Here is a 55,425-nt window from a genome sequence, read left to right on the forward strand (position 1 = left end):
CAGTAGATACAGCACCAAGATCAAAGAGACCCAAGCCCCGGTGTAAATATCCGTTGGGCAGGGCATAATGGCTCAAAGGACTTGCCGCATTGGCCCAGGAGTTCATTTTGATCGCATCAAACTTCCCCCTGTATCCAAGCTGCCTCAGCCTGCGGTGAAGCCGATTGGGCTTCTTCCACAATTTCAGCTGGATGGCTCGCAGTCTTCTCCGAATCCATCTCATCAGCCTTGAAAATTCTCCTGTGCAGTTCGCTATCCGGAAGTAGTTGGCAAATCCCCTCAAGAGCGGATTGAGATCTGCAATCACTTTCTCAAGATTCACCGGGGAATTACGCCGGGTCATTGCCTTGACCTTTGCCTTGAAAGACTTAATCTTGCCTCGCTGGATTTGCGTATACTGAGAGCATACGGATACTCCCAGAAAGTTTACGCCCCGACTGCTGTGGCAGATATGGGTCTTTTCACGGTTGACAGTCAGCAGCAATTCTCCTTCAAGATAGTGCCGTGCCTGCTCAAGAGCATTCTCGGCCGCTTTCTTTGATTGGCACAGAATCAGGATATCGTCCGCATAGCGGACTATTCGGTGGCCACGATTCTTCATGAATTGATCAAAAGAATCGAGATACACATTGGCTATCAGAGGGCTGATCACGCCGCCCTGTGGACTGCCGATCTCGCTAGCCGTAAATCCCGAATCCGTCATTACACCGCTCTTCAGAAACTTCTCCAGGAGACCGAGGATACTCCCGTCCCTGATCCGGCGACGAAAGGCGCTGAGGATGAGATCATGGTCCAAGGTGTCAAAGCATTTGGACAGATCCATATCAACTACCCACTTTCGATCGTAGTCACGGATAAACATCGTCGCCTTGGATATCGCCTGATGACAACTGCGGCCTGGGCGATAGCCATAGCTCGACGGGTGGAAATCCCGATCGAATATCGGCAGGAGAATGTCGAGCAGTGCCTGCTGCACTACACGGTCACGGACTGCTGGAATACCGAGCAACCGAACTCCTCCGGTTGGCTTGGGTATCTCTACCCGGCGCACGGCCAGTGGCTGGTAACTCTTTTCCCACAGTTCCTTCAGGAGACAGTCGATGTTGGCTTCGGCTGATGCGGCAAAGTCCTTGATGGACTGGCCGTCTATTCCGGCAGCTCCCTTCGCAGACCTCACCTTCCCAAACGCCTTGTGCAGAGCGTCCCTGCTCAGCATCCGGTCATACAGACTGTACCAAACGTCAACCATGCTCCTGTCCTGCGTCCCCATCCCTCCACTTCTGCCTGGAATCCCCGGGTCTTCACCCAAATGAGAGCGCCTTCTATCCCAATGGGCAATGTACGCTCAACTGTTCAGGTTACTCCGATGAACGGCCAAAATCAGCAGACGGCCTCTCACAGCATACCGCCGAAAATGTGCCCCGCCCCGTCGGGCAGCTTGTGTTCTGACTCCAGACCTCCATGATCTTCAGGGAACCTTCAAATAAACTTCATCCCTTCGCAACTGATACCGCTTTTGGCAAATACCAGCCCCTGTCAAACAACGCTGACAGGTCATCCCGGTTTTATCCTCCACGCTGTTACCAGGCTTCTCCGGCCGGGATTTCATCACTACTACGGAATCATCTGCCACCTCCCACCGCTTCGGTAGGCCTTGGATCTCTCCTTGAACCTTCCTTAACTCTCGTACTGCAAGTACGCTAGGAGGCTTCCCCGGTTAAGGCGAACTCCCGGTGAGCAATCCCATCCTCAATCACGCCAAAGGTCTGACCAGGTATCGGGCTTCACGCTATTGTGCACGCTTACCCACCTATGACGCCGAATCAGGTTCACTTACGCTATGTACCGCTCACTTCCTATCGCTTCCTTCAGACCCTGCCGTTGCCAGCAACGCCCTTGCGATTCGGATTGTCTTCCCCCTGGTCGGGGTGACGCCTGCGTTCCGCAGGCTGGGTTTGCCCGCCATGCCGGGCAAACATAAAACCCCTGTCAGATACAACTGACAGGGGTTTTCCTTTTTCAGGGCTCCCCTTCACCTTCTCGCCGAAACCCCGTCTTCTGCAAGCTGGAACTATCCCGTCACTCCTTTCCGGAAAGCAGAAAACCACTACAAAGTGGTACGGTATGGCTTGATTATATCTTGCTTTCACATGTACTATCATGCTAACCATATCTTAAGGCAGGCATGACATAATCCATTTCCATTCCAGGACCTAGAACTGCAGGACCCATGGCATACTGCGCACCATCATCTGCAGGACCCTTTGGCATCATCGTCGGTGGCTCCGGCCTTGTTGGTGGCTCCATAGTGTACCATTTCAAGAAATGGGGGTATGACATCCTGGCGCCCAACTCCAAGAAGATGAGCCTGGCCAATCCCGATGACATAGCCTCCTATTTCAACAAGTACCGACCCGACTTCATCATCAACACTGCCATTGCCGCCATTGACGCCAACCCCAAGCTGGCCTTTGATGTGAACTATGTTGGCAGCATCAACCTAGCCAAAGTGGCCATGGCACTGAAAATCCCCTACATTTTCTTCAGCTCTGCCGCCGTGCTGCCCCCGGGCCTGAACCTCAGGGAAGAAGATCACCTGCCGCTCAGTGCTGATATCACCAACTATGCCAAATCTAAACTTATGAGCGAGATGACCCTGCGTCATCTGGGGGAAAACGAAGGACTCGATTACACCACCATCAGGCTCGCCATAGTCTACGGCAAGCATGATCACAAGATCCAGGGCTTCCACCGCATGCTCTTTGCCATTGCCGACCAGTCCATGCCCGTACTCCTGACCAGGCCCAGAGTTTACCACTCCTATTCAAATACCAGGAAGATTCCCCATTTTGTCCGCCACGTGCTCAGTAACCGGGAGGAGTTCTCCGGTCAGACCTTCCACTTTGCCGATCCCAATCCCGTGGAACTGGCCCAGCTCATCCTGACCATTCGCAGCTACCTGGAGCTCAAAAGCCCCAGGGAGGTGTATCTCCCACTGCCCATGGCTCGTTTCGGAGCTACCTGTATCCAGCACCTGATTCGCTTCCTGGCCAAGATCGGGATCAAAACCCGCATGCCGCCGGAGTTGATGTTTCTTGAAAACTTCTACCAGAGCCAGACCCTTTCCTGCGAGAAACTGCAGCGCTCCAGTTTTCAGGATCCTTTCCCCGAGGAAACCGTGTTCACCCGGCTGCCTGATCTCATCCAGTACTATCTCACCCGCTGGGAACAGCTGAACCTGATGACCTCGAAGACGCAGGACTTCTTTGACCCCCAGAAACTCTCCGAGGAATTTCTCCGCAATCCGGCCCAGCTGCTGGAGGCTATCCATGAACGTAAACTCTCCCCTTTCATGGAACCGAGGTTCAATCCTTCGTGCGGCGTCAGGAAATCCGCGGCTACCCGCAGCCACCACTGCTGATCTTTCTCCCGGTCGTTCCCCTCATCGTCCTGCCTTCTTTGGCTCAGGCTCCAGGTAAAATTCCCGGGGCTGCAGGTCGGGAAACCCTTCCGGGCTCCTGCAGGCCAGGTACTGCCTGATCTCTGTACAGAGTTCACACTTGGACCAGTAGCTGGTGCGGGAAGGACTGAAGCCATAAACTTCTCCGGCCCAGCGATATAATGAGGCCAGTCCTTCGAGGGCCAGCCTGGTCAAAACCGGATATTTCTCCGGGTCGACAGGTTGGCCCAGGTCTCTCCAGTCCAGTGCCAGGCCGCTGCACAGCCCGGGAATATAGTTACCCAGAAGATCGAGATGAAAATGGGTGGTATCGCCAGGCTCCCGGCAACCGCTGCCACCTTTGCGAAGAATCTCCTCCAGGGGTAGCCGCGGGAGATGGGGCCTGAAGGTCTCAAGCGCCCTGCCCCCGGCCCTGATCCCGTACCGTTCCATCAGGCCGGCCACATACCCGGCCCCGAAATGTTCCTCCAGCAAACCCAGTTTCACGGTCTTTTCCGTATCAAAGCGACCAAGCTCGGGGAGGAACTGCTTCTGCCAGGGAAACACCGCTATCCCCGTGCGGTGGCAGGCTTCCAGCACACCCATGGTCCTGGCCAGCGGGATGAACTCGTTATGAAAGGGACTGATGGAAACCAACAGGGTACGCAGACCCGCCTCCTTCAATCTCTCAAGCAGTCCACAGGCCTGCTCCAGGTCGCGGAACCAGGAACTGTTGGTTTCCACATAATCGATCCCGACCCCTTCCCTTCTGGCTATCATGAGAATCTTTTCCAGCCGGCCAGGACGAAGCAGCGGTTCACCGCCGCCGATATGCATGGACCTGCAGCCCAGTGATCTGGCCACTGCAAAGGCGGCCGAGGCCCGATCATCACTGATATACTCCCTGGACCTGAACGGACTGCAGCGATACAGGCAGTGACCACAGCGTGAGCTGCAGTCGTAATTGGTTATCAGTCCGCCACTGGCAAGGCTACTGATGGTATAGCCGTGTTCCCGGCCCATACCCTCCTCCGTGGAATATGTTTATCAAATGCGGCAGGAAATCGCAGGCCGACCCGTGGCATGATCATAACCGGGCTCTGTCACGGGTGTTTCCGGGTTCTGCCCCGGCACACTCTGCAACCAGATTTCCTCTGCCATCCCACCCATGTCTGCCAGGCTGAAAAAATACCTGGCCACCCTGGCAAGAAACTGAAACTGGTCCGTAGACAGATGGGCCACCCTGGTGGCGCCGGGGACAAACCATTCCAGCTGACCGTCCTCACCCTCGATCACCAGGCGTCCCTGCCCGTTCAGTATAGCATCCTCACCGAGAAAACGGACCCCCTTCAGGTCCAGGGTATCGCCTGTCATGGTAAAAGAAAACAATGTCCTGCCAGCAATAATTCTGTATTCCATTCTCATCCTCCTGTGTTCTTTTCGGCATTCAGAGGCTGGTCACCTGTTTTTCGCCGACCAGCGCCACCGGACCACAATGTTTTTCAGTTCTTTTCCTTGACTCTACCAGGAGGGGGATGTCATATAGTGAGCACCCCTGTTTTTTCATCATTTTTTCTTGAAATAATCTGATTACCACTGAAATTCAGCCTTCGATGGATGAAGGTGTCGGGGCTTGCTTGTTGCACGGGTGTCTGTGGCCTGGATGGCCACAGTCAAGCCCCCAGGGACGGGTTTATGGCGTCCCGTGAAACAAGCGAGGCCCGACACCGGTTTCAATGCTGAAGATTGATGGTAATCACATGAAATAATGGTCGCCGGAACCTGCCGGAGGCCTGGAACAATCGTGAGCCAGTTAGAGAGGATCTATTACTTTCACTCCCTGCTCAGCGCCGGCCGGTATCCCAACACCGTCCAGCTGCAGGAAGAGTTCGAGATATCCAGGTCCACCGCCCACCGGGATATCGCCTATCTCCGCGACCGACTCCTGGCACCACTGGCCTTTGACCAGCGTAAAAACGGCTATTACTATACCGACGCGACCTTCCGTCTCCCCTTCGAAAACAGCCCTTCCCTGACCCTGATTCTCGGCATGCTCGGTAACATGGTCCGCGAATCCGGTCTGGACTCCCTTCCCGAGCTGGAGGAACTCAAGGACCGGCTGGAATCCCTGGTCTTTCCCGGACAGAAAAATATCGACGACCTGCTGCACTGTGAATGGATCGAGATGGAACAGGTGGATAGCCGGGTTTTCACCTCGGTCCTGACTGCGCTCGGGCAGCAGAGGCAGCTCAAACTCGTCTATCATGTACCCGCCGGCGGGGTCTCCCGGCGCACGGTGGACCCGATCAAGCTTATCAATTACCAGGGCCGGTGGTACCTGCTGGCCTGGTGCCATCTGCGCCAGGATCGACGGATGTTTCATCTTGGCAGGGTGAAAAAAGCGGCTCCGGCAGACAGGGAAGTCCAGCACACGATGAAGACAGGAGATACCTGGCTGAGCGAAAGCTTCGGTATTTTCAAGGGCAAGGTCACGGTCACGGCCACTGTCCGGTTTACCGGCAAGGCGGCAGAAATCGTTGCCAACCAGCGCTGGCATCCCAGGCAGCGGATGGAACGGACCGAAAGGGGCCTTATCCTGTCCCTGCCGGTGGCCGACGACCGGGAACTGCTGATGAAGATCCTCCAGTTCGGCAGCCAGGCCGAAGTCCTTTCGCCCCAGTCCCTGCGTGACAAAGTGGTGCACGAACTTCGAGCCATGCAGCAGCTCTACTCCTCCGGAACCCCTTGCGTTTGACCACCCATTGCTGATACAGTGGACCAGATATTTTCAACTTTGAACGGAAACGAACCATGAAAGAGATCCTCGCCGTTATTCTTGCCGCAGGCAAGGGCACCAGAATGAAATCCGACCGGGCCAAGGTCCTGCATGAAGTCTTCTATCGGCCCATGCTCCACCACGTCCTTGATGCGGTCACCGCAGCCGGCATCCAGGATATGGCGGTTATCGTCGGCCACCAGCGCGAAGAGGTGATCTCCTCCCTGTCGGCCTACCAGGTGACCCCGGTGCTCCAGGAAGAGCAACTTGGAACCGGCCATGCGGTTCTCTGCGGAGAAAAGCATTGTGACCGGGCAGAGCTGGTCATGATTCTCTGCGGCGATACCCCGCTCATCCGGCCCGAAACCCTGCGGGCCATGATCGACGCCCACCTGCAAAGCGAAGCCACTGTCACCCTGATGACCACCCGACTCGATGACCCCTTTGGCTACGGCCGGATCATCACGGACACGGATGGCTCTATTCTGGAAATCGTTGAACAGAAGGATGCCACCCCCGAGCAACGGTGCATCACCGAAATCAACGCCGGTATCTACCTTGCCGACCGGGAGTTTCTCTTCCAGGCCCTGAAGCAGGTGGGCACCGACAACAGCCAGGGCGAGGTCTACCTGACCGACATCATCGGAATTGCCAGGCACCAGGGGAAAAAGGTGCACACCTTCCTCCACCCGGTGGCCATCGACGTGCTCGGGGTCAACTCCCGGGTGGAACTGGCCCAGGCCCACCAGGAACTGCAGATGCGGCGCAACCGGGAACTCATGCTTTCCGGGGTCACCATGTATGGTCCGGAGACCATTTCCATTGCTCCAGGGATTGATGTGGGCCGCGACACGGTGATCCACCCGGGGGTCCAGGTAACCGGCCGGGCCGAAATCGGCAGTGGCTGCATCATCCATTCCGGAGTCATGATCCATGACGCCGTCCTCGACGATCGGGCTGTCATCGGTGCTCACGCAGTGCTCCAGAACTGCCGAATCGAAAAATCCGAGCACATTCCTCCCCTCACCCTCCGGGTCAGCTGAAGTCATGCTTCTGGTCAATGAACAGCCCTGGCCCTATCGCAAGGGCATGCGCATGGAAGACCTGGCCGCCGAGGTAAAACCGTATGCCGACGTCTTTGTCCTCAACGGCAAACCGGTGGGCCCGGAAACGCTCCTCCAGGATGGAGATCGATGCACCCTGATCAAGAAGGGCGAGATCCCCTCGGCCCTGGACATGGACAAGGTTCTCCGGGTACGCCACAGTCCGGAAGTCCAGGAACGGCTCAGGAAGGCCACGGTGGCGGTCATGGGCCTGGGTGGTCTGGGATCAGCGGTGGCGGTGAGTCTTGTCAAAATCGGTATTGGCAAGCTTATCATATGTGATTATGATGTGGTTGATCTGAGCAACATCCATCGGCAGCAATACTTTATCGACCAGATCGGCCAAAAGAAAACCAGGGCCCTGAAAAAGACCCTGGTCCGGATCAATCCCTTTGTCGCGGTGGAACCCCTTGATATCCAGCTGACCGAGCAGACCATCACCGAACTGGCCGGCCAGGTGGATGTCCTGGTGGAATGTTTCGACCAGGTGGCCATGAAAAGCGCAGCCCTCAGGGTGGCGCTCAAATGCATGAAGGACAAGGGATTCGTCGGAGCCTCCGGGCTGGCCGGTTTTGGACCGGGTAACACCATCCGGACCCGAAGGATCAGGAACAACATCTACCTCGTGGGCGATAACGAGTCCGACGTGGCCACCACGGGCAGTCTCCTTGCCCCGCGGGTCGGCATAGCAGCCCACCAGCAGGCCAACCAGGTTGTGCGGATCCTGCTGGGAGAAAACGAGGTCTGAAAAACGCGATTGTCCAGGAGGCATTCTCCGGGCATCCCGGACAAGGGACACCACAGAACGCAAATCGTTAAAGAGCACGAAGAACCAGCACCAGTGGTTGTTGTTCTTTCGTGCTCTTCCTGGTTACAAACATATTTTTTCACCCATTATGCACATTATCTGTAACGGACAACAGCAGGAAATAAAGGAGGAAACCACCCTCTCCTCCCTGCTCGATTCTCTCAAACTGCGGCCAGATGCCGTGGTGGCCGAGGTAAACAAAAATATCATTGATCCGGACCAGTACGATACTCTCCTCCTCCAGGACGGCGACAGGGTCGAGCTGATTCGTTTTGTTGGAGGCGGCTGAAATGCTGACCATTGCCGAGACCCCCTTTTCCTCACGCCTCTTTGTCGGTACCGGCAAGTTCGCCTCTTCCGAGCTGATGGCCAGGGCCATCGAGGCCTCTGGCGCCCAGATGGTGACCGTGGCCCTGCGGCGGGTGGACCTGAACAATCCCCAGGATGATATCATGACCCATCTGGACCGGGACACCATCCACTTTCTGCCCAATACTTCGGGCGCCCGGAATGCCGAAGAGGCCGTCCGGTTGGCCCGGCTGGCCAGGGCGGCCAGTGGTACCAACTGGCTGAAACTGGAGGTCACCCCGGATCCACGCACCCTGCTCCCGGACCCGGTGGACACCCTCAAGGCCACCGAGCAACTGGTGAAGGAAGGGTTCATCGTCCTGCCCTACATGAACGCTGATCCCATCCTGGCGCTCAGGCTGCAGGACGCCGGAGCAGCGGCGGTCATGCCCCTGGGCGCCCCTATCGGCACAAATCTCGGGGTCCAGACTGCCCTTCAGGTGGAAATCATCATCGAGCAGGCCAGGGTTCCCGTGGTGGTCGATGCCGGAATCGGCGCCCCGTCCCATGCTGCTCAGGCCATGGAAATGGGGGCTGATGCCGTGCTTGTGAACACCGCCATTGCCGTGGCCGGTGACCCGGTGCGGATGGCCAGGGCTTTCAAGGCAGCGGTGGAAGCCGGCCGGGAAGCCTATGAGGCTGGACTTGGCCGCCCGTCCAGGCAGGCCAGCGCCTCCTCGCCGCAGGAAGGCATGCTTACCGAGAACCTGGATTTCCTGCAGGGATGAATCTCATGACCGCTCCCAGCAGCCCACAGACCCGATTCACAGTGCCTGACTTTGCCACCCTCAAAGGCCTCGTCAGCCAGGCAACGGTGGACGATGTCCAGGCTGCCCTGCGCCGGGAACATCTGCGGATCGAAGACCTTGCCGCCCTGCTCTCACCGGCGGCCGAGACCATGCTGCCCCTGCTGGCCGCCGAGTCCAGACGGATCACCACCCTGCGCTTTGGCCGGACCACACAGATCTACGCTCCGCTCTATCTTTCCAATCTCTGCACCAACCGCTGTGCTTACTGCGGCTTTTCCGCAGACAACAGGATCGCTCGTCGCAAGCTCAGCCTGGAGGAAGCAGAGGCCGAAGCCGAGATCCTGCGAAAAAGGGGATTCCAGCATATTCTCCTGGTCAGCGGCGAAGCGCCGGCTGCGCTTGGGGTGGACTACCTCGAAGCCATTGCCCTGCGCCTCCGGGATCGGTTTGCTGCCCTGTCCATCGAGGTTCAACCGCTTAATACCGAAGAGTATGCCCGCCTGTTTGCGGCCGGGATCACCGCCGTGGCCGTATACCAGGAAACCTATGACCGCCGGGTGTATGATAAGGTGCACCTGAGCGGCCGGAAATGCGACTACGACTACCGCCTCGAGACCCCGGCCCGGGCCGCGGCCGCCGGCATGCGCGAGGTCGGCATCGGCGCCCTGCTGGGACTGGCCGACTGGCGCTGCGAGGGTCTGGCCCTGGGTTTACATCTGGCCTGGCTGCGCAAACATTTCTGGAAGACCAACTTCACGGTCAGCTTTCCCAGGCTACGCCCGGCGGCCGGATCCTTCGAGCCCCTGGTCCACGTGACCGAGGCGCATCTGAGCCAGCTCATCTTTGCTCTGAGGATCTTTGATCCGGACGTGGGGCTCATCCTCTCCACCCGGGAAGAGGAACGGTACCGGGACGGCATGCTCGGCCTGGGTCCCACCCGCTATTCGGCAGGATCCTGCACTGCGCCGGGTGGGTATTCCCAGGATGAGGAAAAAGGAGATCATCACGACGGCGAACAGTTCAGTGTCGGTGACCACCGCAGCATAGGCGAGGTCTGCGCCGCCATCCGCCGCAAAGGCTTTGACCCGGTCTGCAAGGACTGGGACAGGGAGTTTCAACACCTGGAAGACCAGGAGCCGGTTCCTGTTCCGGCAGAATAAATCAACGACGCCAATTTTCAGCTGAAGGAGAGAAAAGAAGATGTCAGACATTAAGAAGATGTACACCACCATTCTCGGGGACTCCTTTCCCCTGGAGATGACCATTTCTTTTGGCGACCAGACCCTGGTATACCGTAAAAAGACCTGGAAGATCCGCAAGGAGGACGGCACAGAAGAGGAACGGGGCCTGCGCTACGGCGAAAACCCGGACCAGGAGGCCGCTCTCTATGAACTGGTCAACGGCAACCTGGTGCTGGGCGAGTGCAAATTCATCGAACCCGGCAACTCCCTGGTCAGCGGCATCACCGTGGACGACATGCTCCAGGTGGGTAAACATCCCGGCAAGATCAACCTCACCGACGTGGACAACGGGCTTAACATCCTCAAGTACCTGATGGACAAACCGGCCGCGGTCATCCTCAAGCATAACAATCCCTGTGGCGCCTCGCTGGGAGAGAGCCTGGCCGAAGCCTACAACCGGGCCAACCGGGCTGACCGGATTGCCGCCTTTGGCGGGGCCGTGGTCCTCAGTCGGCCGGTGGACAGGGAAACGGCCGAGATGATGTCACAGAACTACCTGGAAGTTGTCTGCGCCCCGGATTTTGAAGAGGGTTCGCTGGAGATCCTGGCCCAGCGCAAAAACCTGCGGGTCATCAAGATCGAGCGCATCGACAGGCTGGCCGAGTTTGAAAAGTACCGGTTTGTGGATTTCAAGTCCCTGATCGATGGCGGCATCATTGTCCAGCAGTCGGCGGTCAACTCCATCCGCTCCAGGGAAGATCTCAAACCGGCCGTGGCCACCTGGAAGGGCAAGGAGTACCGCTGCGAAAGGGAGCCCACCCAGCGCGAAATAGACGACATGATCTTTGGCTGGGCTGTTGAGCATGGCGTGACATCCAACTCGGTTATCTACGTCAAGGACGGCTGCACCGTGGGAATCGGTACCGGCGAGCAGGACCGGGTCGGGGTGGCGGAAATCGCCGTCTACAAAGCCTATAAAAAATACGCCGACATCACCTGCTTTGACAAGTTCGGCATTCCTTACGCCGATCTGGAACTGGAAGTCGAGCAGGGTAAGCGGGACAGGGCGGACAAGGAAGAAATCGACGCCAAGGTTAAGGAGGACCGGGCAGGTCTGCCCGGCTCGGTGATGATCTCGGACGCCTTCTTTCCCTTCCGGGATGCCGCCGACGTGGGTATCCGCGAGGGCGTCAGCGCCATCCTCCAGGCCGGTGGCTCCATGCGTGATTACGCCTCCATCGAGGCCTGCAACGAGGCTGATCCCAAAGTGGCCATGATGTTCACCGGCCAGCGCTCGTTCAAGCATTAAGGGAGAAACCGACGATCTGATCGAACTATTGGCGGCTGGAGCGTGTATTTTGTTTTTCAGCCGCCTTTTTCGTCTCAGCCGGAAAGGACAGAAACCAACCGGGGTCAACCCAAGGTTGCCATAAGATGACAGGAGGTATGTTCATGGACACAATAGAGTGCATCAAGACACGGATGAGTATCCGGGCCTTTAAGCCCGAACCTGTACCCCGCGAGCTCATTATGGAGGTCATCGAAGCGGCTCGCTGGTCCCCGTCGTACAAAAACAGCCAGCCCTGGGAAGTGATGGTTTTGTCAGGCGAGAAAAAAGAAGCACTCTCCAGATTTCTGATCGAACTGCTGGAACAGGGCGAGGAACCCTGCCCTGATATCCCGGCCCCACAATCCTGGCCGCCAGCGGAGCAGGCCCGGATCGACGACCTGTTTCGAAAACGCAGGGAGGCCACCGGTATTGACCTGGCGGCGCCGGAGATGGTTATCAAGGCGAAAAAGGCCAATTTCCGGTTCTACAATGCCCCGCACGGTATCTTTCTCTACCAGGATGATTCCCTGTCCCAGTGGTCACTCTTTGACCTGGGAATCTTTGCCCAGAGCCTGATGCTGGCAGCCCATGCCAGGGGACTGGGAACCGTTCCCCAGGCGTTTGCAGTCGACTATGCCCGGCAGACCAAGGAATTCCTCGGTATTCCAGGCAACAAACGATTGGTTCTGGGCATGTCCATCGGCTATCCCGACACGGACTCCCCGGCCAACCAGCTGCGGACCGACAGAGCACCAGCCGAAGAAATCGTCACCTGGCTGGAGTGATGTCATCTTCGAGGGATATCCACCCATTGCTGGCGGCGGGCTGATTCCAGACAGGCCGCGCAGCAGCGCAGGGCCTGAAGGCCATCCTCTCCGTTGACGGGGTTGTCCGCTGTCCCGCTCAGGAAGTCGTGCCAGTCCCGGAGCAGGGGGACAATGGTGGAAACAGCCGGTCCGGGATCCAGGGATACCCGCCGGGTGCCCTGAATCCGCTCCAGCTGGTTGTAGATCTGCTCTCCGTGCAGCTGGCCGTTTTCACAGATAAATTCAAAACGGCCCGACCGGGCCCGACCCACCTTGGAACAGTCCAGGGTCCCGGCAACCCCGTTTTCCATCTCCACAAGAACAGCGACCAGGTCTTCAAGCGAAGCGTTATGCTGCTGCCGCGTCACGGCCATGACCCGATGCACCTCCAGATCGGTAATAAAACGCAGGGCGTCAAAGACATGAACAGCGGTATGGAAGCTGACCCCGGCTCCGGCCACAGACGGTTCTTCATGCCAGGAAAGGGTTGATGGTTCCAGCCGCTGATTGGCGGAAAAGCAGTAGAGGGAACCAAACTCAGGAAGATGGCGACGCAACCCCCGGATCACCTGGTTGTAGCGCAGGGTCTGGCCCACGGTCAGGGTAAAGCGGTTTTTGCCCTCTGTGGCCAGGGCAACCATTGCCTCGCCTTCCGCTACCCGGGCAGCCAGAGGTTTTTCCACCAGCAGCGGCTTGGTGGCCGCCGCACAAGAGCGGGCGATTTCCAGATTAAAGGCCGGTGGGACCACTGAGATAACCGCTTCCACCTCCGGCGCTGCGACCAGGTCGCGCCAGTCACGGTACCAGGAACAGTGCCATTGCCTGGCCTGCTCCCTGCCCTGCTCCGACCTTCTGCTGATGGCGACAAGCTCAAGCCCGTCCACATCATTTTGTATATGCCCGGCATAGCGGCTACCGTGGCGACCGGTACCGATGATACCCACACGTACCATGCCTACTCGTGCTCCGGGGACAGACAGAGTTGCTCCCAGCCTTCCGGCAGAAGGGCTGGATCCATTTCCAGTTCCACCAGAAAACCCTCTAATGTTTCCACAGTACAGTTGACCGATGAAGCCCGCTCGCCGCGGCCAACCTCCTCCAGCTCGTTCTCGAGGAAATGGACGAGTCTGTCCCGGAGCAGGTCCGGAAAAGAACCCCAGTCATGGCCGGTGCGCTGACAAAAAGACTTGAACCGGTGGAAGTTGATTATGGTCCGGGCGATTCCCCGGTAGATGGATAGATCGCGGTTGGAGGGTTCCAGGTCGCGCAGGACAATATCGCGAAATCTGGCCGCCGCAGCGTCCAGCAGGGCATGATACTCCTCCGGATGGAGGCTGAGCCCCGGGCCATCCGGGTCCTCGGTCAGATAATGGAGAGTCGCATGGAGGGCAATTTCAGGAATCTCCCCGGAATCGCGGAGAATAAAAATCTCATCTTCGATGATCTGGCTGCGTTCCCCGGACATCACGATCCTTCTGAATCGTTACCGTTGTCAAGCCGGAACAGGGTGCGGACCGTATTGATCCGTTCCTGACGCTGGCTGCAATGGTGATCGGTTTTCAGGTACTGCATGGGGTGATGCAGCATCTTCGAAACAATGGCCGAGGCCATTTTTTCCACAGACTTCTGTTCCTTACTGCTTAAATTCTTCAGACGGGGAAGCGTCTTTTCCAGCTCGGCCCGGCAGATGGCCTCGGCCATCCTGCGCAGCTCGACAATGGTGGGTGTAACCTCCATGTTCTCGAGCCACTGGCTGAACTTCAGGGTCTCCTCCTCCACGATCCGCTCGGCCTTGACCGCCTCCCGGTCCCGTTCGGCCTTGTTCATCTCCACCACATTGTTAAGATCATCAATGTCGTAGAGATAGACATTCTCCAGGTCATTGATTTTTGGATCGAGATCGCGGGGAACGGCAATATCGATGAAAAAAAGCGGCTGGTTGCGGCGCTCGCGCATTACCGGTTTGACATCATCCCTGGTCAGGATGATCCCGGGCGCACCAGTGGAACTGATGATGATATCCACATTGAGCAGCTCCTCGATCAGTTCATCAAGCGAGACCGCCCGGCCTCCAAAACGCCTGGCCAGATTCACGGCCCGCTCCAGGGTCCTGTTACAGACCACCACGTCCTTAATGCCCTGTCCCACCAGATGTTCGGCTGCCAGCTCGGCCATCTCGCCGGCGCCAACAAGCATGACCCGCTTGTCACGGAGTTGACCGAAAATTTTCCTGCCCAGCTCCACAGCCGCATAACTGATGGACACCGCAGCAGCGCCGATGCGGGTTTCGGTCCGCACCCTCTTGGCCACGGAAAAAGATTTATGCAGCAGCTTGTTGAGGATGGTGCCGGCGGTCTGCAGTTCAGAGGCGTAACGAAAGGCCTCCTTGAGCTGGCCAAGTATCTGGGCCTCGCCCACTATCATGGAATCGAGGCTGGAGGCCACCATGAACAGATGACGAATGGCCTCCTGGTTCAGGTACCGGTACACGTACCTGTCGAGCTCGGCCGGTGGTACCGCCTGGCCAAAAAGCAGGTCCAGGACCTCCTGGACGGAGCGGTCCGGATCCTCACAGGTAAAGAGCACCTCCACCCGGTTGCAGGTGGAGAGGAGATAATACTCCTTGAGCCCGGACAGACTGCCCAGTGCTGCGAGCGGATCCTCATAGCCGCCTGACAGTGCGAGCTTTTCCCGCACTGCCAGGGGAGTGGTCTTATGATTTACCCCGAGCAGGACTATGGTATCAGGTGGCATAGGTGTGCACCCCTTCCAGAAGAAAGGTAACGCCCCACAGGGTAAAGAGAACGGAAATAAAGGCGATGATGGTCATGATCGCCGCCCGCCGGCCGCGCCAGCCAACGGTGAAGCGCTGGTGCACCAGGGCGGCATAGAGAAACCAGGTGATAAGCGACCAGGTTTCTTTGGGATCCCAGTGCCAGTAGGCACCCCAGGCCTGTTTGGCCCAGATGGAGCCGGTGATGATCCCCAGGGTGAGCAGCGGAAAACCGACACTGAGACAATGCTGGTTCAGCTTGTCCAGTGCGTCGAGGGATGGCAGGCGGGAATAGAACAGACCAAAACGTTTTCTTTTTATTTCACGTTCCTGAAGCAGGTACATGATACCGCCCACACAGGCAAGGGCGAGAAATCCATCGGCGATAATGGAAATGGAGGCATGGATCGGCAGCCACCACGACTGCAGTGCCGGAACCAGGGGCATGACCTGCCGGTTGGCAACACCGGCCAGGATCATCAGCAGCAGGGTCAGGATGCTGACAAAGGTACCGAAATTTTTGACCGTATAACGCCAGCGAAAGGAAAGATAGCACCAGGCAATGGACCAGGCAAAGAACGAAACCGTCTCGTGCTGACTGGTGATGGGCGTATGACCGGCCTCGAAGTACCGGGCAACAATATTGAAGGTATGGAGGATGGCGGCGGCGAAAAAGATCATCCGGGCAATACGCCGGATACCGTTTCGCTGGGTGATGAAAAATACGATATAGGCCGCCGTAGCCAGCACATAGGCGACAAAACTTATCTGAAAAAGCAGATAGCTCATGGAAGATACATGCCGAGAAATTAAGAGTCAGGAGCAGACAGCTGCTTGAGCCGGTGCAGATCGATGCTGATATCCGGACCTAAAACATTGAGCAGGTGCTCTTGCAGCAGTTCCCAGTCGCCCCTTCTGATCCAGGTAACTATATCGTCCTGCAACATATTTTGAAACAGAATTTTCCGGGCCGAACAACTGGATTCCCCCTGGAGGACCTGCTCCCTGACCATGGAGACCAACTCGAGCAGGACCTGGTATTCAGGCCCGAAACGCTCTTCAAGCTGACGCCGGACCATGGCGGCCACCGCCGGGCTTCTGCCCCGGTGGCGACCATCAGGGTCAGCGCCCCCGGCGAACAACAGCTGGAACATGAAAGCTGCATCGCCCGGGATCGTCCGCCACGTTGATCAGCTGCCCGGTCGCTTCGGCTTCCTGACGGACCGCCTCCTGGACCTGCTGGTTATCCGTGGCTGCGAAGACCAGGAGGGCGCCTGAGAGATCGCCCTGTCGATACGGTCTGTCGAGCCACTCGATGCGACCGGAACGGGCCAGGTGGACAAGTTCCGCTGTGGCCTCGGGACTTATCACCCGAACGCGGGCTCCGGCCTCGAGCAGGCCTCTGACCTTGCGCCGGGCCACCCTGCCGCCTCCGACCACCACACACAGCTTACCGGTGATATCTAAGCAGACGGGATACAAGGTAGCTGCACAATCATACTGTTGTCATGATCAGGAAGAGCCCCCCACTCAGCGCCCGGGAGTGGTCAATCGGTTGAGAACAATCTCCCGGTCCTCCTCCAGGCTGCGCAGCCGACGCTTCATGGCCGCGACCTGATACTCCTTTTGCGCCAGTTCAAGAAAGGGCTGCACACTCTGGCGGTCGGCATCGTGGGCCAGGTAAATGACTCCACCGGGCTTGAGCGCCCTGCGCAGCACCCCGAGCAGGGGTTCAAAGAACTCTTCCCGGAAAAGTATCTCTGCCCTATAATCACGTCAAAGGGCTCCATGTCCGGCGGATCGAGCCAGTCGAGCAGTTCAAAGGTGACATTGTCCGACACCTTGCTGGCAGCGGCGCTGACCCGGGAAAAATCCAGGATCAGTTCCTCGTAGTCGGTCAGAGTGACCCGGGCGCCGCAGGCGGCGGCAGCCAGCCCCGGGGCCCCGAGCCCGGCTCCCAGTTCCAGAATCCTTGTTTCCCCGGTAAAATTTTGACCGGTGAGAAACTGGGCCAGGACAATGGCCGCTTCCCAGAGTTTGATCCAGAAAGGGAACTCCGACACATCCTGAAACGGATCCCTGCCGTCAAGCATCTCCTCAAGATCTGTAACCTTGAGGAGGTTGAGACGTACCTCGCCAAGCTGGAGAGGCTCAAAGGCCACTTTGTACTGTTTTCTGATCTTTGTGTAAAGGTCCTGCACCTGGGCAGGCAAGGTCTGCGGATCCATAAAGCCTCTTGCTGACTGGTAGTATACGGGACAGAGTGCCGATGATTAAAAAAAATAAAAATAAAGGTTGCCGGTCGACGGCAAACTCTGCTCCGGCAGCGCCGGAGAAAAACCACATCGCAGTTCGCTTGTTTCAGTGGAGAAAATACCAGCTAAAACCGATTCCTGAAACGAGAAAACAGTAATAGCCAAACCACTGCAACTGGCCCCGGCGGACGATATGCATCAGAAGGACAATGGCAAGATATCCTGAGATGGCGGCGGCCAGGGTTCCGGCCAGGATATTGATCATTTCCGCCGTACCGGGAGGATTGGTCAGCAGGTCGCCCAGCTTGAGAACCGCGGCGCCGATGATGGCCGGGATGGACATGATGAAGGAAAAACGGGCTGCGGTCTCCCGGTTGATTCCCATGAGCATCCCGGCGAAGATGGTGGAGCCACTGCGCGACAGACCGGGAAGGATGGCCATGGCCTGGGCAATGCCGATGGCGAAGGCCCGGGGACAGGTAACCGGGGTGTCCTTCTGGCGGAGAAACCGGGTCAGGACCATTATGGTGCCGGTTACGGCCAGCATGGTGAAGGTCACCAGAATATTGTCGAAAATACTATCAATATCATCCTTTAAAAAAAGCCCCACCCCCACGGCCGGCAAGGTGGCGACCACCACATATATATCCCACAGATAAGCCTGGCGCAGTTCCGGATCTCCTTTACGGGCCGTGGATGAAGAAAACAGGGCGGTGACCATCAGCAGGAGTTCCCTGCGAAAGGCGATGACCACAGCCAGCAGGGTACCGAGGTGCAGAAAAACCTCAAAGGCGATACCCGGCCCTCGAATCCCAGGAGAGCCGAACCTATCACCAGGTGTCCGGAACTGGAAATGGGCAGAAACTCGGTCAACCCCTGGATGGCACCCAGTATAATTGCCTTAAAAAGATCCATACACATTCCACCAGGCAGGAGACAAAAAAAGAGAGCCGATCGATGATTCCCATCAACCGGCTCTCATAAAAAAATCGTTGAAAAAGTGCTGATCAGCAGCCTTCGATGGCTTTCTTCTTGGCAGCCTTCACAGTTACCTTCTGGCCAGCTTTCAGCTTGTTGGCTTTCTTGCAGGTCATGGTGACCTTGTCACCATCCACGGAGTCCACGGTGCACTTCACCTTGGCGGCCATTGCAACACCTGCGCTCAGGGCGAAAGCCACTACCATCACGACGGTTACCACTTTTTTCATGATCTTCTCCTTTAATAAATGGGGGTTAGAACAATTCCCTTTGCCTCGCCATAATACTTGCAAAATATATTTGCTTTAAGGGAGCTTGTCAACCTTAATTCCTCCGTGCCACAAGGTGTTACAGCACGCCAGACCTATTGAAGCACCATTTCTATATCCCTTTTGAGCAGGGCATGGGGCACATAACCGGGATATTTCTTCACCACCTGACCCTTTTTATTTACCAGAAACGAGGTCGGAATACCGGAGATCCCGCCAAAATCATCAGCGGTTTTCCGGTCGGCCATCAGGACAGTGTAATTGATTTTTTCCTGTTCCATGAGCTTGGCGACCACCTTGGGCCCTCCCTCGTCCACAGACAGCGCTACCACGGCAAATCCCTGGGGGCCGAACTCCTCATTGAGCCTTTTCAGGGTCGGAATCTCCTGGCGGCAGGGTGGGCACCAGGTGGCAAAAAAGGTGACCAGCAGGGCCTTGCCCTTGTAGACCTCACTGGATACGGTCTTTCCATCCGGTACCGAGGGCAGAGAAAAAGCGGGCAGCCGAACCGCGGCCCCGACCGGCGACATGAAGCCGAGCAACAACACCAGCACACCTGTGGCGACGGCGATCCTCTTTATGTTTTCAAGCCACATCATATCTATACAACCTCCTGTCTCAACAGGGCATGTTTCACCCACTGTCATGAATTGAGCCCCGGCCCAGACCGGGGTGCGCTGAATATTTGTTCCTATTTACACACAGACACCCAAATCTGCAACAGAAAGAAAAAGACCGGGCAGAACGCCCGGTCTACGGAAGAGGAGAGGAGCTAACACTGATCGGCAACTGATCAGCTTTGAAATTCGAAAGAAAATTGTGTAACAGTGAAATACTCAGGCTGTAATATCCAGTACGCTGTCCTCCATGGCTTTCTCGGCCGTTATGGTTTTCAGTTGGGCCTGGTACATGATCCGGGCCTGCCTCATGTCCGACAATTCCCGAGCGGGATCGGTGGCCGACTGCTCAACCATTTCCAGCTCGGAACGGACCTCCACCGGGATGGATAACCCTGGAATGTCGACCTTTTCCGGCACTGCCAATACCCCGCCGGTTTTCTGCTCTTCAAAAAGCACCCGGGTTCTTCTGTAGCCTTCGGTGTTCATATTGGCCACATTGGAAGCCACGGCCGAGAGCCGGGCCCCTGATGCCTGCAGTCCTGAGAGTGCGCTCTGCACACTGGATATCATATCATGCTCCTGCCACGGGTTTTCTTTCACTTTCTTGTTGCATCAACCATGCCATAACAAAATTCACTCTCCAGCCGCTGTTCCGAACATGGTCGGCGGACCAGGACAACCATGCCCTTCGACCCTGACCCGGGAACGACGGCAGAGGCGGACATCTGTGAAAAATATTGCGCCGGCGTATGGTTCAGAGTAGATATTAGCGTTGAACCAGCGCATTATCATAAGCGTTATCCCTCAACCACTTTACAAATCATCTATCTGCCATGTCTGTACGTTTCGGCTGGTTAACGGCCTGTATCCTGCTTTTCACCTGCATCCATCCCATCTACGCCGCCGACATCGTCGACCGGGTTGTGGCAGTGGTGAATGACGATGTCATCACCTTGTCCGAAGTCAACCAGGAAGGCAAAGCCCTGTTCAAGCGCATCGCCGAGCAGGTCCCACCCGACCGGCTGGAAGAAGCCCTGCAGCAGGCCAGACAAAATGTGATCGAGGAGTTGATTGACAAGAAGATTCTCCAGCAGGAAGCCCGCAAATATGATCTCAAAGTCACCGATGAAGAGGTCGACAGGGCACTTCAGCGTATCCTGGAGAGAAACAATACCACCATGGAACAATTTCGCAGTGAGCTGGCGGCCGTGGGCATGGACGAGCAGCAATACCGGGAAAATCTACGCAGCCAGATACTGAGCTCCAAGCTGGTCAATATGGAGGTCCGCTCCAAGGTGATCATCCCTGAAGAGAAGATTATCGACTATTACGATACCCATTACATGGAACGGATGGGGGACGGGGGCTACTATCTTCTTCAGATAGGCATTAACGTCGACCCCAACGATCCTGATCCCGAGCGGGCCAGAGCCGAGGCGAGGAAAAAGGCCGAACAGATAAGAGAACAGGCTCTTGCCGGCGAGGACTTCAAGGAACTGGCGAGAAAATATTCCGACCTGCCGTCGGCCGCCGACGGCGGTGATATCGGCGTCTTCAAGGCTGATGAAATGGCCCCGGCCATGCGTGAGGCCGTGATCAGCCTCAAGCCCGGAGAGATCAGCGAACTTGTCGAGACTTCTTCGGGTTTCCAGATATTCAAGTTGCTTTCCAGCAAGCAGGGACAGATTGTGGCCAAGGTCCCCTATGACGAGGTCAAGGAAGAGATACGCAACATTCTCTACCAGCAAGAGACAAAGGAACTCTTTGACAACTGGCTCAAAAAAATGCGTGAAAACGCATACATTAAAATTCTGTAGGAACAGATGAAGAGCGACCCTCAGGAACAACATCCCGTCGAAGAATGCGACGAGCAGGCTGTGTCAGAAAATGTGGGCAGCTACCTGCAGCGACTGCGCCTGAAAAAGGAGCTCAGCGTGGAAGAGGTTGCCAGGGCCACCAGGATATCCCATTCCAACATCCGCGCCATTGAGGCCCAGGCATATCATCAGCTGCCAGCCGATACCTTTACCAAGGGACTCATCTCTCTGTACGCTGAATTTCTCGGTGAAAACGGCAGTGAACTGGCGACCCGATTCCTCAAGGAACGGGATCGGGAACAGGCTCCTGGCAGACGGAGCGGTCGACAGAAAGGTCTGCGCCATAGCAACCTGGCCCCAAAAACCCTGGCAGAACCGGCCCATATATCTTCTGCCGCCATGGCCGGTTTCCTCCTCCTCTTCATCGCCCTCAGCTTTACGGCCTTCTGCGTCTATACCTCATGGAACCCCTTCGCCTTTCTCACCGACGGGAAAAACGATGCCCGGACCGGCATGAATGACATGTTCACAAGCAGTGCTCTGCTCAAGGAAAACTCATCCGCAGTGACCTCCAGATCGGAAAAGCTTCCCGACGGTAACAATGCGACCCCTCAAACCGTTGGCCAGCAGGTCCCAAACACCCTTACACAAGCGCCTCCTGCCACCCAAAACCCCGAAGCGCTCTATACCCTGCGTCTTGCCTTTGACAAAGACTGCCAGGTGACGGTAACCATCGATGACCAGGAGCCGGCCCAAAGGACCTTCAAGGAAGGGGAAGAACAACAATGGCAGGCAGGCAAGGCCATTATCCTCCAGTTCGACACGCCTGGAGCGGCTACGCTTGTGCTCAATGATAAAGAAATTCCCTTCCCTGACCCCGATGGTGACGGAAAGATCGTTCTGCGCATCCCAGAAGCCCTGCTCGACCTGTAGGGCCGATCAACCGACGACATGAAAGAACGCAGGACCAGGGGAATTGTTCTGCAGATCAGGGACCACGCTGAATCGGACAAGCTGGTGACCTTCTACAGCCCGAGCCTGGGGCGGGTCACCGGCATCGCCAAGGGTGCCAAACGCAGCAAACGCCGTTTCGTCAACAAGCTGGAACCCTTCACCCAACTGCACATCCTCTACCGACCGTCCCGGAACTCCAGCCTGCTCTTTCTCGCCGACGCGGAACTCGATAACGCCTATCTCTCCCTGCGCCGGCAATACAGTCGCTATGTCACCGCCATGCTCATCGCCGAGCTGGTTCTCTGTTTTACCCGGGAAGAGGATGGCGACCCGGCCACATTCCGCCTGCTGGCATGGGCTCTCGGGGCCCTGGACCGTGGCCTGCCACCCCTGCAGACAGCTACACTCTTTCACCTCCGGCTTCTGGGAGAAGCCGGGTACCGTCCGGTTCTTAACCGATGCAGCGTCTGTGGCAGAAAGGTCTCCCCAGACGTCATCTTCTGCCTCCCTCCGTCCTCGGGGCTGTTGATATGCCACCCCTGCCGCAACGAGCCGGCAGCGTCCAACTTCACCCTCTCAACCCAGACCCTCAAGTTCCTCCACAATGCCCAGGTCCTGGACCTGGACCGGCTGGACCGGCTCCGCATGTCCCGGCAGGCCACCGCGGAATCGCTGAACATCCTCTATCGGTACACCCAGCACCTGCTTCAGCAGGACATTCACAGCTATCGTTTTCTGAACCTGAGCCTGGGATCTCCCCGAAATAGTAGCCTGAAATAACCGCTGACTATCGTTTAACCCGCATGTTTCAAACAAACCGGGCATGGTGGCCTTTGCCCGCTCTCAGCCGCTGCGGATGAGCTCCAGAAGTTCCTCGGCACTGATCCGGGCCGAGACATCAGCACCCTCGAGAAGAGAGTTGGCCAGATCGCGTTTTTCCTGATGCAACCGGACAATTTTCTCCTCGATGGTCCCGGCGGTGACCAGCCGGTAGACGGTTACCGGCCGTTTCTGGCCGATACGGTGGGCCCGGTCGGCGGCCTGGTCCTCCACGGCCGGGTTCCACCATGGATCCATGTGAATGACATAGTCAGCCGCTGTCAGATTGAGCCCCAGGCCACCGGCCTTGAGGCTGATGAGGAACAGATCCCCTTCTCCGGCCTGGAAAGACTCCACCTGGCGCTGCCGGTCCTTGGCCGGGGTAGTCCCGTCAAGATACTTGTACACAATACCCCTGGTATCGAGAAATTCCCGAATCAGGGCCAGATGACCGGTGAACTGACTGAAGACCAGGGCCTTGTGCCGCGAGGCCAGCAACTCCTCGATCACCTCGGCAAAGACCTGCAGCTTGGTGGACGGGATATCGGTTTCCGGCATGACAAGCCTGGGGTTACAGCATGCCCGCCTTAGCCGCATGATCTCGGCCAGGATCTGCAGATGTCGACCTGACTTTTCAGCACTGCCCTCGATATTCTCGATGGCCTGCTGGCGGATAGCCTCATAGAACTGCATTTCCTCGGGCTTCATCTCCACCCGCAGCGTTATCTCGGTGCGCGGAGGCAGCTCGTCAAGGACCTGGGACTTGATCCGCCGCAGCATAAAGGGCCGGATCAGTTTCTTGAGCTTACGCCTGGCCTCCCGGTCATGGTGTTTTTCAATGGGAATACCGAACCGGGCATTGAACTGCTTATAGGTGCCGAGCAGGCCAGGATTGATAAAGCGAAACAGGTTCCAGAGTTCACCCAGGTGGTTTTCAATGGGGGTACCGGTGGTGATCAGGCGAAACCTCCCCTTGAGACGCATGGCGGCCTTGGACCGCTTGGTGGCCGCATTCTTGATCGCCTGGGCCTCATCCAGGACAATGGTCTGCCAGTCGACCTGTTCCAGCAGTTCCACCTCCTGCTGCAGGAGCGTATAACTGGTGATAAGCAGATCAAACTTGCCCAGCGATTCGATGGTCTCCTTCCGGTCCGTTCCGGTCAGGGTGCGGATGTTGAGGGTGGGAGCAAAGCGGAGCGCCTCTTGTTCCCAGTTCATACATACCGAGGTGGGCGCCACCACCAGGGTGGGCCCCTCCTTGGCCAGGTAGAGAATAACGGCCAGGGCCTGGAGTGTTTTGCCAAGCCCCATATCATCGGCCAGACAGCCACCGATGCCCAGATGGGCCAACCGCACCATCCAGACAAACCCCTCGGTCTGGTAATCCCGCAGGTCTGCCTGCAGAGTGGAGGGCACCTCTGGAACCAGATCCTGGGCATACTGGATGGCCTCAAGCTGTTTTTTCCAGCCCTCGTCCGCTGTGGTGCAGGTCTGCCTGGTCAAGTCATCCAGGGCAATAGCCGCCAGGGGATGGATATGGACCTCATCCTCACCCTCGGCCGATTCCATATCGCCAAAGAGTATCAATTCCTCCAGCTGTTTGCGAAACTCCTGGGTCAGGGCGAGAAACTGGCCCTCGCCGATGGGAATAAAGCGGCTCTTGGCCTCGCGTACCTTTTCCAGCAGGACCTTGAGCTCGATCACCTCGTCCTGATCCACTTCCAGATGGCCGGACAGGGCAAACCAATTCTGCTGACTGGTCCGGATATTGAGATTGAGCTGATTGATTCCCGCCCGGCGACGGACCGCCAGTTTTTCCCCTTCCGGCCACTCAAGCACCACCCGGTCACGGATTTCCTCGATCTCAAGCAGGGCCTGCAGGCACTCTTCCGGATCAAGCAGATGCCATTCCCGCTTGTTCTCCTGCTCCAGATCAATGGCCAGGTCCAGGATGGGGCAACTCTCCTCGATTTCCCGGGCCTTTTCTTCTTCGAGCTTGAGATTGCGCCGGGTCTGCAGCCGGCGTCCACCTACCTCGGCCATGAGATTGGCCACCCCGACCCCGGGCTTGAGATAGAGCCCGCCCTTGCCAAAAGGCTGGACAAACATCTCCAGCCTGAATCCGGAGCCATAGGGGATAATGTGGATATGGATGGTGGGATCGGCCTCGACCATGGTGACATCCTGCCCTTCCACCGACACGTCGATGGCCGAGTGTACGGTCATGAACGAGGCAATATTGCCGATGGCGTCCAGCACCTGTCCGGACGCGGCCATGGGAACCCGCAGTCCATGGCGCCCGGTGATCCCGGCAACGCGGCGATGCTCATCCTTGATATGGATGATCCGAAAGCGGGTGGGGGTCTCCTGCCAGACCGCGATCTTGCCGTCACCGATGTCCTGGGCAAAATGGATGAACAGAAATTCGCCCTGTTTTTCCACCAGCAGCTCCGGCTCTCCGGCCACCAGCTCAACGGGTGTGGAAGGTGATTTTTCGAGAAAAACGAGAGGGTGCCCCACAAGGGCAGGCAGGGCCTCGTCCAGATCAAAGGCACAGCCGCCATTTCTGGCCGTGGCATCCCCCACCTGGCGGATGGCGCCGCAGACCTTGCGATCCTGGGGGTGAGAAAGTCCAGCCCACGGGACTGCATCAGACGGTTGAGGGCAACGAGCCGTCCCTTGCTCCAGTTTCCGGAACTGCTTTTCTTCTGCTCGCGGGCGGAAAGGTGCAGCCGACCATCCCGGTAGTCTACCATCCAGGCCAGTCGGGTCCGCCGCCTCGGTTCCCGGGCCCGGGAGGTGACACTGATCAGCTCCTGGAGACTCTTTTTCCAGTCATCCTCTGGCGAGATGATGTGCACCACGGTCCGGCAGCCGAGCTGTTTCCGCAGGGACACGGCGACGGGGCCGTACTTGGCCCCATGCTCAGGATTAATGGCGGCCAGCAGTTCGGCCGCCTCCATGGCCACCCAGAAAAAACCGCTCTCCTGCCCCTGCTCCATCAGATGGACCAGGGCGTCCTGGTACTCCGGCGGGATCTCCACCCCCATCCAGTGGAGGGCAAGGACCGAGATAAGGATGGTCAGGCTGCGGTTGTCGCTCTCCAGCCGCTCGGTCAGTTCCATCATGTCCGGCATGTTGCCGTCCGTGGAACGGACCACGGCATCGAGAAAACGAAACGGGATCTCCTCGGGACACCCTTTACAGCGCGAAAGGACAATGGCCACTGCCCGCCGGACCATTTCCCGGTCTGCCGGTTCGTTACGCTCAAGCATGCTCAGAAGGCAAAATACCCCTGTTATCCCAAGGAAAAAATTCCCTTCATCACCGGCATACGCGTTGAGCTGTTCCAGATCCCGGACATAGATATCCCGCGCCAGGGAACTGTCTCCCCTCAGGAAAGCCACCGTGCCGGCAAAACCAGAGCCCTGAAACCCGTCTTCATTGTCCTCCACCAGACGGGCCAGGGAATCAAGCCGGCCCTGGAACAGATAGTAACTGGCCAGCATACGCCGAAACGGCAGCAGCTCGAATTCGGAGAGAGAACTGGTAATACCGACCTCAAGATACTCCTGAACCGGCGGAAAAGAGACCAGGGATTCCATGGAATAGCGGATGACCTGATCCAGGAGAAAAAACTGCAGAGAACCGGGAAGCGAGGCAAACCAGGCAATATCAAAACCCGTGCCGGCCATCCGTACCCCGGGTGGTTCCGGACCGAGATGCTCCTGACACTGCTGTTCAAGAAATGCCTGGGCTTCCTCTATCTTGTCAAAATCCTGGCTGTAGACACCGATGCGGAACTGGCGCATGGCCCGCCAGCAGCGGGTAGACCATTTTCCGTAGGTGTACGAGACTGGAGCTTCCTTTTCGATGAGGTATGCCAGTGCGGAAAAGAGACCGTTCTCCACAGCCTTCCGGGTCATCAACTCGGCAAGTACCGGAACGACCTGGTTCTGACGGTTCAGCAGACCAAGCTCGCGCAGACGGAGGACCGAGGCCTGAATTTCCTCCTTCACCGGCGCCCGGCCGCCGGGGAAATCCATATCCACCCGGCCAAGGCAGTTGGCAAGAAACGTCACCGAGACCGGTTCATAGATGATGGATATGAACTGGAGGAGAAAAAGATCCGTTGGAGACAGACTGCTGAGAATGTTCTGATCAAAAGTGGTGGTTTCGTCGGTCGGCATATCCTGCTGCACACAAAAAGAGTAAAAAAAATCCCAAGACATTTCATACTACCATGCCTGTCTGATTTCGCTAAAGAAAAATCAGCAGCCGGAAGTTTCCCCCCAACGCCCCTGGTTTCTCCGAAACTCACCACAAGTTTGGATAAGTACATCGTGATTTTCACAGGTCGAAGTCTTCGCTACCTGTTGTGGCTGGGCCGTGCCGAAACCCGGAGTCTCCCTTCGGTCGCTTACCCGGAGTCTCCCTTCGGTCGCTTACCTGGTCCAGCCATGCTGGTTTATATGAAATTCTCGTCCCACCCTCCAGGAGGACAACAGCTTCCATGTTTCGTTGTGCAACCCGTGGGAGCCTGCATGGGTGTTAGAAGAAGAGAAAAGATCTATCCCCGTGAGATCATGCCCAAATAACCGGTGTCAACAGTGATATGTAACGAAAAAAACAGACTATTTTCCACATATCAACTACGTTTTTCTCGGTTGACAAAAAGGCAATTACCTATAATCATAGTTGTCACAATGCCAACCACACATACCTTTTTGTCAACTGTTGACAAACATAAATGACAGGAAATCTCCATGACCGCCTTCGGCTATCTGTTTATAGATATAGAGAAAAGATTCAGGGTACCCGTAGCTGACCAGCAGCAGGTCATTGAACAGTACAGCCAACAGCTTGGCCTGAGCGTGGACCAGTTTTTCATCGAGCAGAACAGTTCGGCCCGACGTCCCTTTGGTGAGCGGGACGAGGGGCATCGGCTGCTGCAGATATGTCAGGCCGACGACATGATCATCGTGGCCCGTGCCGACATGGTCTTCTCACGGGCCACGGAAGGAGTACGGCTGATCCGCCGCCTGAAGAAACAGGGGATCTCACTGCACATTGCGGAACTGGAAGGGGATATTGTCAAACCCCAGGAGCGGAAACTGGTTATCTCCACCGGGATCGCCGACCTGGTCGCCACCCTGCTCGAGCGCCTTGCCCAACGGGAGCGATCCGGCCAGAGCGCCGCCATCCGTCATGCCAAGAAGATACAGCAGAAGCAGGGCCGCTACCTGGGCGGGCCCGTACCCTTTGGCTGGCAGGTGAACGGGGAGGGACGACTGGAAGAACACGGGGAGGAACAGCTCATCATCGAAGAGATGATGGCCATGCGGGCCGACCGGTGGTCGTATCGGGACATCGCCCGGCAGATGAAGGAAAAACATGGGCTGGGTTTTTCCCACGAGGGGATCCGCAAGATCCTGGCCTCCAACCAGACCCGCAGGGAAGAGATGGCCCGGCGGGCCGACTGAAAAAGCGGATCACGGCTGGAACGAGTGCCGGTCCAGCCATGTGTATTCTCGAATTTGAGCGCGGAATGTTCCCGGACAGACCGCAGGCCACAGGTACAGGTCTTATCTATACCAAGGCACTACCTGCAAAGAGTGGTTTGAGAAATCACTGCAGAAACTGCTCGTTGGTCCAGATCTTGGCATGCTGCTGAACAAAGGCAAGCCAGTCGGCAAGCAGACGGCTCTGCGCCGATGCCTGGAGCTGCTCGCGGAGTTTTTCCTGTTCCTGCCCGTCCAGTGGCTTGTCCGACTGACGGCGCTCCTTGACCGCAAAGACATAATAGGAGTCGCCAACCTCCACCGGACTTTTGGCCAGCTTCTCCCTGGCCGGCAGGGCAAAGGCCTCCCGGACCACAGGCAGGGGCGGAGTTGTCCCGCCCTGGAGGGTGGCCCGCTTGAAAAATCCGGACTCCTGTATTTTCACACCGGTTCCTGCTGGTAGCTGCCCTTTTTCGGTGGCCTTCCTTAGAAAATCTTCAGCTGCCTTTCTGGCCAGGTCAGCAGCCCTGTCTTTCCGGTAATCAGCCACCACCCGGTCCCGGACCTCATTCAGTTCCGGCACGGCCGCCTCCTGTATGTCGGCAACGTAGAGGATGGCAAAACCGTTTTTCAGTTCCACCAGCGAGCTGAGCTCACCTTTTTTCAGGCGAAAGGCCTTTTCAAGAAAGGACGGATCCGACACCACACCGGCCGGTGGCTGGCTGCGGGAGAAATAGTCGGTGACCTGAACCTTCTCCTTGCCAAGGTTTTCATACTTGTCGATGCTGCCGGCCCTGATGATCTCTTCATAGGCAGTGGAGGCCTGTTTGAAGGCCTCGCTCTTGTTCCCTGCGCCCTCCCCTTCGATGGCCTTCACCGGAAAGTAGAGATATTTCAGTTTGACCTTGGGCTCCTGACGATACTCTTCCTTATGTTGTTCATACCAGGGGGCAAGATCCCCATCGTTCACCTGCACCTGGTCGACAAAATCCTCCGGTTTGAACACCGCGTAGTCAAGCCGGACCTCCTCACCGAGAAAGTCAAGCCAGACCTGGAACTCGGTATCAGGGACCACGGCAAACGAGATCACCGCATTGGTTACCCGGTCGGCCAGCATGTCCCGCTGCAGTCCCTTTTCGTAGGAAGAGGGGCTCAGCCGGTTCTGGGCAAGCAGATCCTTGTAGCGCTGGAGACTGAAGTGGCCGTTTTCATGAAACACGTCCATGTTTTTAATGGCCTCCTGGGTGGCCAGCTTGGACAACCGGATCCCCATGGCCTCCCCACCCTGCCGCAGCAGCTCGGCCCGGATCATCTGCAGCATCACCTGCCGCTTGATACCCAGCTGCTCGAGCAAACCCGGCGGCAGAGCGCCGCCGAACTGCTGACGATACTGCTCCACGGTTCGATCGTAGTTGCGCTGGAAATCCTGCAGCGAGATCTCCTCGCCATTGACCACGGCGATGGAATTTCGCTTGTTGGTCATGTTGGTTCCCACGCCCCAGAAGATAAAGACGATGGCTATGATCAGCACCAGGCCCTGGATCAGGGTTGACTGGGCCTGTCTTCGTAAGATGCTCAGCATTATTGTATGGCTCCTGCAATATCGATAATAGCGTCCAGCCCGGACCGTAACCGGTATAATTACCCTGATTTCGTGTCACCTTACCAGTAAAAAATGCACACCTCCCTGCCCTGCGTCTATGATTGGCTCCTCATTCAAAAAAAAGAGAGGGTCAACTTGACAAACAGCCAGCCCTATAGTATTAAAATTTTGTTTTATGTTACAGGGGATAAACTGAATCAATTCATATTACTTTGCCGCAAGGAGGACTAACCATGGCAACTATTGAGTTCAATGGAAAAACCTACGAGGTAGACGAGGACGGCTTCCTGACCAAGGGAACCGAAGAATGGGACGAGAACTGGGTCGAGTACGTCAAGAGCGTAGAAGGCATCAGCGAACTGACCGATGAGCATCGCAAAGTGATCGACGCCCTGCAGGAGTACTACAAGAAGAACGGTATCGCTCCAATGGTACGTATCCTCTCCAAGACCACCGGCTTCCCGCTGAAGCGCATTTACGAGCTGTTCCCGTCCGGACCGGGCAAGGGAGCCTGTAAGATGGCTGGTCTGCCCAAACCGACCGGTTGCGTCTGATTCGTAGACGATCCATCGTTTATGATACGAGGAAGGTTGTCCTGGCTGGCAACCTTCCTTTTTTTTATGTCCGGACCGCTCTACCTGGTATGGACCGTGGTGTCAGTCCGGCGCCACCAGTCCGGCCAGCAGCTCCTCGTGCACCTGCGCCACCAGTCGGTTGTAATCGTCCTGGGTTAACCTGCTGCCCCGCAGCCCCCCGCGGAGATTGATTTCAGACAGCCATACCTCGCCACTCCCGGATACCAGCAGATCCACATGGGCATAGGGAAATCCAGCCCGGGCCATGACCTCCCGACACAGCTTCTCTTCGCCCTCCGACAGCTGCCAGCGCCGGCCAACCCCGCCACAGTGCAGGTTATGGCGGAAGTTATCCGGATTATACCGCTCGTAGGCATCCACGGTTTCCCCCAGCAACACCACCCGGACATCGCGACAGTCGCGGATAAAGGGCTGCACCACAAAGGGATAGGCCAGGGCGCCGAGTACGGCCTGGGTAACCACCTCTTCGATACCCTGAAACCAGAGGATGCCCTGGCCCCCGTTGGCGCGGTCGAGCTTGCACACCACCTCGCCCAGTCCTTCCCTGCCCCAGCAGCTGACCGCCTCCATGAGATCGTGCCGGTCATGGATCGCCCGGGTTCCCGGCACCATATATCGGCCAAGCAGCCGGGCCTGGAGGATCTTGGAACGGCTGCAGACCTGGGCCAGGGCCGAGGGGATCAGATGGACAGAGCGGGCAGCGAGATCCAGAAGCAGCAACTCCTCGCCGGGCCGCATGCGGACCCGCCCGACAACGACGTCACCGCTGCCCAGCTCCTCATAAAGCTTAAGGAGGGTCTGGTTATCCCTGACGATCCGCCGGTCCACTAAAAGATCATCTCCAGGAAATGACTGTGAAAGCGACTGAGATCGGCATTACAGTTGCCGCAGAACAGATGGATCTCTCCATGGATCTCGGTGTCATTTTCCCGGGGAGTGAAACTCCCGTCCATGTTCTGCACATAATGGGTCGTCACCACCACATCCTCGGCCACCTCGACAAAATCCTTGTCGTTACCGCAGTGGGGACAACTGATCCGGCCGGCCGGCTGTCCCGAAGGAACCTGTACTTTACTCATCTGTTATCCCTGAAAAATCAATACCTGATATGAAAACCGCCCAACTCACCCGGTACAGGTGCAGTTTCCTCAAACTCAACCGCCGAGACCATGGACAGGGGCGAGCCGACATGGAGCCAGTCAAGCATCTGACCGACCTTGTCCTCGTCCCCCTGGAACATCACCTCCACCGTACCATCGGCAACATTGCGTACCCAGCCTTCCAGGCCCAGCTCAAGGGCTTTCTGCCGGGTATGATCCCGAAAAAAAACGCCCTGAACCCGCCCGTGCACCCTGGCATGTATCCGTTTTTCAGCCATCATGAACCTCCCTGAAGCAGATCGAGAAACTCCTGTTCGCCAAGAATCCTCAGCCCCATTTCCCGGGCTTTCTTCAGCTTGCTGCCGGGCTTGGCCCGGCGACCACATCGGTCACCTTGCGGTTCACGGTGGTGGCCACCTGGGCCCCGAGTTCCTTGACCCGGGCCTTGGCCTCGTTGCGGGACATGGTCTCAAGGGAACCGGTAAACAGGAAGACACGGTCTTCCAGTCGTCTGGGAACCCCGGCTTCCACGGGCTGGATCTGGAGACCGTTTTCCTGCAGTTCCCTCAGCATGGCCCGGACATCCGGGTCGGAAAAATAATCCAGCAGGCTGTCCGCAGCCTGCTCACCCACCCCGTCCACCTCGAGCAGCTCCTCCCGGGAGGCCTCCATGAGGTGCTCCAGGGAGCCAAAACGACGGGCCAGCTGGGCCGCAGTCACTTCGCCCACGAAGCGAATCCCCAGGGCTGCCAGAAACCGATCCAGAGGCGGATGCGAGGCGGCGCGAATGGCGCGAATCACATTTTCAGCCGATTTCCTGCCCCAGCCGTCAAGTTCCTCCAGGTCTTCCACCCGCAGGCGAAAGATATCAGGCAGGTCCCGGACCAGGCCGGCCTCCACCAGCTGCTCCATGTTTTTCTTGCCCAGCCCCTCGATATCCAGGCCGTTCTTGCCGGCAAAATATATCAGACTCCGCAGCCGCTGGGCCGGACAGTGCGGATTGATGCAGCGGATGACCGCCTCGCCGCGGGGACGGACCAGGGGATGGCCGCACTCTGGACATTTTTTCGGAAAAAGGATGGGTTGCTCCTGACCGGTCCGCTTTTCCACGATCGGCTTGATCACCTCGGGAATGACATCCCCGGCCCGCTGGATCAGAACCGTATCGCCGATGCGCAGGTCCTTGCGCTGAATCTCGTCCTGATTATGGAGGGTGGCCCTTTGAACAGTCACTCCGCCCACGGTGACCGGCTCCAGGATAGCCACCGGGGTGACCGCTCCGGTCCGGCCAACCTGGAAGTCCACATCTTTTATTCTCGTGGTGGCCTGGGTGGCCGGGAATTTCCAGGCCACTGCCCAGCGGGGAGCCCGGCTGGTTGCACCCAGCCGGTGCTGCAGCTCAAAGCTGTCCACCTTGACCACCATGCCATCGATCTCGTACTCCAGCTGATGGCGGACCTCCTGCAGATACCGGTAGCGGGCGACGACAGTCTCGATGTCCGGGCAGTGGAGGACAAGGGGATTGACCTTGAAACCGAGCCTGGCCAGCCACCGATAGAGCTCCTGCTGGGTGGAGCACGGAGTGACGGCGGTATCGGCCACCCCGTAGACAAAAAAGGAAAGCGGCCGGGAAGCAGTGACCCGGGGATCCAGCTGCCGCAGCGAGCCGGCCGCCGCATTACGGGGGTTGGCGAACAGCGGCTCGCCCCGGCTGGCCCGTTCCCTGTTCAGGGCCTCGAAGCCCTCCAGGGGCATGTAGACTTCGCCCCGGACAATCAGCCGGGACGGTATATCTCCGGCCAGTTCCTGCAAGCGCAGGGGGATGGCCTGGACCGTCCGCAGCTGGGCGGTGATATTCTCGCCGACCAACCCGTCTCCCCGGGTGGAACCGATGGTGAACACCCCCTCCTCATAGACCAGCTCCACGGCCAGCCCGTCCAGCTTGGGCTCGGCAGAGTACTGGATCTCTTCTTCCCATTGCAGGAACCGGCGTATCTTCTCCTCAAACTCCCGCAGCTCCTCCTCGGAAAAAACATTGTCCAGGCTGAGCATGGGCAGAGGGTGCTCCACGGTCTCGAACCGGTCCAGCGGTGGCCCACCCACCCGTTGACTGGGCGAATCCGCTGTGACCAGGTCAGGAAACCGCTCCTCAAGCTCCAGCAGTTCACGAAAAAGCTGATCATACTCACCGTCCGAGATGACCGGGTCATCCAGTACGTAGTAGCGGTAATTATGATAGTTGATCTGCTCGCGCAGTTCGGCGAGACGTTTTCTGGCATGTTCCCGGTCCATGGCGCTGACACTATTTTTCGTCGAGCAGAACACCGCCACTGGCGATATTCTCCCTGCTTTCTTCATCGATGAAGATCAGGATGGACTCCTTGGGTTTGTTGGCCGCCTTGGCAATGACGTCCGTCACGCCCCTGGCGATTTTCTTTTTCTGCTTGCGGCTCAACTTTCCCGCGACACGGATGGATACGTAGGGCATGACACACCTCATTTTTTTTCCTGTTTACTGTGAAATTTCAAACTGTTTGCATTCTATCAGGATTTCGTTTTGAAGTCGATCAGGTTTTTGTGATATACATTGAGTGTATCCAATCTTTTCCATCCCCATCTTTCCTCTTTCCTGGAGTAGTGTCATGCATATCATCGTCACCGGCGGCGCCGGTTATATCGGCTCCCACACCTGTCTGGAGCTGCTGGAGGCCGGCCATCGGGTCACGGTCCTCGACAACCTCTGCAATTCCAGTCGGGAAGCCCTGCACCGGGTTGAAGAACTGACCGGTCAGGCCATCCGTTTTTTCGAGGCCGACCTGCTGAACCCCGATGAGGTGGAGATGGTGTTTCGCGCGAGCCCGGATACCGATGCGGTCATCCATTTCGCCGGCCTCAAGGCAGTGGGCGAATCCGTGCAGCAGCCGCTTCGCTATTACCACAACAACATCACCGGCACCCTCAACCTCTGTCAGGTCATGCAGGACCAGGGCGTCAAGAACATTGTCTTCAGCTCGTCGGCCACGGTGTACGGCGACCCGGCCACGGTTCCCATCCGCGAAGATTTTCCGCTCTCGTGCACCAACCCCTACGGCAGGACCAAGCTGATGATCGAGGATATCCTCCGCGACCTGCATGTGGCCGATCCGGAGTGGAACGTCGCCCTGCTGCGCTACTTCAACCCGGTGGGAGCGCACAAGAGCGGCCGTATCGGCGAGGATCCCGGCGGTATTCCCAACAACCTCATGCCCTACATCTCTCAGGTGGCGGTGGGCAAACTCGAGGAACTGGCCGTCTATGGTGACGATTACCCGACCCACGACGGCACCGGAGTCCGGGACTACATCCATGTGGTGGATCTTGCCCTTGGGCATATCAAGGCCCTGGAAAAACTGGCCCAAAAGCCAGGAGTCGTCACCTACAACCTGGGTACGGGCCAGGGATATTCGGTCCTGGACATGGTACAGGCCTTTGAAAAGGCCTCGGGCAGAAAGATAGCCTATCGTATCACCGACCGAAGACCCGGCGACATTGCCCGCTGTTTCGCCGATCCCGGCCTGGCTGAAAAAGAACTGGGATGGAAGGCAACGCGCTCCATCGATGAAATGTGCGAAGACACCTGGCGCTGGCAATCGATGAATCCCAGGGGCTACCGCTGAAAATGTGGTACCTGAGAAAGGTCAACCACCTCTTTTTTCTTCCTTTTCTGTAAAACAATGATTAGTGTACACACAATACATCCTGCTACCCGGACCGGCAGAGCCCGGTTTTAAGATCCACCATCCCACAGAGGAGGGCGCCGATGAAAAAACATGTTGAAATGATCTGTGTGTCGGACATGGAAGGGTTTGACAGGGAGTTGTATGAAAAATCCAAAAAGAAACTGGCCAAGCACCTGGCCCGTTTTGGCTGGAAGCTCGAAGACTGTGTTTATGAAGAAGGGGACAAGGTGTATTCCTGCAAACCCGCCGCCATCTGGTTTCTGACCCCTGATTTCCCCACCGACGACTGGGATTGAGCGTACAGCTGCTTTTTCCTGCCGGGCCATCCCCGGATGGCCCGCAGACCCGCCCCTTATCATCCCGTCTTTCTGCTCACCGGATCCGGTCCGTCAAACGGTTCCGCCCACCTTCTGATCAGAGTGTTCCGCAGACCCGGCCAAAGCCCCCGGGAATGGTTCCTGAACCCCGGAATCCGTGCCGTGAAAATTATTGTTTCCTTATTATCCAACAACAAAGGTATTCTTCACAATAAAATTGACAAAGAGCGGTATTTAGGTACTATCGTCAACCTGTTGGCCTGCCTGCGGCCCCGGATTTGCGCGTCCAGAGCCAGGACCGGGACCGGGCGGAAAAGGATCTCAAGTCACCGATGAACGGAGGACCCATGCACAGACTGATTCTCGCAATAACCCTTCTGCTCTTTTCCGTATCCCTGGCCGTGGCCGGCGAACCGGTCAAGATCGGCATGATCACCACCCTGTCCACCAAGGCGGGCTATCTCGGAGAAGATATCCGGGATGGGTTCAAGCTGGCCATTGCCATGGAAAACGGTCGCCTGGGCGGCGTACCGGTGGAGCTCCTGGTGGATGACGACGGCCGGAAGCCGGAAAAAGGCCGCCAGATAGCCGAGCGGTTCATCAGGCGTGACCGAGCCGATATCCTCACCGGCATCGTGTTTTCCAACGTGGCCATGGCTGTGGTCCCCAAGGTGGTGCGCCAGGGTATTTTCTATATCAGCCCCAATGCCGGACCTTCCAGACTGGCCGGCCGGGGGTGCAATCCCAAATACTTCAACGTTGCCTGGCAAAACGATAATCTCTCCGAGGTGGTGGGTCAGTATGTGCAGGACAAGGGGTTTACCAACGTCTACCTGATCGCGCCCAACTATCCAGCCGGTAAGGATGCCCTGGCCGGATTCAAGCGTTACTACAGGGGACAGATTGCCGGCGAGGTCTATACCACGCTCGGTCAGTCCGATTACGCCGCCGAACTGGCCACCCTGCGCGCCGCCAGGCCGGACGCGGTGTTCTTTTTCCTCCCGGGCGGCATGGGAATAAACTTCCTCAAACAGTATGCCCAGGCCGGACTGAAAGATACCATCCCTCTGTTCGGACCGGCCTTTTCCTTTGATGAACGGCTGCTCAAGGCCGTGGGCGAGGCCGCTGTCGGGGTGGTCAACGGCTCCCAGTGGTCGGTTGACCTGGACACCCCGGCCAACCGAAAGTTCGTTGCCGCCTTCAAAAAAACCTATAACCGGACTCCGACCCTCTATGCCAGCCAGGGCTATGATGCGGCCCTGTTGATCGGCTCCGCCCTCAGGGCCGTGGATGGCGACATGAGCCGGAAAGACGAATTCCGGGCCGCCCTCAAAAAAGCTGATTTCCCGACCGTTCGCGGCAAATTCAGGTTCGGCCCCAACAACCATCCCATCCAGGACCTTTATGTCCGCAAAGTGATCCGGGACCAGGAGGGCAACTATACCAACCGTATCCTGGAAAAGGTCTTCACGGATCACCAGGATGCCTATGTTGGTGAATGCAGGATGAAATAAGCGCTACCATCAGGCGGCGGCGTTCACGCAGACGACCCCACCCTCCCTTTTACAGGCGGAAAAAATGAGAAAGACATTCGTTCTCGTAATCTGGGCCCTTTTTCTCGTCCCATGGTCTGCCCTGGCCAGGGATATGAAACCGGTCAAGATCGGCATGATCACCACCCTGTCCACCAAGGCGGGCTACCTGGGGGAAGAGATCCGCGACGGCTTCCAACTGGCCATTGATATGGAAGGCGGTCGTCTGGGCGGAATTCCGCTTGAGCTCCTCATCGGCGACGATGGCCGCAGCCCGGAAAAGGGACGCCAGATAGCCCAGCGTTTCATCAAGCGGGACAGGGCGCAGATCCTCACCGGTATCGTCTTTTCCAACGTGGCCATGGCCGTGGTCCCCGGGGTGGTACGCCGGGGTATCTTTTATCTCAGCCCCAACGCCGGCCCCTCCAGGCTGGCCGGCCGGGACTGTCATGAAAATTTTTTCAACGTCTCCTGGCAAAACGACAGCCTCTCCGAGGTAATCGGCCAGTATGCCACCAACCAGGGCTACAAAAAAGTCTACCTCATTGCTCCCAATTACCTGGCCGGCAAGGACAACATCGCCGGTTTCAAGCGCTACTACAGGGGACAGATCGCCGGCGAGGTCTATACTACGCTGGGCCAGGCCGATTATGCGGCGGAAATCGCGGCCCTTCGCGCCGCCCGTCCGGATGCGGTCTACTTCTTTCTCCCCGGCGGCATGGGGATCAACTTCCTCAAGCAGTATGCCCAGGCCGGACTGCAGGGCGTGATTCCGCTGCTCGGCCCGGCAGCCACTGATGAACGGCTGCTCCAGGCCGTGGGGCCTGCCGCGGTTGGAGTCATCAACAGCTCCCAGTGGAGCGCTGAATTCGACAATCCGGCCAACAGGGCCTTTGTCGCCGCCTTTGAAAAAAAATACGGCCGCACCCCCACCCTCTTTGCCAGCCAGGGCTATGATACCGCCCGGCTCATCGGCTCTGCCCTGGCCGCGGTCCATGGGGACCTCTCGGACAGGGATGGATTCCGGGCCGCCCTGGAAAAAGCGGATTTCGCCAGCGTGCGCGGTTCCTTCCGGTTCGGGCCCAACCATTTTCCGATCCAGGATTTCTATGTCCGGAAGGTGGTGGCCACCGAGGATGGAGCGGTCCGCAACCGGTTGCTGGGCAAGGTCTTCTCCGGCCACCAGGACGCCTACGCCGCGGAGTGCAGACGTTAAGTCGCCATGCTCTTTTTTGAACAGCTTCTAAACGGTCTGCAGCTCGGGGTCATGCTCTTTCTCATGTCCGCCGGCCTGACCCTGGTCTTTGGCATCATGCAGGTGGTCAACCTGGCCCATGGCAGTTTCTATATGATTGGCGCTTATGTGGCGGCGACGGTGACCATGCACAGCGGCTCGTTCATGCTGGGACTGCTCGCCGCCCTGCCGGCCGCGGCCCTGGCCGGCATGGTGGTGGAACTGCTCATTTTGCGCCGACTCTACCACCGCGACCACCTGGACCAGGTGCTGGCCACCTTTGGACTGATCTTTTTCTTCAACGAACTGACCCGGATAATCTGGGGCCGGCAGCCCCTGTTCATGGACGTGCCACCCTGGCTCGCCGGTTCGGTGGAACTGCTGCCCGGAGTCAACTATCCCGTCTACCGGCTGGCTATCATCGCGGTGGGTATCCTGGTGGCACTGTTTCTCTACCTGCTCTTCGCCCGGACCCGCCTGGGCATGCAGATCCGGGCCGGGGCCACCAACCGGGAAATGGTGGCCGCCCTGGGGGTCAATATCCGGCTGCTCTACACCCTGATATTTGGCCTCGGCACCCTGCTGGCCGGCCTGGCCGGCGTCATGGCCGGTCCCATCCTGGCGGTGGAGGCAGGCATGGGCGAATCCATTCTGATTCTCACCTTTGTGGTTATAGTGATCGGTGGGATCGGCTCGGTGCGCGGGGCGCTGGTCGGGGCAGTGCTGGTCGGGGTGGTGGATACCCTGGCCCGCTCCTTTCTTCCCGACCTGTTCCGCCTGTTTCTCGATTCTTCGGCCGCCGACCGGATGGGCGCCGCCCTGGCCTCCATGTCGGTCTATATCTTCATGGCCCTGATCCTCACCTGCAAACCGGCTGGCCTGTTCCCTGTCAATGACTGACCCCGTACCCCTGAAACATACCGGTATCCTTGCGAAGTGCAGGCGGAATGTGGCTACCATCCTGGTGTTTGGTCTGCTGCTGACTCTGCCCTGGCTGCTGGATCTCATAGACCAGCAGTACCTGCTCTCCCTGGCCACCCGGGTCCTGATCTACGGCCTGGCCGCCTCCAGCCTCAACCTGATTCTTGGCTATGGCGGCATGGTCAGCCTGGGACATGCGGCCTTCACGGGAATCGGCGGCTATACCGTGGCGATACTGGCCTTTCACAGCTACGAAAAAACACCGATCCTCGGCTGGCTCCCCTGGCTGCAGGGTACGGAAAACGGGCTGGTGGCCTGGCCGCTGGCCATGGCCCTGGCCGCCCTGTTTGGCCTCATCACCGGCGCCATCTCCCTGCGGACCAAGGGTATGCATTTTATCATGATCACCCTGGCCTTTGCCCAGATGGTCTATTTTTTCTTCACCTCGCTGGACACCTATGGTGGCTCGGACGGCCTCGCCCTGTACGGCCGGAACCAGCTGCCCGTCCTGGATCTCGGGTCAGACCGCAATTTCTATTTTCTCTGCCTGGGGATCCTGCTTACTTTTCTCTACCTGACGTATCGGCTGGTCCATGCCCGGTTTGGCCGGGTACTGATCGGCAGCCGGGAAAACGAACAGCGGCTCCAGGTCCTGGGCTATGCCACCTTCGGCTACAGGTTATTCTCCTACTGCCTGGCCGGAGCGGCCGCCGGACTGGCCGGAGCCCTGCTGGTGAACCAGGGAGAATTTGTCAGCCCGGGCCTGATCCACTGGACCCGTTCCGGAGAAATAATGGTCATGGTCCTGCTGGGCGGCATGGGTACCCTGACCGGACCGGTGCTTGGCGCGGCCGCCCTGCTGCTTTTGGAAGAATACCTGGCCATGTACACCGAGCACTGGATGGTCATCCTCGGGCCTTTCCTCATTCTCGTGGTCCTCTTTGCCCGGGGCGGTCTCCATGGACTCCTGTTTGGTCAAAAGGAAGGGTCATGACCGAGCCTCTGCTCCAGCTGCGAAACATTCAAAAATCCTTTGGTGGACTGCGGGTCTGCGACCAGATCGACCTGGCAGTGGTCCCTGGTGAACTGCACGCTCTCATCGGTCCCAACGGGGCTGGCAAGACCACTCTCCTGAACCTGATCACCGGCTTGCTGGAAGCCGACAGCGGGACCCTGCTTTTCAAGAAAAAGGATATCACCACAAGTCCTGTCCATGTCCGGGCCCGGCTCGGCATGGCCCGCTCTTTTCAGATCACCTCTCTTTTCCAGGGTTTTACCGTTAAGGAAAACATCATGCTTGCCGTGCAGGCCCTTGACGGTTCCAGCTACCGGTTCTGGAAACGGGCGGACTCTGATCCGAACCTGGTGGAACCAAGCCGCCACATCATGGAGCGCATGGGGCTTTTGCACAGGGCCGGGATGCCGGCCTCGCAGCTTTCCCATGGCGAACAGCGACTGCTGGAATTGGGCATGGCCCTGGCCACCGAACCGGACCTGCTGCTCCTGGACGAACCCATGGCCGGGCTGGGGCCGGGCAGTACCCGAAAAATGACGGAGCTGATCCGGCAACTCAAAGGCTCGCTCACCATCGTGCTGGTTGAGCACGACATGCAGGCGGTCTTTTCCCTGGCTGACCGGATAACGGTTCTGGTCCAGGGACAGGTTACCGCCACCGGGACCCCGGACACCATCCGGGCCAATCCCCTGGTACAGGAGGCCTACCTGGGAACGTCATGCTGAAACTGGAAGGGGTGGAAACATTTTACGGCAACGCCCAGGCCCTGTTCGGCGTCTCCTTTACCGTCGGCCCGGGGGAGGTGGTGGCCATCATGGGCCGCAACGGTATGGGCAAGACCACGGTCATCCGCTCGATCATGGGCCTGACTCCACCGGCCGGAGGCACCATCACCTACCACGGGCACCCCCTCCACACCCTGCCCTCATTCAGGATCGCCCGCCTTGGTATCGGCCTTGTCCCGGAAGGACGCCAAATCTTCCCCACCCTCACGGTACGGGAAAACCTGCTGGCCGTGGCCGCCAACTACAGCCACAGTTCCAGGCCCTACAACCTGGAGCGGGTGGTCTCCATCTTTCCCCGGCTGGCGGAACGGCTCGACCACCTGGGCCGGGAGCTGTCCGGTGGCGAGCAGCAGATGCTGGCCATAGCCCGGGCCCTGATGATCAATCCCTCGCTCCTGCTGCTGGACGAGGCCACCGAGGGCCTGGCACCCATCATCTGCGAGGAGATCTGGCAGGGACTGACCATTCTCAAGGATCGGGGACTCTCCATCCTGGTGGTGGACAAGAACATCGACGCCCTGCTCCGGATCTCCAACCGGTGCTGTGTCATGGAAAAGGGCCGGGTTGTCTGGAGCGACACTGCTCCTTTCCGGGCCTTCACAGACCAGGTAAAGATGCGCTACCTTGGCGTGTAGCTGAACCACCCCCCTTCCCAGGCCCCGGTTCTTTCCTCGGCTCCCAATCTTCCCCCCTGCCCCACCGGCTTCTTCGGCTTCCGCACGGCATAACCTCCCCATCTTGATCCAGTGAAAAAAAGGTGTCACGGTCTATGCCTCAAGAGGGCACACTCTATACTCTCCTGATCCTGAGCATGGGCATTCCTACCCGGAAAACCTTAGCAAAAATAAAAATTACTTTCAGAAAAGATTAATTCTTGACAAAGATAGGCAAATAAAACATACTCTCAATAAATAATAATTACTACCAACGATCAATTATGCCTGTTACCAAGGAACAGATAGCCCGTTTTGAAGCAGCATGCCGGACCCATGGACTCAAGATTACCCAACAGCGGTTGGAGATCTACCGAACCCTGCACCAGTCCACCAGTCACCCTTCGGCTGAAGCCCTCTACAGGCAACTGGTCCGGCTGATGCCCACCCTGTCACTGGATACGGTGTATCGAACCCTGGCCACCTTTGAGGAGCTTGGCCTGGTGAAGCGGGTGGAGACCACCGGTAACCAGTCCCGTTTTGAGGCCAGAACCGAACAGCACCACCATTTTTTCTGCGATAATTGCGGCCAGCTGCTGGATTTCACCTGGCCCACCTTTGACTCCATGCCCCTGCCCGATGAGCTGGAACAAATGGGGCAGATCCGGGAAAAGAACCTGGTCCTTCACGGCCTGTGTTCCCGCTGCCTGGCAGGAAAAAACAACAACAAACAGAACACCGGACCATGAGTTGAGGCAGCCGCTCACCCGGGCTCACCGCCACAGACCCAAAACAGTCTATGCACCGCGGTGCAGCAGGAAGAGGCAAAATCCTGCGGAATGGATAACCACTCATCCCTCAAGATCTCTGCCGCCACAACACCAAAAAAATCAGGAGACTATGAAATGTCGGAAAAGAAGAAATTGACCAGTAACGGCGGAGCACCGGTGGGTGACAACCAGAACGTACTGACCGCCGGTCCCCGCGGACCGATGCTGCTGCAGGATGTATGGTTCCTGGAAAAACTTGCCCATTTTGACAGGGAGGTTATTCCCGAGCGTCGGATGCATGCCAAGGGGTCAGGTGCCTACGGCACCTTTACGGTTACCCACGACATCACCCGCTACACCCGGGCAAAGATCTTTTCCCAGGTGGGCAAGAAAACCGAACTCTTCGCCCGCTTCTCCACCGTGGCCGGCGAACGGGGCGCGGCGGACGCAGAGCGGGATATCCGCGGCTTTGCGCTCAAGTTCTACACCGAGGAGGGCAACTGGGATCTGGTGGGCAACAACACACCGGTATTTTTTCTCAGGGACCCGCTGAAATTCCCGGATCTCAACCATGCGGTCAAACGCGATCCGCGCAACAACATGCGCAGTGCAAAAAACAACTGGGATTTCTGGACCCTGCTGCCCGAGGCCCTGCACCAGGTCACCATCACCATGAGTGACCGCGGCATCCCGGCAAGCTACCGGCACATGCACGGGTTCGGCAGCCATACCTTCAGCCTGATCAACAGCGATAACGAGCGGTTCTGGGTCAAGTTCCATTTCCACACCCAGCAGGGTATCAAGAACCTGACCGATGCCGAGGCCGAAGCCCTGATCGGCCGGGACCGGGAAAGCCATCAGCGGGACCTGTACGAAAGCATAGAAAACGGTAATTTTCCCCGCTGGACCATGTACATCCAGGTCATGGAGGAAAAAGAGGCCGCCAACTGCCCCTATAATCCCTTTGATCTGACCAAGATCTGGTACCACAAGGACTATCCGCTGATCAAAGTGGGAGAACTGGAGTTGAACCGGAACCCGGAAAACTATTTTGCCGAGGTGGAGCAGTCTGCCTTCAATCCCGCCAGCGTGGTGCCGGGGATCGGATTTTCTCCGGACAAGATGCTGCAGGGCCGTCTCTTTTCCTACGGCGACGCCCAGCGTTATCGATTGGGAGTCAACCATCAGCAGATCCCGGTCAATGCCCCGAAGTGTCCCTTTCACAACTACCACCGCGACGGCGCCATGCGGGTGGACGGCAACCACGGCAGCACCATTGGGTATGAACCCAACAGTTATGGCGAATGGCAGGATCAGCCTGATTTCACCGAACCGCCGCTTTCCCTGGAAGGGGCAGCCGCTCACTGGAATCACCGGGAAGATGACGATTACTATACCCAGCCCGGCAAGCTCTTTCGCCTGATGAGCCCCGAGCAGCAGCAGGTGCTGTTTGAAAATACGTCCCGGGCCATGGGTGATGCGCCAAGGGAAATCAAACTGCGCCATATCGGCAACTGCATGAAGGCCGATCCCGCCTATGGCCGAGGTGTGGCCAAGGCAGCCGGTATCCCCATGGATGAGCTCTCCGACTGACACTCCGATCCGGCAACCGGACATGAACAACAGTCAGGATCCAGGTGTCTCCCGGCCGTCGACCGGCAGCCGGGAGACTGGGTTTCACAGATAGACAATCTCGCCGGAATACTCCACCAGCCGTCCACCGTCATCCAGTCTCAGCACCAGCCCGCCCTGATTATCCACCGCTTCCACCCGGGCCTCGTAAAGTGGTGAGCGCTGGACATCAAAGCCGTAGCGTACCCGTTTCCCCACACTGTCACTGAGGCGTCGCCAGCCTGCCAGCACCAGGTCTTCTTCCCGGTCATTTTCAAGTTCCAGTTCCTCCTGGTAATGAACCAGGCCCAGATTCCAGGAGAGCCGGGCCAGCAGGCAGCGGGCGGCAAGCCCCAGATCCACCTCCCTGCCGGTCTCCAGGGCGACACTGGTGGCTGTTCCCTCCAATTCTGCAGGAAAACAACTGTTGTTCACGTTCATGCCTATACCGAGGAGATAAAACCGCTCACCTGCCGGACTGATATGGGTCTGAGACAGCACGCCGCAGAGTTTCCTTCCCTGCACATGGATATCATTGACCCATTTGATGGCCGCTTTTTCGACCTGGAGAAAACGGGCTGTTTCGCAGCAGGCCACGCCCACGGCCAGGGGAAGCAGGCCGGCGTAGCGGGGCAGCAGAGTATCGGCCCAGGCCAGGGCCAGCCACAGGCCACCGGGCGGGGCATACCAGTTGCGGTCAAAACGACCGTTCGATCCGTTCAAGGCCCCGGCAAGAACCACGGTGCCGCTTGCCAGGGTCGAACCCTCTTCTTCCGCCGACCGGATAAGCTCCCGCAGCCGATCCATGCAGCGATCCAGTCGGGTATGCTGTTCGATAACAGAACCGACCACAGCCCCGTAGCGATATATCTTGCCGATGGCCTCATCATCCAGGGCCGGGCCAGGAAAAGATGGAGCTGATCTGTGGAGAAAATGGAGGATATCGTGGTGGGCCAGCGGGAACAAACCTGTCACCGAAACCGGGCGCCGTTCACGGGCCGAGCGGATCCTGGGCGCAAGCCGGGATTCAGTCCCACTCGGCCTTGACCCGCGTTATGATCTTCTGCACCAGTGGTAGTTTCTCCTCGGCACAGACACCAAAGAGAGGAACACCCTGATCCACGGAATCGCCCGGCTTGAAGTAGACGGAATGGATAATGCCCGGTTCACCGGTATAGAACACCGGGGTGTCGCGTTTCATCAGCGACATGGTGATAATCTCGTCTCCGGGATGGATCATCACCGAGCGGGCCCCTTTCTGATTGATCCTGGCCTGGATATCCATGGCAAAATAGTAGCGGGCCCGTTCCGGGGCCGGGAAGAGATAGAGAACCTCCTGGAGGATCGCCTCGATGATCTCTTTCTTCTTCAGGGGATGGCGGATGGTGAGCAATTTTTCGCCGGCCTCGACAAACTGCCCTTCCAACTCGCCGCGGATCATGGAGACCGTACCGTTGGTCCGGGCGGAGACGATCTTGGGATTGCGCTCGCGGGTTATCTCATAGAGCGGTGTGCCGGGAATATGTTTCCACTCACCGGTTGGCCCCTTCACCTCGGCACCATCCTCGACCAGAAAGCGCACCTTGCCGGTGTGGATGGCTTCCATGTCCACATAATCGTAGGGGTCGGACCGATAGCGGCTGATTATTTCGTCAAAATGGATTTCCTGCTGGGACACGGGTCTTGTCTGGTCTCTCTTGGCCGGCCGGACCGGCAGTTTTTCTCTGGCTTCAGTCCCTCAGGTCGTGGCCTGAAGCCGCCATACTTACCATACTTATTTTTCAGGCTACCCTTCAGTTGTCAACAGGGTCGGGACTTCAGTGGCCACCACCGGTTTCATGTCCTGTCTCCTCCCCACCGTGTCCAGCCGCGCCGGATGCGGCTTCACCATGACCACCCTCGTGCCGGTGGAGGGAGAAGACCGGTTCGGTCACCAGCTCGAAATCAACAAGCCGGCAGCTCAGGGCCTCGGCTCGGCTGTTGACATAACGCGAAGTCATGGAGACATGCCCCATGGTCTTGCCCGCGGGCAGGATACCGCTCAAGAGAAACGGCTCCCGGTCCAGGTAGCGGCCGCTCCTGTCGAAGAACTCGCAGAGGATCTCGATATTTCTCACATCGTGCTCACTAGCGTTGCCGAGCACAAATTCAGCGCTGACGATGTTTGACTGCTGCTCACCAAGGTTATAGTCGACAAGCGTCACCTTATCCATGAACGGGGCTGCCTCCGCGGACGGTTCCGGCTCCGAGACCAGGAGCCCCTTCGGGGTAAGGGCCGAACCGATCCTGGTGACACCGGTTATCACCAGAAGTAACAGCGCCACACACAGAGCAAAATTTGCCCAAAACTGCTTGTTCATGGTATCCTCCTTGATTCGGTGGAAATACGGTTTGCAAACCGTGCATTTTACCCTGCAGTTTATACTTTCACTTTGACAAGATAGCAAGGCTATTTTAGTTTGAACAGGGTGACCACCCATCCTGCGCAAAACAAAAAACCTCATGATTACAAATAGTTTTAAGTTCAATCCATTACCATCCGGCACCACACTGCTCCGGGAGTGTTTGCGGACAGGCAGGTTGGCAGGCCACCGGGCATCCCATGGAAGCAGATAAGATCTACATAAACGGTACAGTCCAGGAGGACTTCACCTTCAACGAACGGGTGGCCGAGGTCTTCGATGACATGGTCTGCCGCTCTGTGCCCTTCTATGGGGCGGTGATCGACTGTATTGCCGGCCTGCTCCGGCAGATGGCCTGTCCGGGGGCCACGCTCTTTGACCTGGGCTGCTCCACCGGCTCGACTCTGCTGGAACTCAGCCGGAGACTCGAGGACCTGGACATGCGCTTCATCGGGGTCGACAACGCCCCGGCCATGCTGGAGAAAGCCCGACGCAAGGCGGCCATGTTTTCCCGCACCGGTGACATCCGCTTTGTCGAAGCCGACATCACCTCGGTGGACCTGTCAGGGGCTGATATCATTATCTGCAACTATACCCTGCAGTTCGTGCGTCCCCTGGTCCGTCAGGACTTTGTCAACCGGCTGGCCCGCCACCTCTCCCCTGGCGGCATCCTGATCATCAGTGAAAAGATCATCAGCCATGATCCGCGCCTCAACCGGGAATACATCAACATGTACCACCGGTTCAAACGCCAGCACGGCTATTCGGAACTGGAGATCGCCGCCAAACGCGAGGCCCTGGAAAACGTCCTGATTCCCTTTTCCATCCAGGAGAACATGGAACTGCTGCGCCAGGCCGGCTTCACCTCGGTGGAAACATTTTTCCAGTGGTGCAATTTCGCATCCTTTATCGCTGTCAAACCTCCGGAAGGTCAGGATGGATAGATATCTGCACCACTTCCCGCAGGCGGACAGACAGGCCATCCTCAAGGTCTGGACGGAAAAGAACCAGTGGGTCAACCAGCCCAAGAAAGGCTTCCTGCGCTACCGGGAACCCATGCAGAGGGTCTCCGGGCTACGGGCCTCGTGCTGTGACTTCACAGGCGACACCGTGGTCATCGGCCGGCCCGACGACATCTCTGCCGACCAGCATACCCGGCTCTACGCTGCCCTGCGCCAATTCATGCCCTGGCGCAAGGGCCCGTTCGAAGTTTTCGGTATCGAGATCGACGCCGAATGGCGCAGTGAGCGCAAATGGCGGCGTATCCTCCCGGAACTGCCGGACCTGCGGAGCAAGGTGGTGGCCGACATCGGCTGCAACAACGGTTACTACATGTTCCGCATGCTCCCGCACGAGCCCGCCTTTGTGCTCGGCTTTGAGCCCTATGTCCAGCATTACTATACCTTCCACACCCTCAACACCTTTGCCCGCCAGGACAATCTCAGCGTGGAACTCTTCGGCATCGAACACCTGCCCCTGTTTCCCGACAGCTTTGATGTGATCTTCTGCCTGGGCATTCTCTATCACCGGCCCTCGCCCATAGAGGCCCTGCGCGACCTGCACCGGGCGCTCAAGCCCGGCGGCACAGTGATCATCGAGTCCCAGGCCATTCCCGGTGAGGAACCGGTGGCCCTTTTTCCGGAAAAGACCTATGCCAAGGTACCGGGCACCTGGTTCGTACCCACCGGTGCCTGCCTGCGTAACTGGCTTGCCCGCACCGGTTTCACCGATATCCTGATGTTTGACAGCCACCCCATGAGCAGCAGGGATCAACGACGGACCGAGTGGATGGTCTTTGAATCCTACGAAGATTTTATTGACAAGGAAAATCCGGCGCTTACTATAGAGAAGTATCCTGCACCCTGGCGGGTATTTTTCAAGGCAACCAAAAACAAGTAGTCGTTAACTCCCGGAAAGGCGTCAGGCATTTTCAGACATGCCGGACGACAGCCGCTTTCCGGACGGGCGCTAACCCAAAAAGAGGAAGACTGTCATGAATCCAGAAGAGTGCACCCTGTACCACGGCGGCCTCAAGGGCGCGGAATCGCTCTTTGGCGAAACAGCAGAAAAATACGGGGTCAAGGAAGTGATTTTCACCTTCGAAGGACACCGGCTCAACCGCGACAAGAACCCTGTAGTTCTCAGCGACGAAGAACTCCTGCGCGGCGATATCTCCATGGAAATCGCCTCCAGGATGATGAACCGGACCTATTACGAGACCGAAAAAATCCGCAAGGTTCTCCAGACCATCTTCCACATGGTGAACAAGGGCCACCAGATCTTTGTCATCGGCACCATTCTGGAAGACAATTCGGTCAAGGGTGGAACCGGCTGGGCCGTGGAACTGGCCAAGCTGTTCAACCGGCCGCTCCACGTCTATGACCAGAACCACAGAAAATGGTTCACCTGGGAAAACGGGACCTGGCAGGAAGACACCCCGAAAATCACCTATGACACCTTTGTCGGTTCGGGCACCCGCTACCTGAGCGACGATGGCCGGGCGGCCATAGAGCAGCTCTTTGCCGACAGTTTCCAGAAATAGCGTTTTTTTTACTGCCGGGCGGTCCTGTCCTTCATCCGCCCGGCAGCGCTCCAGCCATCCACCCACCGGGCACCCCGTCCAGCTCTTCCCTAACAAGCTGTTTCCCCGTCCCTTTGCCTGCACCCTGACACCATTGGGCTTGCATTACAGCCCCATGGGGGGTATAGAAAAGGGTATTTTCTTCGTCTGGAACCATTGAAACACAAAGACTTATCATATCTTTCCGGCATTCCTGCGCGGAAAGAGAACAGCAACTCTGATCACCCATGGCTGACAACACACTCCATATCATTGTTACCGGAGAACAGGGCCGCGGCCGAACCTTTGTCCTCCGAAAAAAAACGATCCGCAACTCCCTGCTGGGCATCCTCCTTCTGGCCCTGCTTTTGAGCACAACATCCCTGCAGGGGCTGCGCTACTTTCAGGAAAATCTTCAGCTGCAGAGCAAAATCGCCACCCTGCACACCCAGCTGGCCGACCGGGACAGGGAGCTGGCGGCACTGGATACGGATCGCCGGGAGTTGCACCACCAGCTTGCCGAGGCGGCAGAGAAACAGTTGCAGCTTGAAGAGGAAAAAAACCGGCTGGCTGCAGCCTATGAAGAAAAAATCGCCGCACTCAAGAAAGAGCAGGAAGAACTGCTGGCCACTTCCATCAGCCGGCTGGACCAGCGCAGCCGCGTAATCGAGACAGTCATGGACAAGCTCGGGGTGGAGCTCAAGGTGGAAGACGACCCGGACCACAGCGGTGGTCTGTTTATTGCCATGGATGGCAAATACGGCGATAAACTCCTTGGCCGGACCGACCATTACCTGGAAGTACTGAACCGGGTACCGCTGGGCAGGCCGGTCAGTGCCAGTATCAGTTCCCGGTTTGGCCGCCGCACCGACCCGATGAACAAGAAGCAGGCCTTTCACTCCGGTATCGACTTCCGCAGCAATTACGGCGACAAGGTCCGGGCCACCGGCGACGCGGTGGTCAAGGTCTCATCGCGCAACAAGGGCCTGGGCAACTATATTATCCTGGACCATGGCAACGGTTACGAGACCGTCTTTGCCCACCTGAGTAAACGACTGGTCAAACGGGGAGACAGGATCACCCGCGGCCAGGTGATCGGGCTGGTGGGCAACACCGGTCGCAGCACCGGGGCCCATCTCCACTACGAACTCCGACGCAACGGCCGGGCCATCAACCCGATGCCGTTTTTCACCCTTGCTGGGATAGACCTCAACGCCAACAACTGATTCCATGCCACTGTTCAGCAAAAAAGACGATCTGGAAAAGGAGGCGGTACGCGCCTCAAAAGAGGCCATCTCCTCCATCATTGCCAAGGAAATGCAGATTACCGGAGAGATCCAGTTCAAGGGCAAGGCCCGCATTGACGGGACAGTGGACGGGAACATCAGCGGTGAATATCTGGTGCTCAGTGAAAGTGGCCGGGTAAACGGCGACCTTGTGGTCGATGCCCTGGTCTGTCACGGCACCGTCGAGGGGAACATTCAAGCCAAACTGGTGACCGCCCACACCACGGCCATCATTCGCGGCCGCCTGGAATCAGCCAACCTCACCGTCGAATCCGGCGCCACCCTGGAGGGCGAGATCAAGGCCATCCGAAAGCAGCCGCCGGGAGACAGACCGACATCTGTTTCTTCCGCGCCGGAGAAGCCACCCTCCAGTGGCAAGAACACCGGCAGTTAGAGCCAGGATCCTGAACCAGTGAAGCTGGAATTTCATCGCAGGCGCCAGGTAAGCGAGGACTCCGGGAAGAGGCCCATTGATCAGAGTGATGCTCCATCAATGGGTTGAAAATTCCAGCTCCCGAAGGACGGCCCCATTGGGAAGGTGATTTGCACCACCAGTGGTACCGGTCCTTTTTAATGGTTGCTCAAGCATGACAGCAAAAAACAAAACCTCTGCGTCACCGATTCAGGAGAACCTCTACTTGCCGATACAGAAGCTGGAAAAGATCGTATCCAGCACATCGTCCGGAGTGGTGATACCGACGATATCGCCAAGATAGTCCAAGGCCGCCTGTACTTCCACCGCCAGCAGATCCGGTGGCGCAGCCAGTTCCAGGGCCTGGCGCAGCCTGGTGCAGGCCCGGGCCGTCTGTTCCAAGATCAACCGATGGCGCAGGTTGGGCGCGCAGGCAAGCTGTTCCTGGAGCCGGTCATCCCCGCCAAGAAACCTGCGGTACATCCGCTCCTCCAGGATATCCAGCCCCCGGCCCTCCCGGGCCGACATCCAAACGATCTCTTCTCCGGCAAACCTTTCCTCCAGGAGTTCAACATCCTTCCTGGCAGCCACGTCGATCTTATTGAGGACAATAATCCGCTCCTTGCCGGCAATGGATTCGTACAGGGCCTGATCCTCAGCCTCCATCCCCCGGGACGCGTCTACCATGAAGAGGATAAGATCCGCCTCCTTAAACTTGCTCCTGGCCCGCTCGATCCCCAACTCTTCCACCTGGTCGGCATGTTCCCTGATTCCGGCGGTATCGACCAGAAACACCGGAACTCCATGGATGGAGACCACCTCTTCGATGGTATCCCGGGTGGTGCCGGGCACCGCGGTGACCAAGGCCCGGTCTTCGCGCAAGAGCGCGTTGAGCAGGCTGGACTTACCCACATTGGGACGCCCGGCAATGACCACCTTCACCCCTTCCCGCAGGATCCGACCCCGGTCAGCCTCTGCCAGCAGCCGGGCCAGCGGTTCCTCCACCTCCTGGTGCAGCTGCTCCCGTAACTGAGGAATATCCAGGATTTCCACGTCCTCATCGGGAAAATCAATCGCCACCTCGATCACGGCCAGGATAGCCACCAGGCCCTGCCTGATCCGTTCCACCCGGGCGTAGAGCTCTCCCTGGAGCTGATGGACAGCAAGCTGGATTCCGTCGCTGGTCCTGGCCTTGAGCAGGTCGATGACCGCCTCGGCCCGGGTGAGATCGATACGGCCGGCCAGAAAGGCTCGCTTGGTGAACTCGCCGGGCTCGGCCGGCCGGGCACCACACGCAAGGACCGCGGCCAGAACCGACTGGAGAACCAGGTAGGATCCGTGACTGTGCAGCTCCACCACATCTTCCCTGGTATAGGTATGCGGGGCCCGCATGTGAACAGCAAGAATCTCATCCAGCACCCGTCCATCCGGGTCGGTGATGGTGCCGTAATAGAGCTTGTGGCTTTCAAAGGTGGAGCGGGGCCGGGCTGGCCTGAACAGCTTCTGCATGATGGCAGGTGCCAGCGGCCCGCTGATACGGATGATACCTATGCCGCCGGTGCCGGGAGGAGTGGCAATGGCGGCAATGGTGTCACTTACTGGAAGAACGGCCACCGGAGCGACCTCGACGGCGTGACTGGGAGCCGGACTTGCGGCCCTTGCCCGGCTTGTAGATGAGTACCTTCTTGAACAGTCCTTCCCCCACCGAGCGGGAACGGACCTCCTTGTCTTCCTGGAGCACCATGTGCACCACCCGCCGCTCCGAAGGATTCAGGGCAGGTATGGCCTGGGTTTTACCATGTTCCTTGACCTGTTCGGCCAGTTCCAGAGCCCGTTCCCTGAGTTCCTGCATTCGCCGCTCACGGAAGTTACCAACGTCCATGGTCAGCATGATCCGGTCTGGCAGCCGCTGGCTCATCATCTTGCGGAGCAGATACTGGAGGCTGTCCAGGGTCCGTCCGTCCTGGCCGATGATGGCCTCCTCATGCTCACCGGAGATATGACAGTGAACCGTATTCTCACTGAAACTCACCCGAACCTCGGAAGGATATCCCATCAGGACCAGGATCTGCTCGATATCCGCCTTCACAGCGGCCAACATCTCCTCATCCGGAGGCTCAGGCGGTTCCTGGACCGGTGCTGCTTTCTCGGCTACCGGACCGCCCGCGGCCGGGGACGGAGCGGCCTGAACGGCTGCGCTCTCCCTGGCGGATGAAACATCCTGGCGGGGCCGATCCTTGACCGCAGGGGCAGCAGAGGACTGGGCAGTTTTTTCCTCTTCCGCCATCTCCCTGTCTTTGGCCCTGTCCTCGACAGGGGCAGACTTGGGGGCCCGTTTTTTGGGTTTCTTCTCCTCCGCCGGGACATCCTTTTGCCGCCGGGAGGCACGGATATGAGCCTTTTTCTTGCAGAGGCCGAAAATTCCTGCCGAACCGGTCTCCAGAATTTCTATATTCAGTTCTTCCTGCGAAACGCCCAGCTCCCGACAGGCCTTGTCTATGGCCTCGGGGACGTCGGATCCGTAAAAATCTTTTGCTTTAGCCTTTGCCATGTATGCCTCCTGTGCCAGAACTTATGCCTTACTGGTCTGCCGGTTGATGAGCTGTTGCTGCAGAATGGAAAGCAGGTTGTTGACAAACCAGTACAACACCAGCCCGGAGGCAAAATTAATAAACATGAAGGTAAAGAGGACCGGCAGCCACTGCATGATTTTTGCCTGGGTCGGATCGGCGGTGGTCGGGGTCATCTTCTGCTGCAGATACATGGACGCGCCCATGAGCAGGGTCAGCACCGGGATGCCGTGCAGCACCGGGATGTCGATCCCGATCCACAGCCGGTCCGGGGCCGACAGGTCGGTGATCCAGAGCATGAACGGCGCATGGCGCAGCTCGATGGACATCAGGAGCACCTTGTAGAGGGCGAAAAAAAAGGGAATCTGCAGGAACATGGGCAGACAACCGCCCAGGGGGTTGACCTTGTAGGTCTTGTACAGGGCCATCATTTCCTGGTTCATCCGCTGGGGATCATCCTTGTATTTTTCCTTGAGTTTGGCGACCTTGGGCTGCAGCTTCTGCATATTCTTCATGGACTTCATACCCTTGGAGGTAATGGGCCAGAAGATACCCTTGATCAGCACGGTGAGTAGAATAATGGCCACTCCATAGTTGCCCACATAGTCATAGAAGAAATTGAGCAGCCAGAGCATGGGTTTGGCGATGATGTCAAACCAGCCGAAGTTGATGGCCCGGGAGAGCTCATATCCTGTCTCCTTGAGGATGGACAGTTTCTTGGGGCCGAAATACATCTTGTACTTGAACTCCTGTACCGCCCCCGGTGCCAGCTGGGTCACTCCCTCGGCAACGATTGTGTGGACCTTGTCACCGGACGCGGCCATGGTGACCATCCGGGTGGTGGGCTCCTGGGGAATGAGGGCACAGATGAAATAGTTGTCCTCGTAGGCCGCCCAGGTGACATTTCCCTGGAGCGTCTGGACCCCCTGGCTCAGTTTCTTGCCCTTTATCTCGTGAAGCTCGTCATTGACCAGCGCCACCGGGCCGGAAAACATATAGCGGCTGGCGGCGGTTCCCTCGGTGAACGGTTTGTTGGTCAGCACCATGGCCGGCGCGGCCTGAAAGGGGGTGTCGCCGTTTTTCACCGTGTAACTGGTATCGATGAGATAGGTGGACGGGTCAAAAACCAGGGTGCGGGTCACCTCCACACCGCCGGGCAACCGGGCGGTCATGGTCAGGGTGGTGACCTGGTCCTCCTGGCTCAGGGTGATATGATCCCGGTCCGCCCGGTACAGGGGCAGATTCTCCGCCGCCCCATTATCCAGGGTAAAGAGCACCGGCAGGTCCAGGGGACTGCGGGTCTTCACCAGCTGCATCAGGGGCGAATTCTGGCTGTTGTCCCGCTTGTATTTCTTAAGTTCAAAGCTCTTGAAGCCACCGCCCTGTTCACTGATGACCGCGGTATAGAGGGGCGTGTCGATGACGATATCGCGGGCGTTGGGATTGGCCTCCACCTTTTGCGCCCTGGCTGCGACCGCAGGCTCCTGGCCCGGAACCGCCGCCGGGGCGGCGGGAGCGGTTTTTTCCACCGCAGAGGCGCCAGTACCGGTTTTGTTCTGCTCAGCCTGCTGGGTCTGCTGCTGACCACCCTGCTGCTGAAGCGCCGGCTTGACAAAGAAAAACTGGTAGCCGATCAATATGATAAACGAGAGAACAATGGCCAGAAAAGCCCTGTACATATCCATAATTATGTTCCTTTGTTATTACCTACAACACGAAAAAACCGGTCGCCATACATGGCCAGACCGGTAGTGTTCCACATACTTGATACAGCTGAGATCCGCGGACACAGCTCCTGCGACTGTTCTGAAAT

Annotated in this window: 58 protein-coding genes (1 of these 58 cut by a window edge); 29 read left to right on the forward strand and 29 right to left on the reverse strand. The window is 57.8% G+C overall.

Going from position 1 to position 55,425, the window contains the following annotated elements:
* Positions 1 to 1,249 carry the 5' portion of a group II intron reverse transcriptase/maturase gene (ltrA, locus tag GF1_RS11985; protein ID WP_267926322.1) on the reverse strand. Its footprint begins 20 nt before the window's first position, so only the first 1,249 of its 1,269 coding nucleotides appear in the window; it begins with the start codon at positions 1,247 to 1,249; its stop codon lies beyond the left edge, outside the window.
* A 981-nt stretch (positions 1,250 to 2,230) separates the two neighbouring features.
* Here ltrA and GF1_RS11990 point away from each other — a divergent pair.
* A complete protein-coding gene (locus GF1_RS11990; protein WP_267926783.1) occupies positions 2,231 to 3,421 on the forward strand; it encodes an NAD-dependent epimerase/dehydratase family protein in 1,191 nt (396 codons plus the stop codon).
* Between the two features lie 21 nt (positions 3,422 to 3,442).
* Here the strand turns inward: GF1_RS11990 and GF1_RS11995 are convergent, their stop codons facing one another.
* On the reverse strand, positions 3,443 to 4,462 hold the full coding sequence (locus tag GF1_RS11995; protein ID WP_267926784.1) for a radical SAM protein: 1,020 nt from the start codon (positions 4,460 to 4,462) through the stop codon (positions 3,443 to 3,445).
* A gap of 24 nt (positions 4,463 to 4,486) precedes the next feature.
* A complete protein-coding gene (locus GF1_RS12000; RefSeq protein ID WP_267926785.1) occupies positions 4,487 to 4,858 on the reverse strand; it encodes a hypothetical protein in 372 nt (123 codons plus the stop codon).
* Between the two features lie 385 nt (positions 4,859 to 5,243).
* On the opposite strand from GF1_RS12000, the gene GF1_RS12005 reads away from it, so the two are divergent.
* The 8 genes from GF1_RS12005 to GF1_RS12040 all read left to right on the forward strand — a co-directional run bounded on the left by GF1_RS12005 (position 5,244) and on the right by GF1_RS12040 (position 12,519).
* Positions 5,244 to 6,194, forward strand: coding sequence for a helix-turn-helix transcriptional regulator (locus GF1_RS12005; protein ID WP_267926786.1), 951 nt, complete (start codon positions 5,244 to 5,246; stop codon positions 6,192 to 6,194).
* 56 nt (positions 6,195 to 6,250) lie between these two features.
* Entirely contained in the window at positions 6,251 to 7,258 is a 1,008-nt protein-coding gene (locus tag GF1_RS12010) for a bifunctional UDP-N-acetylglucosamine diphosphorylase/glucosamine-1-phosphate N-acetyltransferase GlmU (protein WP_267926787.1), read from the forward strand.
* A gap of 4 nt (positions 7,259 to 7,262) precedes the next feature.
* Positions 7,263 to 8,066, forward strand: coding sequence for a sulfur carrier protein ThiS adenylyltransferase ThiF (thiF, locus tag GF1_RS12015; protein WP_267926788.1), 804 nt, complete (start codon positions 7,263 to 7,265; stop codon positions 8,064 to 8,066).
* A gap of 148 nt (positions 8,067 to 8,214) precedes the next feature.
* Positions 8,215 to 8,415 (forward strand): sulfur carrier protein ThiS, encoded by a 201-nt coding sequence (gene thiS, locus GF1_RS12020; RefSeq protein ID WP_267926789.1) that lies wholly within the window; start codon positions 8,215 to 8,217, stop codon positions 8,413 to 8,415.
* Position 8,416: 1 nt separating this feature from the next.
* On the forward strand, positions 8,417 to 9,202 hold the full coding sequence (locus tag GF1_RS12025; protein ID WP_267926790.1) for a thiazole synthase: 786 nt from the start codon (positions 8,417 to 8,419) through the stop codon (positions 9,200 to 9,202).
* A gap of 5 nt (positions 9,203 to 9,207) precedes the next feature.
* On the forward strand, positions 9,208 to 10,383 hold the full coding sequence (gene thiH, locus GF1_RS12030) for a 2-iminoacetate synthase ThiH (RefSeq protein ID WP_267926791.1): 1,176 nt from the start codon (positions 9,208 to 9,210) through the stop codon (positions 10,381 to 10,383).
* Positions 10,384 to 10,423: 40 nt separating this feature from the next.
* Positions 10,424 to 11,713 carry an IMP cyclohydrolase gene (locus tag GF1_RS12035; RefSeq protein ID WP_267926792.1) on the forward strand — a complete coding sequence of 430 codons (1,290 nt, stop codon included), beginning with the start codon at positions 10,424 to 10,426 and terminating at the stop codon, positions 11,711 to 11,713.
* A gap of 143 nt (positions 11,714 to 11,856) precedes the next feature.
* Complete coding sequence (locus GF1_RS12040; protein ID WP_267926793.1) at positions 11,857 to 12,519, forward strand: nitroreductase; 663 nt, start codon at positions 11,857 to 11,859, stop codon at positions 12,517 to 12,519.
* Positions 12,520 to 12,521: 2 nt separating this feature from the next.
* Here the strand turns inward: GF1_RS12040 and GF1_RS12045 are convergent, their stop codons facing one another.
* From GF1_RS12045 to GF1_RS12095, 12 genes are all read right to left on the reverse strand, one after another.
* Positions 12,522 to 13,493 carry a Gfo/Idh/MocA family protein gene (locus GF1_RS12045; RefSeq protein ID WP_267926794.1) on the reverse strand — a complete coding sequence of 324 codons (972 nt, stop codon included), beginning with the start codon at positions 13,491 to 13,493 and terminating at the stop codon, positions 12,522 to 12,524.
* Between the two features lie 2 nt (positions 13,494 to 13,495).
* The gene (locus tag GF1_RS12050) at positions 13,496 to 14,005 is read right to left on the reverse strand and encodes a hypothetical protein (protein ID WP_267926795.1); all 510 of its coding nucleotides are present in this window, start codon (positions 14,003 to 14,005) and stop codon (positions 13,496 to 13,498) included.
* The gene (gene hemA / locus GF1_RS12055; protein ID WP_267926796.1) at positions 14,005 to 15,294 is read right to left on the reverse strand and encodes a glutamyl-tRNA reductase; all 1,290 of its coding nucleotides are present in this window, start codon (positions 15,292 to 15,294) and stop codon (positions 14,005 to 14,007) included. Before hemA ends, GF1_RS12050 begins: the two co-directional genes overlap by 1 nt.
* Positions 15,284 to 16,102 carry a c-type cytochrome biogenesis protein CcsB gene (gene ccsB, locus GF1_RS12060; protein ID WP_267926797.1) on the reverse strand — a complete coding sequence of 273 codons (819 nt, stop codon included), beginning with the start codon at positions 16,100 to 16,102 and terminating at the stop codon, positions 15,284 to 15,286. Before ccsB ends, hemA begins: the two co-directional genes overlap by 11 nt.
* 20 nt (positions 16,103 to 16,122) lie before the next feature.
* Entirely contained in the window at positions 16,123 to 16,467 is a 345-nt protein-coding gene (locus tag GF1_RS12065; protein ID WP_267926798.1) for a hypothetical protein, read from the reverse strand.
* Complete coding sequence (locus tag GF1_RS12070) at positions 16,436 to 16,756, reverse strand: precorrin-2 dehydrogenase/sirohydrochlorin ferrochelatase family protein (RefSeq protein WP_267926799.1); 321 nt, start codon at positions 16,754 to 16,756, stop codon at positions 16,436 to 16,438. Before GF1_RS12070 ends, GF1_RS12065 begins: the two co-directional genes overlap by 32 nt.
* Positions 16,757 to 16,914: 158 nt before the next feature.
* Positions 16,915 to 17,541: a class I SAM-dependent methyltransferase gene (locus tag GF1_RS12075; protein WP_267926800.1), complete on the reverse strand. Its 627-nt coding sequence runs from the start codon at positions 17,539 to 17,541 to the stop codon at positions 16,915 to 16,917.
* Between the two features lie 133 nt (positions 17,542 to 17,674).
* Complete coding sequence (locus tag GF1_RS12080) at positions 17,675 to 18,379, reverse strand: undecaprenyl-diphosphate phosphatase (protein ID WP_326491632.1); 705 nt, start codon at positions 18,377 to 18,379, stop codon at positions 17,675 to 17,677.
* Positions 18,289 to 18,489 (reverse strand): undecaprenyl-diphosphate phosphatase, encoded by a 201-nt coding sequence (locus GF1_RS16520; protein ID WP_353740413.1) that lies wholly within the window; start codon positions 18,487 to 18,489, stop codon positions 18,289 to 18,291. The genes GF1_RS12080 and GF1_RS16520 overlap by 91 nt, the downstream gene beginning before the upstream one ends.
* 86 nt (positions 18,490 to 18,575) lie before the next feature.
* On the reverse strand, positions 18,576 to 18,776 hold the full coding sequence (gene extJ / locus GF1_RS12085; protein WP_267926801.1) for a selenite/tellurite reduction operon protein ExtJ: 201 nt from the start codon (positions 18,774 to 18,776) through the stop codon (positions 18,576 to 18,578).
* Between the two features lie 134 nt (positions 18,777 to 18,910).
* Complete coding sequence (locus GF1_RS12090) at positions 18,911 to 19,414, reverse strand: TlpA disulfide reductase family protein (protein WP_267926802.1); 504 nt, start codon at positions 19,412 to 19,414, stop codon at positions 18,911 to 18,913.
* Positions 19,415 to 19,651: 237 nt separating this feature from the next.
* Complete coding sequence (locus tag GF1_RS12095) at positions 19,652 to 20,005, reverse strand: flagellar basal body protein (RefSeq protein ID WP_267926803.1); 354 nt, start codon at positions 20,003 to 20,005, stop codon at positions 19,652 to 19,654.
* A gap of 263 nt (positions 20,006 to 20,268) precedes the next feature.
* Here GF1_RS12095 and GF1_RS12100 point away from each other — a divergent pair, with 263 nt between their 5' ends.
* From GF1_RS12100 to recO, 3 genes are read left to right on the forward strand one after another with little or no spacing between them, the layout of a single operon-like run.
* Positions 20,269 to 21,252 carry a peptidylprolyl isomerase gene (locus tag GF1_RS12100; RefSeq protein WP_267926804.1) on the forward strand — a complete coding sequence of 328 codons (984 nt, stop codon included), beginning with the start codon at positions 20,269 to 20,271 and terminating at the stop codon, positions 21,250 to 21,252.
* A 6-nt stretch (positions 21,253 to 21,258) separates the two neighbouring features.
* Positions 21,259 to 22,185: a helix-turn-helix domain-containing protein gene (locus tag GF1_RS12105; protein ID WP_267926805.1), complete on the forward strand. Its 927-nt coding sequence runs from the start codon at positions 21,259 to 21,261 to the stop codon at positions 22,183 to 22,185.
* 18 nt (positions 22,186 to 22,203) lie between these two features.
* Positions 22,204 to 22,986, forward strand: a complete 783-nt coding sequence (recO, locus tag GF1_RS12110) for a DNA repair protein RecO (RefSeq protein ID WP_267926806.1) — start codon at positions 22,204 to 22,206, stop codon at positions 22,984 to 22,986.
* A 63-nt stretch (positions 22,987 to 23,049) separates the two neighbouring features.
* Here the strand turns inward: recO and GF1_RS16255 are convergent, their stop codons facing one another.
* Positions 23,050 to 25,302, reverse strand: a complete 2,253-nt coding sequence (locus GF1_RS16255; RefSeq protein ID WP_326491633.1) for a DEAD/DEAH box helicase — start codon at positions 25,300 to 25,302, stop codon at positions 23,050 to 23,052.
* The gene (locus tag GF1_RS12120; protein WP_267926807.1) at positions 25,248 to 27,215 is read right to left on the reverse strand and encodes a hypothetical protein; all 1,968 of its coding nucleotides are present in this window, start codon (positions 27,213 to 27,215) and stop codon (positions 25,248 to 25,250) included. The genes GF1_RS16255 and GF1_RS12120 overlap by 55 nt, the downstream gene beginning before the upstream one ends.
* Before the next feature lie 576 nt (positions 27,216 to 27,791).
* Between GF1_RS12120 and GF1_RS12125 the strand changes: the two genes are divergently transcribed.
* Complete coding sequence (locus GF1_RS12125; protein WP_267926808.1) at positions 27,792 to 28,508, forward strand: recombinase family protein; 717 nt, start codon at positions 27,792 to 27,794, stop codon at positions 28,506 to 28,508.
* 145 nt (positions 28,509 to 28,653) lie between these two features.
* Here GF1_RS12125 and GF1_RS12130 read toward each other — a convergent pair whose 3' ends face one another.
* Complete coding sequence (locus tag GF1_RS12130; protein WP_267926809.1) at positions 28,654 to 30,108, reverse strand: peptidylprolyl isomerase; 1,455 nt, start codon at positions 30,106 to 30,108, stop codon at positions 28,654 to 28,656.
* A gap of 254 nt (positions 30,109 to 30,362) precedes the next feature.
* Between GF1_RS12130 and GF1_RS12135 the strand changes: the two genes are divergently transcribed.
* Positions 30,363 to 30,683, forward strand: coding sequence for a TusE/DsrC/DsvC family sulfur relay protein (locus tag GF1_RS12135; protein WP_267926810.1), 321 nt, complete (start codon positions 30,363 to 30,365; stop codon positions 30,681 to 30,683).
* A gap of 102 nt (positions 30,684 to 30,785) precedes the next feature.
* Here GF1_RS12135 and GF1_RS12140 read toward each other — a convergent pair whose 3' ends face one another.
* From GF1_RS12140 to GF1_RS12160, 5 genes are all read right to left on the reverse strand, one after another.
* A complete protein-coding gene (locus GF1_RS12140) occupies positions 30,786 to 31,553 on the reverse strand; it encodes an ATP-grasp domain-containing protein (protein ID WP_267926811.1) in 768 nt (255 codons plus the stop codon).
* On the reverse strand, positions 31,553 to 31,804 hold the full coding sequence (locus GF1_RS12145; protein ID WP_267926812.1) for a hypothetical protein: 252 nt from the start codon (positions 31,802 to 31,804) through the stop codon (positions 31,553 to 31,555). Before GF1_RS12145 ends, GF1_RS12140 begins: the two co-directional genes overlap by 1 nt.
* Positions 31,805 to 31,821: 17 nt before the next feature.
* Positions 31,822 to 32,106, reverse strand: a complete 285-nt coding sequence (locus tag GF1_RS12150) for an acylphosphatase (protein WP_267926813.1) — start codon at positions 32,104 to 32,106, stop codon at positions 31,822 to 31,824.
* 70 nt (positions 32,107 to 32,176) lie between these two features.
* Entirely contained in the window at positions 32,177 to 34,156 is a 1,980-nt protein-coding gene (gene ligA, locus GF1_RS12155; protein WP_267926814.1) for an NAD-dependent DNA ligase LigA, read from the reverse strand.
* Positions 34,128 to 34,313: a tautomerase family protein gene (locus GF1_RS12160; RefSeq protein WP_267926815.1), complete on the reverse strand. Its 186-nt coding sequence runs from the start codon at positions 34,311 to 34,313 to the stop codon at positions 34,128 to 34,130. The genes ligA and GF1_RS12160 overlap by 29 nt, the downstream gene beginning before the upstream one ends.
* Before the next feature lie 154 nt (positions 34,314 to 34,467).
* Here GF1_RS12160 and galE point away from each other — a divergent pair, with 154 nt between their 5' ends.
* The 10 genes from galE (at position 34,468) to GF1_RS12210 (ending at position 44,364) form a co-directional block, all read left to right on the forward strand.
* Positions 34,468 to 35,481 (forward strand): UDP-glucose 4-epimerase GalE, encoded by a 1,014-nt coding sequence (galE, locus tag GF1_RS12165; RefSeq protein WP_267926816.1) that lies wholly within the window; start codon positions 34,468 to 34,470, stop codon positions 35,479 to 35,481.
* A 143-nt stretch (positions 35,482 to 35,624) separates the two neighbouring features.
* Complete coding sequence (locus GF1_RS12170) at positions 35,625 to 35,840, forward strand: hypothetical protein (RefSeq protein ID WP_267926817.1); 216 nt, start codon at positions 35,625 to 35,627, stop codon at positions 35,838 to 35,840.
* A gap of 368 nt (positions 35,841 to 36,208) precedes the next feature.
* Complete coding sequence (locus tag GF1_RS12175; RefSeq protein ID WP_267926818.1) at positions 36,209 to 37,375, forward strand: ABC transporter substrate-binding protein; 1,167 nt, start codon at positions 36,209 to 36,211, stop codon at positions 37,373 to 37,375.
* Between the two features lie 64 nt (positions 37,376 to 37,439).
* Positions 37,440 to 38,609, forward strand: a complete 1,170-nt coding sequence (locus tag GF1_RS12180; RefSeq protein ID WP_267926819.1) for an ABC transporter substrate-binding protein — start codon at positions 37,440 to 37,442, stop codon at positions 38,607 to 38,609.
* Positions 38,610 to 38,615: 6 nt separating this feature from the next.
* Positions 38,616 to 39,527 carry a branched-chain amino acid ABC transporter permease gene (locus tag GF1_RS12185; protein ID WP_267926820.1) on the forward strand — a complete coding sequence of 304 codons (912 nt, stop codon included), beginning with the start codon at positions 38,616 to 38,618 and terminating at the stop codon, positions 39,525 to 39,527.
* A gap of 49 nt (positions 39,528 to 39,576) precedes the next feature.
* On the forward strand, positions 39,577 to 40,542 hold the full coding sequence (locus GF1_RS12190) for a branched-chain amino acid ABC transporter permease (RefSeq protein ID WP_267926821.1): 966 nt from the start codon (positions 39,577 to 39,579) through the stop codon (positions 40,540 to 40,542).
* A complete protein-coding gene (locus GF1_RS12195; protein WP_267926822.1) occupies positions 40,539 to 41,288 on the forward strand; it encodes an ABC transporter ATP-binding protein in 750 nt (249 codons plus the stop codon). Before GF1_RS12190 ends, GF1_RS12195 begins: the two co-directional genes overlap by 4 nt.
* On the forward strand, positions 41,282 to 41,983 hold the full coding sequence (locus tag GF1_RS12200; protein ID WP_267926823.1) for an ABC transporter ATP-binding protein: 702 nt from the start codon (positions 41,282 to 41,284) through the stop codon (positions 41,981 to 41,983). The genes GF1_RS12195 and GF1_RS12200 overlap by 7 nt, the downstream gene beginning before the upstream one ends.
* A gap of 302 nt (positions 41,984 to 42,285) precedes the next feature.
* Positions 42,286 to 42,750, forward strand: coding sequence for a Fur family transcriptional regulator (locus GF1_RS12205; RefSeq protein WP_267926824.1), 465 nt, complete (start codon positions 42,286 to 42,288; stop codon positions 42,748 to 42,750).
* 156 nt (positions 42,751 to 42,906) lie between these two features.
* Positions 42,907 to 44,364 carry a catalase gene (locus GF1_RS12210; RefSeq protein ID WP_267926825.1) on the forward strand — a complete coding sequence of 486 codons (1,458 nt, stop codon included), beginning with the start codon at positions 42,907 to 42,909 and terminating at the stop codon, positions 44,362 to 44,364.
* Between the two features lie 84 nt (positions 44,365 to 44,448).
* Here the strand turns inward: GF1_RS12210 and GF1_RS12215 are convergent, their stop codons facing one another.
* From GF1_RS12215 to GF1_RS12225, 3 genes are all read right to left on the reverse strand, one after another.
* The gene (locus GF1_RS12215) at positions 44,449 to 45,348 is read right to left on the reverse strand and encodes a biotin--[acetyl-CoA-carboxylase] ligase (RefSeq protein ID WP_267926826.1); all 900 of its coding nucleotides are present in this window, start codon (positions 45,346 to 45,348) and stop codon (positions 44,449 to 44,451) included.
* A gap of 61 nt (positions 45,349 to 45,409) precedes the next feature.
* Positions 45,410 to 46,060, reverse strand: a complete 651-nt coding sequence (locus GF1_RS12220; protein WP_267926827.1) for a biotin/lipoyl attachment domain-containing protein — start codon at positions 46,058 to 46,060, stop codon at positions 45,410 to 45,412.
* A gap of 139 nt (positions 46,061 to 46,199) precedes the next feature.
* Entirely contained in the window at positions 46,200 to 46,742 is a 543-nt protein-coding gene (locus GF1_RS12225) for a hypothetical protein (protein WP_267926828.1), read from the reverse strand.
* A 242-nt stretch (positions 46,743 to 46,984) separates the two neighbouring features.
* Here GF1_RS12225 and cmoA point away from each other — a divergent pair, with 242 nt between their 5' ends.
* From cmoA to GF1_RS12250, 5 genes are all read left to right on the forward strand, one after another.
* Complete coding sequence (cmoA, locus tag GF1_RS12230) at positions 46,985 to 47,728, forward strand: carboxy-S-adenosyl-L-methionine synthase CmoA (protein WP_267926829.1); 744 nt, start codon at positions 46,985 to 46,987, stop codon at positions 47,726 to 47,728.
* A complete protein-coding gene (cmoB, locus tag GF1_RS12235) occupies positions 47,721 to 48,683 on the forward strand; it encodes a tRNA 5-methoxyuridine(34)/uridine 5-oxyacetic acid(34) synthase CmoB (RefSeq protein ID WP_267926830.1) in 963 nt (320 codons plus the stop codon). The genes cmoA and cmoB overlap by 8 nt, the downstream gene beginning before the upstream one ends.
* Positions 48,684 to 48,777: 94 nt before the next feature.
* The gene (locus GF1_RS12240; protein WP_267926831.1) at positions 48,778 to 49,326 is read left to right on the forward strand and encodes a hypothetical protein; all 549 of its coding nucleotides are present in this window, start codon (positions 48,778 to 48,780) and stop codon (positions 49,324 to 49,326) included.
* Positions 49,327 to 49,592: 266 nt separating this feature from the next.
* Positions 49,593 to 50,570 carry a M23 family metallopeptidase gene (locus GF1_RS12245; RefSeq protein ID WP_267926832.1) on the forward strand — a complete coding sequence of 326 codons (978 nt, stop codon included), beginning with the start codon at positions 49,593 to 49,595 and terminating at the stop codon, positions 50,568 to 50,570.
* A 4-nt stretch (positions 50,571 to 50,574) separates the two neighbouring features.
* Entirely contained in the window at positions 50,575 to 51,024 is a 450-nt protein-coding gene (locus GF1_RS12250) for a bactofilin family protein (RefSeq protein WP_267926833.1), read from the forward strand.
* 240 nt (positions 51,025 to 51,264) lie between these two features.
* Here GF1_RS12250 and mnmE read toward each other — a convergent pair whose 3' ends face one another.
* The 3 genes from mnmE to yidC are packed head-to-tail and all read right to left on the reverse strand — an operon-like array spanning position 51,265 to position 55,297.
* Positions 51,265 to 52,656 carry a tRNA uridine-5-carboxymethylaminomethyl(34) synthesis GTPase MnmE gene (gene mnmE, locus GF1_RS12255; protein ID WP_267926834.1) on the reverse strand — a complete coding sequence of 464 codons (1,392 nt, stop codon included), beginning with the start codon at positions 52,654 to 52,656 and terminating at the stop codon, positions 51,265 to 51,267.
* On the reverse strand, positions 52,634 to 53,593 hold the full coding sequence (locus GF1_RS12260; RefSeq protein WP_267926835.1) for a Jag family protein: 960 nt from the start codon (positions 53,591 to 53,593) through the stop codon (positions 52,634 to 52,636). The genes mnmE and GF1_RS12260 overlap by 23 nt, the downstream gene beginning before the upstream one ends.
* A gap of 21 nt (positions 53,594 to 53,614) precedes the next feature.
* Positions 53,615 to 55,297 carry a membrane protein insertase YidC gene (yidC, locus tag GF1_RS12265; protein WP_267926836.1) on the reverse strand — a complete coding sequence of 561 codons (1,683 nt, stop codon included), beginning with the start codon at positions 55,295 to 55,297 and terminating at the stop codon, positions 53,615 to 53,617.
* Positions 55,298 to 55,425 lie beyond the last annotated feature (128 nt).

Origin of the sequence: Desulfolithobacter dissulfuricans (assembly GCF_025998535.1) — a bacterium.
GTDB lineage: Bacteria > Desulfobacterota > Desulfobulbia > Desulfobulbales > Desulfobulbaceae > Desulfolithobacter > Desulfolithobacter dissulfuricans.

Bases quoted from the DNA above. Each gene is read 5' to 3' on its own strand.
- thiH (WP_267926791.1), top strand. From the start codon at position 9,208: ATGACCGCTCCCAGCAGCCCACAGACCCGATTCACAGTGCCTGACTTT.
- GF1_RS12040 (WP_267926793.1), top strand. From the start codon at position 11,857: ATGGACACAATAGAGTGCATCAAGACACGGATGAGTATCCGGGCCTTT.
- GF1_RS12210 (WP_267926825.1), top strand. From the start codon at position 42,907: ATGTCGGAAAAGAAGAAATTGACCAGTAACGGCGGAGCACCGGTGGGT.
- GF1_RS12025 (WP_267926790.1), top strand. From the start codon at position 8,417: ATGCTGACCATTGCCGAGACCCCCTTTTCCTCACGCCTCTTTGTCGGT.
- GF1_RS12010 (WP_267926787.1), top strand. From the start codon at position 6,251: ATGAAAGAGATCCTCGCCGTTATTCTTGCCGCAGGCAAGGGCACCAGA.
- GF1_RS12045 (WP_267926794.1), bottom strand. From the start codon at position 13,493: ATGGTACGTGTGGGTATCATCGGTACCGGTCGCCACGGTAGCCGCTAT.
- cmoB (WP_267926830.1), top strand. From the start codon at position 47,721: ATGGATAGATATCTGCACCACTTCCCGCAGGCGGACAGACAGGCCATC.
- GF1_RS12225 (WP_267926828.1), bottom strand. From the start codon at position 46,742: ATGAACAAGCAGTTTTGGGCAAATTTTGCTCTGTGTGTGGCGCTGTTA.
- GF1_RS12090 (WP_267926802.1), bottom strand. From the start codon at position 19,414: ATGATGTGGCTTGAAAACATAAAGAGGATCGCCGTCGCCACAGGTGTG.
- GF1_RS12185 (WP_267926820.1), top strand. From the start codon at position 38,616: ATGCTCTTTTTTGAACAGCTTCTAAACGGTCTGCAGCTCGGGGTCATG.
- GF1_RS12075 (WP_267926800.1), bottom strand. From the start codon at position 17,541: ATGGATCCGCAGACCTTGCCTGCCCAGGTGCAGGACCTTTACACAAAG.
- GF1_RS12240 (WP_267926831.1), top strand. From the start codon at position 48,778: ATGAATCCAGAAGAGTGCACCCTGTACCACGGCGGCCTCAAGGGCGCG.
- recO (WP_267926806.1), top strand. From the start codon at position 22,204: ATGAAAGAACGCAGGACCAGGGGAATTGTTCTGCAGATCAGGGACCAC.
- GF1_RS16520 (WP_353740413.1), bottom strand. From the start codon at position 18,489: ATGTGTATGGATCTTTTTAAGGCAATTATACTGGGTGCCATCCAGGGG.
- GF1_RS12130 (WP_267926809.1), bottom strand. From the start codon at position 30,108: ATGCTGAGCATCTTACGAAGACAGGCCCAGTCAACCCTGATCCAGGGC.
- GF1_RS11990 (WP_267926783.1), top strand. From the start codon at position 2,231: ATGGCATACTGCGCACCATCATCTGCAGGACCCTTTGGCATCATCGTC.
- yidC (WP_267926836.1), bottom strand. From the start codon at position 55,297: ATGGATATGTACAGGGCTTTTCTGGCCATTGTTCTCTCGTTTATCATA.
- GF1_RS11995 (WP_267926784.1), bottom strand. From the start codon at position 4,462: ATGGGCCGGGAACACGGCTATACCATCAGTAGCCTTGCCAGTGGCGGA.
- GF1_RS12120 (WP_267926807.1), bottom strand. From the start codon at position 27,215: ATGCCGACCGACGAAACCACCACTTTTGATCAGAACATTCTCAGCAGT.
- GF1_RS12260 (WP_267926835.1), bottom strand. From the start codon at position 53,593: ATGGCAAAGGCTAAAGCAAAAGATTTTTACGGATCCGACGTCCCCGAG.
- GF1_RS16255 (WP_326491633.1), bottom strand. From the start codon at position 25,302: ATGGCCGCGTCCGGACAGGTGCTGGACGCCATCGGCAATATTGCCTCG.
- GF1_RS12050 (WP_267926795.1), bottom strand. From the start codon at position 14,005: ATGTCCGGGGAACGCAGCCAGATCATCGAAGATGAGATTTTTATTCTC.
- thiF (WP_267926788.1), top strand. From the start codon at position 7,263: ATGCTTCTGGTCAATGAACAGCCCTGGCCCTATCGCAAGGGCATGCGC.
- GF1_RS12180 (WP_267926819.1), top strand. From the start codon at position 37,440: ATGAGAAAGACATTCGTTCTCGTAATCTGGGCCCTTTTTCTCGTCCCA.
- GF1_RS12200 (WP_267926823.1), top strand. From the start codon at position 41,282: ATGCTGAAACTGGAAGGGGTGGAAACATTTTACGGCAACGCCCAGGCC.
- GF1_RS12095 (WP_267926803.1), bottom strand. From the start codon at position 20,005: ATGATATCCAGTGTGCAGAGCGCACTCTCAGGACTGCAGGCATCAGGG.
- extJ (WP_267926801.1), bottom strand. From the start codon at position 18,776: ATGAAAAAAGTGGTAACCGTCGTGATGGTAGTGGCTTTCGCCCTGAGC.
- GF1_RS12135 (WP_267926810.1), top strand. From the start codon at position 30,363: ATGGCAACTATTGAGTTCAATGGAAAAACCTACGAGGTAGACGAGGAC.
- GF1_RS12250 (WP_267926833.1), top strand. From the start codon at position 50,575: ATGCCACTGTTCAGCAAAAAAGACGATCTGGAAAAGGAGGCGGTACGC.
- hemA (WP_267926796.1), bottom strand. From the start codon at position 15,294: ATGCCACCTGATACCATAGTCCTGCTCGGGGTAAATCATAAGACCACT.
- GF1_RS12160 (WP_267926815.1), bottom strand. From the start codon at position 34,313: ATGCCCTACGTATCCATCCGTGTCGCGGGAAAGTTGAGCCGCAAGCAG.
- GF1_RS12145 (WP_267926812.1), bottom strand. From the start codon at position 31,804: ATGAGTAAAGTACAGGTTCCTTCGGGACAGCCGGCCGGCCGGATCAGT.
- galE (WP_267926816.1), top strand. From the start codon at position 34,468: ATGCATATCATCGTCACCGGCGGCGCCGGTTATATCGGCTCCCACACC.
- GF1_RS12150 (WP_267926813.1), bottom strand. From the start codon at position 32,106: ATGATGGCTGAAAAACGGATACATGCCAGGGTGCACGGGCGGGTTCAG.
- GF1_RS12125 (WP_267926808.1), top strand. From the start codon at position 27,792: ATGACCGCCTTCGGCTATCTGTTTATAGATATAGAGAAAAGATTCAGG.
- ccsB (WP_267926797.1), bottom strand. From the start codon at position 16,102: ATGAGCTATCTGCTTTTTCAGATAAGTTTTGTCGCCTATGTGCTGGCT.
- GF1_RS12195 (WP_267926822.1), top strand. From the start codon at position 40,539: ATGACCGAGCCTCTGCTCCAGCTGCGAAACATTCAAAAATCCTTTGGT.
- GF1_RS12100 (WP_267926804.1), top strand. From the start codon at position 20,269: ATGTCTGTACGTTTCGGCTGGTTAACGGCCTGTATCCTGCTTTTCACC.
- GF1_RS12035 (WP_267926792.1), top strand. From the start codon at position 10,424: ATGTCAGACATTAAGAAGATGTACACCACCATTCTCGGGGACTCCTTT.
- GF1_RS12105 (WP_267926805.1), top strand. From the start codon at position 21,259: ATGAAGAGCGACCCTCAGGAACAACATCCCGTCGAAGAATGCGACGAG.
- GF1_RS12205 (WP_267926824.1), top strand. From the start codon at position 42,286: ATGCCTGTTACCAAGGAACAGATAGCCCGTTTTGAAGCAGCATGCCGG.
- GF1_RS12170 (WP_267926817.1), top strand. From the start codon at position 35,625: ATGAAAAAACATGTTGAAATGATCTGTGTGTCGGACATGGAAGGGTTT.
- GF1_RS12175 (WP_267926818.1), top strand. From the start codon at position 36,209: ATGCACAGACTGATTCTCGCAATAACCCTTCTGCTCTTTTCCGTATCC.
- GF1_RS12000 (WP_267926785.1), bottom strand. From the start codon at position 4,858: ATGGAATACAGAATTATTGCTGGCAGGACATTGTTTTCTTTTACCATG.
- cmoA (WP_267926829.1), top strand. From the start codon at position 46,985: ATGGAAGCAGATAAGATCTACATAAACGGTACAGTCCAGGAGGACTTC.
- thiS (WP_267926789.1), top strand. From the start codon at position 8,215: ATGCACATTATCTGTAACGGACAACAGCAGGAAATAAAGGAGGAAACC.
- GF1_RS12065 (WP_267926798.1), bottom strand. From the start codon at position 16,467: ATGTTCCAGCTGTTGTTCGCCGGGGGCGCTGACCCTGATGGTCGCCAC.
- GF1_RS12245 (WP_267926832.1), top strand. From the start codon at position 49,593: ATGGCTGACAACACACTCCATATCATTGTTACCGGAGAACAGGGCCGC.